This is a genomic window from Roseibium sp. FZY0029, assembly GCF_036350355.1.
In the GTDB taxonomy this organism is placed as follows: Bacteria; Pseudomonadota; Alphaproteobacteria; order Rhizobiales; family Stappiaceae; genus Roseibium.
Window position 1 is genome coordinate 1 of the sequence record NZ_JAZDVZ010000001.1, and the last position, 56,559, is coordinate 56,559.

The 56,559-nt window shown below is 59.4% G+C and carries 52 protein-coding genes, 2 tRNA genes and 1 pseudogene (1 of these 55 only partly in view); 15 read left to right on the forward strand and 40 right to left on the reverse strand.

Annotated features, from left to right (window positions below):
* Positions 1-39: 39 nt before the first annotated feature.
* The 8 genes and pseudogenes from V1T76_RS00005 to V1T76_RS00040 form a co-directional block, all read right to left on the reverse strand.
* Complete coding sequence (locus tag V1T76_RS00005; protein WP_330559391.1) at positions 40-1,383, reverse strand: hypothetical protein; 1,344 nt, start codon at positions 1,381-1,383, stop codon at positions 40-42.
* A pseudogene (locus V1T76_RS00010) lies at positions 1,363-1,518 on the reverse strand (hemagglutinin repeat-containing protein); the annotation flags it as partial. The pseudogene V1T76_RS00010 and the gene V1T76_RS00005, both read right to left, overlap by 21 nt.
* 76 nt (positions 1,519-1,594) lie before the next feature.
* Positions 1,595-2,113, reverse strand: coding sequence for an SMI1/KNR4 family protein (locus V1T76_RS00015; protein ID WP_330558586.1), 519 nt, complete (start codon positions 2,111-2,113; stop codon positions 1,595-1,597).
* Positions 2,114-2,310: 197 nt separating this feature from the next.
* Positions 2,311-2,754 (reverse strand): SMI1/KNR4 family protein, encoded by a 444-nt coding sequence (locus tag V1T76_RS00020; protein WP_330558587.1) that lies wholly within the window; start codon positions 2,752-2,754, stop codon positions 2,311-2,313.
* A 9-nt stretch (positions 2,755-2,763) separates the two neighbouring features.
* The gene (locus V1T76_RS00025; RefSeq protein ID WP_330558588.1) at positions 2,764-3,456 is read right to left on the reverse strand and encodes an HNH/ENDO VII family nuclease; all 693 of its coding nucleotides are present in this window, start codon (positions 3,454-3,456) and stop codon (positions 2,764-2,766) included.
* A gap of 44 nt (positions 3,457-3,500) precedes the next feature.
* Complete coding sequence (locus V1T76_RS00030; protein ID WP_209168733.1) at positions 3,501-3,743, reverse strand: hypothetical protein; 243 nt, start codon at positions 3,741-3,743, stop codon at positions 3,501-3,503.
* The gene (locus tag V1T76_RS00035; protein WP_330558589.1) at positions 3,744-5,885 is read right to left on the reverse strand and encodes a hemagglutinin repeat-containing protein; all 2,142 of its coding nucleotides are present in this window, start codon (positions 5,883-5,885) and stop codon (positions 3,744-3,746) included.
* A 114-nt stretch (positions 5,886-5,999) separates the two neighbouring features.
* Positions 6,000-6,076 (reverse strand) — tRNA-Pro (locus tag V1T76_RS00040).
* Between the two features lie 361 nt (positions 6,077-6,437).
* Here V1T76_RS00040 and V1T76_RS00045 point away from each other — a divergent pair.
* Positions 6,438-6,512, forward strand: a tRNA-Gln gene (locus tag V1T76_RS00045).
* Positions 6,513-6,683: 171 nt separating this feature from the next.
* Here the strand turns inward: V1T76_RS00045 and V1T76_RS00050 are convergent.
* From V1T76_RS00050 to V1T76_RS00090, 9 genes are all read right to left on the reverse strand, one after another.
* Positions 6,684-9,815 carry an efflux RND transporter permease subunit gene (locus V1T76_RS00050; protein WP_330558590.1) on the reverse strand — a complete coding sequence of 1,044 codons (3,132 nt, stop codon included), beginning with the start codon at positions 9,813-9,815 and terminating at the stop codon, positions 6,684-6,686.
* A 31-nt stretch (positions 9,816-9,846) separates the two neighbouring features.
* Positions 9,847-11,025 (reverse strand): efflux RND transporter periplasmic adaptor subunit, encoded by a 1,179-nt coding sequence (locus V1T76_RS00055; RefSeq protein WP_330558591.1) that lies wholly within the window; start codon positions 11,023-11,025, stop codon positions 9,847-9,849.
* A 302-nt stretch (positions 11,026-11,327) separates the two neighbouring features.
* Positions 11,328-12,179 (reverse strand): metal ABC transporter permease, encoded by an 852-nt coding sequence (locus tag V1T76_RS00060; RefSeq protein ID WP_330558592.1) that lies wholly within the window; start codon positions 12,177-12,179, stop codon positions 11,328-11,330.
* Positions 12,179-13,090 carry a metal ABC transporter permease gene (locus tag V1T76_RS00065; RefSeq protein ID WP_330558593.1) on the reverse strand — a complete coding sequence of 304 codons (912 nt, stop codon included), beginning with the start codon at positions 13,088-13,090 and terminating at the stop codon, positions 12,179-12,181. Before V1T76_RS00065 ends, V1T76_RS00060 begins: the two co-directional genes overlap by 1 nt.
* The gene (locus V1T76_RS00070; protein ID WP_330559392.1) at positions 13,090-13,962 is read right to left on the reverse strand and encodes a manganese/iron ABC transporter ATP-binding protein; all 873 of its coding nucleotides are present in this window, start codon (positions 13,960-13,962) and stop codon (positions 13,090-13,092) included. The genes V1T76_RS00065 and V1T76_RS00070 overlap by 1 nt, the downstream gene beginning before the upstream one ends.
* Before the next feature lie 116 nt (positions 13,963-14,078).
* Positions 14,079-14,981 (reverse strand): metal ABC transporter substrate-binding protein, encoded by a 903-nt coding sequence (locus V1T76_RS00075; RefSeq protein WP_442970059.1) that lies wholly within the window; start codon positions 14,979-14,981, stop codon positions 14,079-14,081.
* A gap of 274 nt (positions 14,982-15,255) precedes the next feature.
* On the reverse strand, positions 15,256-17,700 hold the full coding sequence (locus V1T76_RS00080) for a methyl-accepting chemotaxis protein (RefSeq protein WP_330558595.1): 2,445 nt from the start codon (positions 17,698-17,700) through the stop codon (positions 15,256-15,258).
* Between the two features lie 309 nt (positions 17,701-18,009).
* Complete coding sequence (locus tag V1T76_RS00085; RefSeq protein WP_330558596.1) at positions 18,010-18,198, reverse strand: DUF2783 domain-containing protein; 189 nt, start codon at positions 18,196-18,198, stop codon at positions 18,010-18,012.
* Complete coding sequence (locus tag V1T76_RS00090) at positions 18,198-19,814, reverse strand: FAD-dependent oxidoreductase (RefSeq protein WP_330558597.1); 1,617 nt, start codon at positions 19,812-19,814, stop codon at positions 18,198-18,200. Before V1T76_RS00090 ends, V1T76_RS00085 begins: the two co-directional genes overlap by 1 nt.
* Before the next feature lie 126 nt (positions 19,815-19,940).
* On the opposite strand from V1T76_RS00090, the gene V1T76_RS00095 reads away from it, so the two are divergent.
* The gene (locus tag V1T76_RS00095) at positions 19,941-20,171 is read left to right on the forward strand and encodes a hypothetical protein (protein ID WP_330558598.1); all 231 of its coding nucleotides are present in this window, start codon (positions 19,941-19,943) and stop codon (positions 20,169-20,171) included.
* Here V1T76_RS00095 and V1T76_RS00100 read toward each other — a convergent pair.
* From V1T76_RS00100 to hmgA, 5 genes are all read right to left on the reverse strand, one after another.
* A complete protein-coding gene (locus V1T76_RS00100; RefSeq protein ID WP_330558599.1) occupies positions 20,168-20,701 on the reverse strand; it encodes a DinB family protein in 534 nt (177 codons plus the stop codon). The two genes, V1T76_RS00095 and V1T76_RS00100, sit on opposite strands and share 4 nt — an antisense overlap.
* Positions 20,702-20,704: 3 nt before the next feature.
* Positions 20,705-21,664 (reverse strand): MBL fold metallo-hydrolase, encoded by a 960-nt coding sequence (locus V1T76_RS00105; protein ID WP_330558600.1) that lies wholly within the window; start codon positions 21,662-21,664, stop codon positions 20,705-20,707.
* Positions 21,661-22,251, reverse strand: coding sequence for a carboxymuconolactone decarboxylase family protein (locus tag V1T76_RS00110; protein ID WP_330558601.1), 591 nt, complete (start codon positions 22,249-22,251; stop codon positions 21,661-21,663). The genes V1T76_RS00105 and V1T76_RS00110 overlap by 4 nt, the downstream gene beginning before the upstream one ends.
* Positions 22,252-22,516: 265 nt before the next feature.
* Positions 22,517-23,533, reverse strand: coding sequence for a fumarylacetoacetate hydrolase family protein (locus V1T76_RS00115; protein ID WP_330558602.1), 1,017 nt, complete (start codon positions 23,531-23,533; stop codon positions 22,517-22,519).
* Between the two features lie 215 nt (positions 23,534-23,748).
* Positions 23,749-25,119, reverse strand: a complete 1,371-nt coding sequence (hmgA, locus tag V1T76_RS00120; RefSeq protein ID WP_330558603.1) for a homogentisate 1,2-dioxygenase — start codon at positions 25,117-25,119, stop codon at positions 23,749-23,751.
* A 191-nt stretch (positions 25,120-25,310) separates the two neighbouring features.
* Here hmgA and V1T76_RS00125 point away from each other — a divergent pair, with 191 nt between their 5' ends.
* A complete protein-coding gene (locus V1T76_RS00125) occupies positions 25,311-27,344 on the forward strand; it encodes a methyl-accepting chemotaxis protein (RefSeq protein ID WP_330558604.1) in 2,034 nt (677 codons plus the stop codon).
* 225 nt (positions 27,345-27,569) lie between these two features.
* On the opposite strand, the gene V1T76_RS00130 is transcribed toward V1T76_RS00125, so the two are convergent.
* The gene (locus V1T76_RS00130; protein ID WP_330558605.1) at positions 27,570-28,187 is read right to left on the reverse strand and encodes an FMN-dependent NADH-azoreductase; all 618 of its coding nucleotides are present in this window, start codon (positions 28,185-28,187) and stop codon (positions 27,570-27,572) included.
* A gap of 53 nt (positions 28,188-28,240) precedes the next feature.
* Entirely contained in the window at positions 28,241-28,966 is a 726-nt protein-coding gene (locus tag V1T76_RS00135; protein ID WP_330558606.1) for a DODA-type extradiol aromatic ring-opening family dioxygenase, read from the reverse strand.
* 140 nt (positions 28,967-29,106) lie between these two features.
* Between V1T76_RS00135 and V1T76_RS00140 the strand changes: the two genes are divergently transcribed.
* From V1T76_RS00140 to V1T76_RS00150, 3 genes are all read left to right on the forward strand, one after another.
* A complete protein-coding gene (locus tag V1T76_RS00140; RefSeq protein ID WP_330558607.1) occupies positions 29,107-29,997 on the forward strand; it encodes a LysR family transcriptional regulator in 891 nt (296 codons plus the stop codon).
* Between the two features lie 395 nt (positions 29,998-30,392).
* Positions 30,393-30,707: a hypothetical protein gene (locus V1T76_RS00145; RefSeq protein WP_330558608.1), complete on the forward strand. Its 315-nt coding sequence runs from the start codon at positions 30,393-30,395 to the stop codon at positions 30,705-30,707.
* 67 nt (positions 30,708-30,774) lie between these two features.
* Positions 30,775-31,179, forward strand: coding sequence for a GFA family protein (locus V1T76_RS00150; protein ID WP_330558609.1), 405 nt, complete (start codon positions 30,775-30,777; stop codon positions 31,177-31,179).
* A gap of 25 nt (positions 31,180-31,204) precedes the next feature.
* On the opposite strand, the gene V1T76_RS00155 is transcribed toward V1T76_RS00150, so the two are convergent.
* Together V1T76_RS00155 and V1T76_RS00160 are read right to left on the reverse strand one after the other, a co-directional pair.
* Positions 31,205-31,570, reverse strand: a complete 366-nt coding sequence (locus V1T76_RS00155) for a hypothetical protein (RefSeq protein ID WP_330558610.1) — start codon at positions 31,568-31,570, stop codon at positions 31,205-31,207.
* A gap of 96 nt (positions 31,571-31,666) precedes the next feature.
* Positions 31,667-33,142, reverse strand: coding sequence for an ATP-binding protein (locus V1T76_RS00160; protein ID WP_330558611.1), 1,476 nt, complete (start codon positions 33,140-33,142; stop codon positions 31,667-31,669).
* 362 nt (positions 33,143-33,504) lie between these two features.
* On the opposite strand from V1T76_RS00160, the gene V1T76_RS00165 reads away from it, so the two are divergent.
* Positions 33,505-34,257, forward strand: a complete 753-nt coding sequence (locus V1T76_RS00165) for a substrate-binding periplasmic protein (protein ID WP_330558612.1) — start codon at positions 33,505-33,507, stop codon at positions 34,255-34,257.
* Between the two features lie 157 nt (positions 34,258-34,414).
* Positions 34,415-35,071 (forward strand): cupin domain-containing protein, encoded by a 657-nt coding sequence (locus V1T76_RS00170; RefSeq protein WP_330558613.1) that lies wholly within the window; start codon positions 34,415-34,417, stop codon positions 35,069-35,071.
* A 13-nt stretch (positions 35,072-35,084) separates the two neighbouring features.
* On the opposite strand, the gene V1T76_RS00175 is transcribed toward V1T76_RS00170, so the two are convergent.
* The 3 genes from V1T76_RS00175 to V1T76_RS00185 form a co-directional block, all read right to left on the reverse strand.
* Positions 35,085-35,600, reverse strand: a complete 516-nt coding sequence (locus V1T76_RS00175) for a DUF2867 domain-containing protein (RefSeq protein WP_330558614.1) — start codon at positions 35,598-35,600, stop codon at positions 35,085-35,087.
* Between the two features lie 144 nt (positions 35,601-35,744).
* Complete coding sequence (locus tag V1T76_RS00180; RefSeq protein ID WP_330558615.1) at positions 35,745-36,329, reverse strand: nitroreductase family protein; 585 nt, start codon at positions 36,327-36,329, stop codon at positions 35,745-35,747.
* A 107-nt stretch (positions 36,330-36,436) separates the two neighbouring features.
* Positions 36,437-37,357: a DMT family transporter gene (locus V1T76_RS00185; protein WP_330558616.1), complete on the reverse strand. Its 921-nt coding sequence runs from the start codon at positions 37,355-37,357 to the stop codon at positions 36,437-36,439.
* Between the two features lie 78 nt (positions 37,358-37,435).
* On the opposite strand from V1T76_RS00185, the gene V1T76_RS00190 reads away from it, so the two are divergent.
* The gene (locus V1T76_RS00190; protein ID WP_330558617.1) at positions 37,436-38,401 is read left to right on the forward strand and encodes a LysR family transcriptional regulator; all 966 of its coding nucleotides are present in this window, start codon (positions 37,436-37,438) and stop codon (positions 38,399-38,401) included.
* A 67-nt stretch (positions 38,402-38,468) separates the two neighbouring features.
* Here V1T76_RS00190 and V1T76_RS00195 read toward each other — a convergent pair whose 3' ends face one another.
* Entirely contained in the window at positions 38,469-39,980 is a 1,512-nt protein-coding gene (locus V1T76_RS00195; RefSeq protein WP_330558618.1) for a malonate--CoA ligase, read from the reverse strand.
* Between the two features lie 253 nt (positions 39,981-40,233).
* Here V1T76_RS00195 and trhA point away from each other — a divergent pair, with 253 nt between their 5' ends.
* Entirely contained in the window at positions 40,234-40,887 is a 654-nt protein-coding gene (trhA, locus tag V1T76_RS00200) for a PAQR family membrane homeostasis protein TrhA (protein WP_330558619.1), read from the forward strand.
* A 64-nt stretch (positions 40,888-40,951) separates the two neighbouring features.
* Here trhA and V1T76_RS00205 read toward each other — a convergent pair whose 3' ends face one another.
* Entirely contained in the window at positions 40,952-41,689 is a 738-nt protein-coding gene (locus tag V1T76_RS00205; protein ID WP_330558620.1) for a L,D-transpeptidase, read from the reverse strand.
* A 148-nt stretch (positions 41,690-41,837) separates the two neighbouring features.
* On the opposite strand from V1T76_RS00205, the gene V1T76_RS00210 reads away from it, so the two are divergent.
* Positions 41,838-42,905, forward strand: a complete 1,068-nt coding sequence (locus tag V1T76_RS00210) for a dipeptidase (protein WP_330558621.1) — start codon at positions 41,838-41,840, stop codon at positions 42,903-42,905.
* A gap of 375 nt (positions 42,906-43,280) precedes the next feature.
* A complete protein-coding gene (locus V1T76_RS00215) occupies positions 43,281-44,048 on the forward strand; it encodes a GntR family transcriptional regulator (protein WP_330558622.1) in 768 nt (255 codons plus the stop codon).
* A gap of 93 nt (positions 44,049-44,141) precedes the next feature.
* Here V1T76_RS00215 and V1T76_RS00220 read toward each other — a convergent pair whose 3' ends face one another.
* The 5 genes from V1T76_RS00220 to V1T76_RS00240 form a co-directional block, all read right to left on the reverse strand.
* Positions 44,142-45,767 carry an ABC transporter ATP-binding protein gene (locus V1T76_RS00220; protein WP_330558623.1) on the reverse strand — a complete coding sequence of 542 codons (1,626 nt, stop codon included), beginning with the start codon at positions 45,765-45,767 and terminating at the stop codon, positions 44,142-44,144.
* A 10-nt stretch (positions 45,768-45,777) separates the two neighbouring features.
* The gene (locus tag V1T76_RS00225) at positions 45,778-46,905 is read right to left on the reverse strand and encodes an ABC transporter permease subunit (protein ID WP_330558624.1); all 1,128 of its coding nucleotides are present in this window, start codon (positions 46,903-46,905) and stop codon (positions 45,778-45,780) included.
* 13 nt (positions 46,906-46,918) lie between these two features.
* Positions 46,919-47,842: an oligopeptide ABC transporter permease OppB gene (gene oppB / locus V1T76_RS00230; protein ID WP_330558625.1), complete on the reverse strand. Its 924-nt coding sequence runs from the start codon at positions 47,840-47,842 to the stop codon at positions 46,919-46,921.
* Between the two features lie 107 nt (positions 47,843-47,949).
* Complete coding sequence (locus V1T76_RS00235) at positions 47,950-49,536, reverse strand: peptide ABC transporter substrate-binding protein (RefSeq protein ID WP_330558626.1); 1,587 nt, start codon at positions 49,534-49,536, stop codon at positions 47,950-47,952.
* A gap of 222 nt (positions 49,537-49,758) precedes the next feature.
* Positions 49,759-50,241 (reverse strand): BA14K family protein, encoded by a 483-nt coding sequence (locus V1T76_RS00240; RefSeq protein ID WP_330558627.1) that lies wholly within the window; start codon positions 50,239-50,241, stop codon positions 49,759-49,761.
* A 204-nt stretch (positions 50,242-50,445) separates the two neighbouring features.
* Here V1T76_RS00240 and V1T76_RS00245 point away from each other — a divergent pair, with 204 nt between their 5' ends.
* Both V1T76_RS00245 and V1T76_RS00250 read left to right on the forward strand, forming a co-directional pair.
* Positions 50,446-52,257 carry an ABC-F family ATP-binding cassette domain-containing protein gene (locus tag V1T76_RS00245; RefSeq protein WP_330558628.1) on the forward strand — a complete coding sequence of 604 codons (1,812 nt, stop codon included), beginning with the start codon at positions 50,446-50,448 and terminating at the stop codon, positions 52,255-52,257.
* 219 nt (positions 52,258-52,476) lie between these two features.
* Positions 52,477-53,139 (forward strand): FAD-binding oxidoreductase, encoded by a 663-nt coding sequence (locus V1T76_RS00250; protein WP_330558630.1) that lies wholly within the window; start codon positions 52,477-52,479, stop codon positions 53,137-53,139.
* Between the two features lie 208 nt (positions 53,140-53,347).
* On the opposite strand, the gene V1T76_RS00255 is transcribed toward V1T76_RS00250, so the two are convergent.
* The 4 genes from V1T76_RS00255 to V1T76_RS00270 form a co-directional block, all read right to left on the reverse strand.
* On the reverse strand, positions 53,348-53,926 hold the full coding sequence (locus tag V1T76_RS00255) for a GNAT family N-acetyltransferase (protein ID WP_330558631.1): 579 nt from the start codon (positions 53,924-53,926) through the stop codon (positions 53,348-53,350).
* The gene (locus V1T76_RS00260; protein WP_330558632.1) at positions 53,923-54,480 is read right to left on the reverse strand and encodes a helix-turn-helix domain-containing protein; all 558 of its coding nucleotides are present in this window, start codon (positions 54,478-54,480) and stop codon (positions 53,923-53,925) included. The genes V1T76_RS00255 and V1T76_RS00260 overlap by 4 nt, the downstream gene beginning before the upstream one ends.
* A gap of 92 nt (positions 54,481-54,572) precedes the next feature.
* Positions 54,573-55,835 (reverse strand): beta-ketoacyl-ACP synthase II, encoded by a 1,263-nt coding sequence (gene fabF, locus V1T76_RS00265; protein WP_330558633.1) that lies wholly within the window; start codon positions 55,833-55,835, stop codon positions 54,573-54,575.
* Positions 55,836-55,935: 100 nt separating this feature from the next.
* Entirely contained in the window at positions 55,936-56,355 is a 420-nt protein-coding gene (locus V1T76_RS00270) for a MarR family winged helix-turn-helix transcriptional regulator (protein WP_330558634.1), read from the reverse strand.
* Positions 56,356-56,497: 142 nt separating this feature from the next.
* Here V1T76_RS00270 and V1T76_RS00275 point away from each other — a divergent pair, with 142 nt between their 5' ends.
* A protein-coding gene (locus tag V1T76_RS00275) for an HdeD family acid-resistance protein (protein WP_330558635.1) crosses the window boundary here: on the forward strand, positions 56,498-56,559 show its beginning. It continues 502 nt past the right edge of the window; only the first 62 of its 564 coding nucleotides appear in the window; the start codon lies at positions 56,498-56,500; its stop codon lies beyond the right edge, outside the window.

Here is a 56,559-nt window from a genome sequence, read left to right on the forward strand (position 1 = left end):
CTTAAATTGGGAACAGACTAACCTCAAAACGAGGAACTTTCAGGGGAGCAGGTCAACGGCCATGGCCACTTCGGTAACGATATCAAAACCGTTCTGACGGAATGCTTCGTTCTTTTCTTGGATAGATAGTTTGGGATCAGTTCTAATAGCTTCCAGCTTCGCAGCCAGTATCTTACGTTCTTCGAGTCCCAGGTCATACCCGTTTTGGAAGGCAAGCAAGTCTCCGCCCAAGGGGTCTTCTTGATTGAGTTTTGCTACGGCGAGACGCAACCAGGCATTTAGCTCCCCCCCGAGCATTGGGTCATTTTGTTCTCCGACAGCAACGCCGGCACTTTCCAGAAGAGCGTGACGTTCTGAAAGCGCAAGGCTGTTCAGATAAGCATAAATTGCGTCTTTACACTTGTCGTAGGTGTCAACGCTGATTCTCTTGAACGAACCGTCAGGAAGTATAATTCCGCATTCCGAACCTGCAGCAAATGCCGAAGAAATCCACCAATTCAGCGGATTGAAGGGGTTAACGCCACCTTCTTTCAGAGTACAACCGGCCAAGTGACCACCTGCACCAACCGCAGTCACGGCATCCTTGATATTCGCTTTTTCGTCCTCAGTAAGATTTCTTCCGAGTAGATATTTATCGATGAAGCCGCCGGGAGCCGTCGCTTCTTTCAGCGATTTCTGAACAGCCCGCACCGCCGTATCGCTCACATAAAGCTCAAACCCTTCCTGCTTCTGCGAGGTCACTTCCACCACCGCATCCGGATCGCGATTGATGTTTGCAAGCTGGGTTTCTGTTGTTGTTTTATCTTCAGCCGCTTCCAGCTCCGCTTCGGTGCGCAGGGCTTCGGCGCGGGCCGTGTCGCCTTCGGTTTCTGCCGCGTCCGCCTCGGCTTCCAGGTCGGCGGCCTTGATGCCGTCGCCATCGCCGTCGCGCACGATGATCTCGCCCTCGCCGATGGCGGCGCGGGCAACGCCCTCGGTCTCGGAGTTGGAATAGGCCCCTTCCACCGTGATGCCCGGTTTGGACTTGCCTTCCGGATTGGAGCCGATGCTGACGCCGACCGAACCGGAAACCTGCCGGCCCTTGCGGTGAAGGTCGATATCCGCCGTTTCCAGACGCTCGGTTTCAAGGGTCAGGTCGCCGGAGCGCGAGGCGATCACCCCGCCGGTGATCGAGGTCGTTTGACCGACATCGGCATTGAGCGCGTTGTCGGTGACGATGCCGGAGGGTGCGTTCACCCAGGCCGAGCTGTTGGAGCCCTTGGCCCCATTGACGCTGGCAGAGGCGCCGAAGGTGGGCCCGGCGCCGTCTGCCCCCAGCCCGATGCCAACGGAAACCCCGGCGCTGTAGCCGCTGCTCTGGTTGGAGCCTTCGGCCGTGTCCAGCCGGCTTTCGATGGTGAGGTTGCGGCCGATGTCGAGATCGGCACTGTCGGCTTCAATCCGCGCGCCCTTCAGGGCAAGGTCCCGGCCGGTTGCGACCGACACGTTGCCGCCCGCTGTCACATCCGTTTTGGTGTGATAGGTCTCCCCGTGCTCATAGGGGCATTTCTAGCTCGGGCTCAGGTCAGCAGTCTGTTTTACTGTTTCATTCCCTTCAGACTTCGTAGTCGCCCTCATGGTCAAGATAGAATGTTGTGTCCTGGTAAAGTTGCAAAACAAACTCGTTGAATGAGTTAGAAACGGGTTTTTTGTCATATGGCGCATAGACCGCGTTAGGGTTAGCTGAATGTGGTCTAAGGACAAAATAGCTGTAACTCCCCATATCAAAGAAAGGGAGTTCTCCGTCGGCGACAAGCTCAGCATCGTATTGAAAGCTCACGTCTTCACGGAGCCAGAGTTCACTCAGGCGTCGCAAGTCCACAAATATATTCAGATAGTCGGTCTGTAGGACCCCTTTGCGACTTCGTACCAGATGGCCACTCCCAACTTTGGCATAAAAACGTCTGAGTTCATGCGGTATCATGATCCCCATGCGTTTTTCAGCATCTGCAAGTTCAGCTTCTTCTATCTTCCAGAATTCATTTTTTTGGGCGTTGCCACGATGGTCATCCGGTACTCGAAACTGATTTAGTTCAGAGAAAATTTTGTCGACTTCCTTGATACTTAACGACATCGTTATGGTGATCCAATCATCTGCATCAAGTTCTTGAAAGCACTCCCAGTCCCATGGATGTCACCTTGATGCTGATCTGGGAACCTCGCAGGCGCAATTACCATTGTATGGGACCACTTCACCCATACGACGATCACTACGAATCGTTCGTACATCGGATAGATTCAATGCATCAAAGTCTGCGACAGGTGGAATGATCAGAGTTGGATACGTCCCTCGGATAAATCAACAAAGAAAGTAAACAAATCAGACGATATCGCTCGTTCAACGCCCGGCCCTATAGCTAATATTTTCGTTCTAGGTGACGCTTTCGTATCGAGGAAAAAATAGATACCAGTGCCGTCATCCGAAATCGGGATATATGCTGGGTTCTCAGCCCCAGCTTGTCCCCAATCCCTGAACTGCTTTGTCACCTTTGTCACGTCTTGCCAGAGTGGCGGATCGTTTTTTTCAAAGCCAGGCAAGCCATAGATTTCAACACCTCCGATCAAGCCGGAACCAAATCTTTGCAAAAAATCTCTGTATTGTTCCGGAAATCTGACACCTAGGTCTGCTTCTGCTGCTGCAACCGCAGCCTCCGGGACAGGCCCGTAGACCTCACCACCCGCACACATTTCTTCGAACTTCCGGTTATAACTCATGAATTTTCCTCATTCAGCAAGTTGCCCTGAGTTGATAAATCCTTGATATCGCTGTTGCCAGTATGACTGCGAATAGTTCGGTTGCCTGATCGGGCCTCCCAGCCCCGGAATATGGAGCGGCCCCCCAGTCGAATGATTGTAGCGGTTTTGAGACCGAGTAACCTCAATCATCTGACCGGTTTCGCGTCCGACATGGTGCAGTTGAAGTGGTTCCCAATCGCCATTCGCGTTACGGACGAAGGGTGCCTGCCCATTGCGCATCCTAGTTACGTTTTGCAGGCTAAGCTCGATATCTGAACGCTGAACAACCAGTTCACCACGGTGGCGAGTTACACCTGTCCAAGTAGTGCTCTCACCAAATGTTGCTTCAGCATTGCGAAGGAACTGGGCCTCATCAACATTTCGGGCTTGAATTCCGCTGAACCGTCCGCTTCCTCCCTTTGTGGCAATAGAGGAACGCAAAAGCGTGTAGAGCGACCCAGTGGTTTCCACGCCATCCAATGCGCGCAGATCGCCGGCTTGCGCGAGCGTATTGCCGGTAGACGTGAGATTTCTGCTGGTTGTCGGTGGTGCTTGGGCCGTGTTCGTGAGATTAGGCGACTGAGTGCCTTGCTGATGCGACACGGCGGGGTAGCTGACCTGCGACCAATCACTAGGCGTGGCAACCGCCGCAACCGATCCGAATGCCGCGAAAAGCAGCATCAGAAATGTTCGTATCAGGCAACGGAGCAAGGGCATTTCCGCAGCTACGAAGGTTCTTGATCCGACTTTTTAGTTAGGCGCATCTCAGCGTCCACCTCGCCATTGATCGCCTTTTGAACAGCCTGCTTCCACTCGTGCCAATACGCAGGGTCCATCGGTTTTCCATCGCTGGCGAGACACATCGCCCCAAGCATCGCGCCAATCTCGTCTGACTTTGTGCGATGGTAGTAGTCTTCGAGGAATGAAAACATCGCCAAGTACGACTGTTTTTCGTCCATTTTCATCATCTATTGCAACCCTACCCCTTCAACCCATTGTTTCGGAGGATTGTTAACGCCGCCGTTCTGAATGACACCATTTCGGGTATAGACCCAGACCTGTGATCCATCTGCTTGCGTGATTGTATGAACTTCGTTCCCGAATCTATCTGTACCATGCAAGTTCGACGGATTGTTGCTCGTATCGACCAACAACTGCCTGTTTTGAGGAGTATCTGGCAGATGGCCCGGACGATCTCCAAAGACGTGCCCAAGCTGTGAAGGATTGTCCGGCAGTCCGTTGGTTACCCTATTTGGAGCCTTTGTTTTTCCAACAAACTTCGGAGCGAGAGCGAGTCTTACTGTGGTGAAGCTGGTTCCCGGCCCACCGACCGCAGATGCGTCGCTTACATAAGAAATGACTGCCGGATCCCCCACATCCAGCGGATTGGCAAAGAATAAGTCACCTGTAACTGTATTCTTATAGAGGAAACGACCATTGCCGTCTGTCGTTACAAGGTCTTCGCCATCTTCTCCGTAGCCTGTTACATACGGGCCGTTTGACATGGCCGCGATTGCGCCCATTGCCCTGACCGGCGCCGTGAGGTTCCCGTTGCGGAGCAGATCCGCCCAACGACCGGCATCCTCCGGGTTGGCGATCATAGTGCCGAGATAGATCTCAAGGCATTGACGTGTCTCTTCGTCGCTCAGGTTAATGACATACCCATTGGATGTCGTAACAGAGCAAGTTCCTTGTGCGTAGGCAGGTGAAACGAACAATTGCCAGAGATTAAAGCCATGCTGAGGGTTGCAACCAGCAAGCTGTGTCAGGATCGCTTCGTCCGAAAGGTGTCCCGCACGTTTGGCTTGGGCCAAGTCTTTTATACCTGGGTTTTCATCTCCCATCCTTTCCATGACACTGGAAACGATTGAAGAAGCTGCGTGCCCAACCAGTTTGACGGCTTTGAAAGCGTCCCTGACACTCGTATCACTCACATAAAGCTCAAACCCTTCCTGCTTCTGCGAGGTCACTTCCACCACCGCGTCCGGGTCGCGGTTGAGGTTGGAAAGTTGGGTTTCGGTGGCGGTGGTGTCTTCCGCCGCCTCCAGCTCCGCTTCTGCGCGCAGGGCTTCGGCGCGGGCCGTGTCGCCTTCGGCTTCTGCCGCGTCGGCCTCGGCTTCCAGGTCGGCGGCCTTGATGCCGTCGCCATCGCCGTCGCGCACGGTGATCTCGCCCTCGCCGATGGTGGCGCGGGCAACGCCCTCGGTTTCGGAGTTGGAATAGGCCCCTTCCACCGTAATGCCCGGTTTGGACTTGCCTTCCGGATTGGAGCCTATGCTGACGCCGACCGAACCGGAAACCTGCCGGCCCTTGCGGTGAAGGTCGATATCCGCCGTTTCCAGACGCTCGGTTTCAAGGGTCAGGTCGCCGGAGCGCGAGGCGATCACCCCGCCGGTGATGGAGGTCGTTTCGCCGACATCGGCATTGAGCGCGTTGTCGGTGACGATGCCGGAGGGGGCGTTCACCCAGGCCGAGCTGTTGGAGCCCTTGGCCCCGTTGACGCTGGCCGAGGCGCCGAAGGTGGGCCCGGCGCCATCTGCCCCCAGCCCGATGCCAACGGAAACCCCGACGCTGTAGCCGCTGCTCTGGTTGGAGCCTTCGGCCGTGTCCAGCCGGCTTTCGATGGTGAGGTTGCGGCCGATGTCGAGATCGGCACTGTCGGCTTCAATCCGCGCGCCCTTCAGGGCAAGGTCCCGGCCGGTTGCGACCGACACGTTGCCGCCCGCCGTCACATCCGTGTTGGTGTGATAGGTCTGCGATTGGCTGTAGGAACTCTGCTGGCCGGAGACATCCAGCCCCAGGCTGAGGCTGGCGCCGGGGGCGCCATTCTTGCCACTGGCGCCAACACCAAGCGTCAGCCCGATGCCCGCGGACATGCTGGAGCTTTCGCCCTCATAGGCGAGATGGTTTTGCGCCGATTCCAGGATGACATCCCGTCCCGCCGCCATGGCGATATCGTTGCCGGCGTCGATCCGGGCGCCCTTGGCGGTGATGTCGCGTCCCGCCTCCAGGGACATGTCGTTGCCCGCCGACAGCGTGGCGGTGCGGGCGATGGCGCTAACCTCCGACGAGCTGCTTTCCTCGCGGGAGATGCCGATGCCGATGCGCACTCCGGCAATGGTGCCACCCTGGCGGATTGCGTTGAGCTGATTGAGCGCGTCGACCGCCTTCAGCCCGGCAGAGACCGCGGAAAGCGCCTGATCTTCAGATTTTAATGAAGAAAATGGTCGGAGTGAGAGGATTCGAACCTCCGACCCCCTCGTCCCGAACGAGGTGCGCTACCAGGCTGCGCTACACTCCGACACAGAATATGAGCTTAGTAAGCTAGGCTCATCGGGAACAGCGGGGCAAGCCCTCGCTGTGTGGAGCGTCATGTAGCAAAGCTGGTCTGATCCCGCAAGCGATTTGAATTGCCGAATGTCACTTTTTTGAAACTGTGAACAACCTCAGCGCGCCAAAATCGAATTCAACCGTTTTTCAGCTATCGGACGCGATCCTGGGGTCTCGCCAGGCAAGATGGAAGCTGTTGGAAACAGCGCCAAATCGTCCGGACGAAGGCTCTGCAACGCACCTGGGGAAAACCGGTCGTGACCCTTCAAAGTTTGCGCTTGAGGAGACTTGCGCAAAGGGTCGAGGCTCGCTATACAGCGTCCCCACGGCCTTGGGGTGTAGCCAAGCGGTAAGGCAGCGGTTTTTGGTACCGCCATGCGAAGGTTCGAATCCTTCCACCCCAGCCAGTTTCTTCCCTGAAAATTCCTGTACCATTTGCGGAAAAGCACCGCCTCCCGAGGCGTATGGTCCTGCATGCTCGCCAATACGGCGCACAAGTGTGCGGGTCCGGATCGGCTCGACGCTTCGTCCAGACCGGCCTTCGCTTGATTGGCGAGCGTGACCGGGGTGCGCCAGCGTCACTCGCCCGGCTGCTGGCCCATTGCCCGTGCCGCATCCATTTCCTTGTGAAGGCGTTCTTCCTCCTGAACGGCCGGGGTGATGAAACGCCCGAGCAGGAGATAGGCTACCGGCGTCAGGAACAGCGTCGAGATGGTCGCAAGGCCGAGCCCACCGACGATAACAAACCCCAGAGCAATGCGCGCTTCGGCCCCTGCCCCGCTGGCCATGATCAGCGGAACGCCGCCGACAATGGTGCAGATCATGGTCATCATCACCGGCCTCAGGCGGATATTGGAGGCGTTTTCGATTGCCTCGCGCAGCCCCTGCCCGCGATCGCGCAACTGATTGGCGAATTCCACGATCAGGATGCCGTTCTTTGCCATGATGCCCACAAGCAGCACCAGGCCGATCTGGGAATAGACGTTGAGTGTCGTTCCGGTGAGCAGCATGGCAAAGACCGCGCAGGCCAGGCCAAGCGGCACTGTTGCCATGATGATGAGCGCGCTGATGAAGCTTTCGAATTGGGCCGCCAGCACAAGCAGGATGATGACGATCGCAAAGCCGAAGGTGCGCGCCATGGAGGACGACTGTTCCCCAAGCGTTGCCGTTTCCGCCAGCGGCACGATGCGGGCACCGGGTGGCAGCAGCGGCTCTGCGATCTTCAGAGCTTCCTCATAGGCATTGCCGAGGGCAAAATCATCCGCAAGCCCCGCCGTTATGGCAACGGAGCGCAATTGTTGCTCGCGGGCAAGCGCCGGCGGCACGGCCTTTTCCACCAGGCTGGCGATGGTCGAGACGGGTACGAAGCGGCCATCGCCTGTCTTGATGAAGATGTTCTCCATGTCCGTCGGGTCGTTGATCGGGTTGGAGGTGGACACGAACTTCACGTCATAGGCCTGGTCGTTGATGAAGACCTGCCCGATCTTGCGGCCGTCCAGCATGGCCTGCATGGCCGTGCCCAGGCCGTTGATGTCGATGCCAAGATCAGAAGCGCGCTCCCGGTCGATGGAAACGGAAAGCTGCGGCTGGGTCGCTTCGGTGGACAGCCGTACCTGGCGGAACCGCGGATCCTGTTCCATCGCGGTGACGATCTTGTCGGCCGCTGCGCCCAGCGTCGCATAATCGTTGCTGCCTGCAACGGCAAACTGAAGCCCGGAGCCGGCCCCGCGAATGCCAAGGCTGTTGGGCTGGAAGGCAAAGGCCCGCACGCCCGGGACATTGCGCACAAGCGAACTGACTTCCGACAGGATCTGCTGCTGCGAGCGCTCGCGTTCATCCCAGGGCGCCAGACGCATGACGATGAAGCCGCTGTTTTTCGACCCGCCGGTGCCCGCAATGGAGAAGGTGCTGATGATCTCGCCGTTGTCCCGGTAGGGCTCGAGCAGATTTTCGATGTCGCGCATCTGCTGCGACAGGTAATCCAGACTGACACCCTGGGGCGCAGAAATGCGCATGAAGGCAATCGAGCGGTCTTCGGTCGGCGTCAGCTCCGTCTTGATGGTGGGAAACAGCACGCCTGCGGTTGCGGCAAACAGCAGCGAGACGGCGACGACCACAATCGGTGCGTCGAGGCAGGCATGCAGGCAGCGCCGGTAGAGCCCGCTCAGGAACCGTCCGAGGCCGCCCGCGGCACCGCCGTGATCGCTGGTCTGCCCGCCGGGTTTGCTCTTGAGGATGCGCGAGGCCAGCATGGGACAGAGCGACAGCGCGACGATGGACGACAGGAACACGGCAATCGCAAGCACGAAGCCGAATTCGCGGAACAGCCCTCCGGTCTGCCCCGGCAGGAAAGACAGCGGCACGAAGACGGCGATCAGCGTTGCCGTGGTTGCCAGCACCGCGAAGAAAACCTCTTCGGCCCCCAGAACCGCCGCCGCCCGAGGGCCGATGCCCTCGTTGCGACGACGGACGATGTTTTCCAGCACCACGATGGCATCATCGACCACAAGGCCGGTTGCCAGCACCAGAGCCAGCAGCGTGAGGATGTTGATGGAGAAGCCGGCAAGATAGATCGCCGCCAGCGTGCCGATCAGCGCCACAGGCAGGGATACGCCGGGTATGATGGTCGCCCGCCAGTCCCACAGGAAAATGAAGATGATCAGCAGAACGATGCTGACCGAGATGGCCAGGGCAATCTCGACCTCATGAATGGCGCCATTGATGAAGGTGGCGTCGTCGCTGGTCACCTCGATGGTCATGCCTTCCGGCAGGTTTTCCTGGATACGCTCGACGGCGGCGCGCACACCTTCCGAAATCTCCAGAGTGTTCGACTGGGCCGAACGAATGATGCCAAGGCCAATGCCGGACTTGCCGTTGGCACGCAACTGAGTCTGGCCAAGATCAGGGCCAAGCGTCACCGTTACGAAGTCGCGCAGCCGGGCGCGGCGATTGATAATGACGCTTTCGAATTCTTCCGGCGTGTCGATGGACGCTGTCGCCCTCACGATCAGGTCCTGGTTCTGACTGGTGAGCGAGCCTGCTGGCGTGTCGAAGGCCATCGACGACAGAGCCTTTGCCACATCGGCGATGGTCAGATTGAGACTGGCCATCTTGGCCTGATCGATGTCGATGCGGAAGATCTTGTCGCGGTCGCCATAGACCTGGACATCGGCCACACCCGGAACAGCAGCCAGTGCATCGGAAATCTCGTCTTCCACCAGCACCGTCATGTCCTCGACCGACATGCGGTCGGAGGTCACCCCCAGGCGCAACACCGGTTGGGCATTGGCATCCGCCTTGATGATACGCGATGGTTCGGCGTCTTCCGGCAGGTCGTTGGTGATACGCCCGAGCGCATCGCGCATGTCGGATGCGGCAACATCGAGATCGACATCGTCGGCAAATTCCACCGTCACGCGGCTGCGGCCAAAAGAAGAGGAAGAAGAGATCGCCTTGACACCGGAGACACGCGCCACGGCGCCTTCGATGACACCGGTCACTTCGCGGTCAATGGTTTCGGCGGCGGCAGCCGGATAATCCGTGCTGACGGTAATGACCGGGCGGTCGACATCGGGCAGTTCGCGCACTTCGATGCCGAAGATTGCCGCGATGCCTGCGACCACGATCAGCATGTTGATCACGAAGGCAAGAACCGGGCGCCGGACGAACAGGCCGGTGATGCCCAGTTGTTTCAAACGGTCCATCTGCATGGCAATCTCTCCAAGACCTTCAGGTCAGACTTCAGGAACCGCTTCCGCTAGAAACAGGTGTTACCGGCGTATCGGACGCCGGTGCCTGCTTGCGGTCTGCAACCGTCAGCTCGGCACCATTGCGCACCAGATGAATGCCTTCGGTCACGACTTCGTCGTCGACTGTCAGCTCCGCATCAACCAGAACGCTGTCCGTGTTGCGCTGAATGATGCTGACCGGAACGCGCACGCCCTTGCCGTCGCGCACCGCCCAGACAAAGGCGCCATCCGATCCCCATTGCACGGCCAGCGGATCGACCGCCGGGTATTTGTCGCCCGGAAACTTCATCGAGACCTGAAACGACATGCCGGCTCTCAGCTTGTCGGCCTTGTTCGGAAAACGCGCACGCACCTGGAGCGTCCGGCTGTCGATATCGATACGGTTGTCGACGGCGCTGATAACCCCCTCAAAGGTTTCTCCCGGACGGGCAACCGACGTGGCGGTGATCGGAGAGCCGACCGTGATGGCCGCCGCGTAGCGCTCCGGCACCCAGAAATCGACGAGAATTTCGCTGCGGTCATCGATGGTTGCGATGACGGTTTGCGACGAAACATAGTTGCCTGCGGTGATGGGCAGAATACCGACAACGCCGCCGATGGGCGTCTCGATGGAGCGGCGGGACAGCGCCAGTTCGGCTTCGCGCAGTTCCAGCCGCGCATTCTCAACCGCGAGCTCCGCATCGGTCACCTGCACGGCAGTGGCGGTGTTGGTCTTGCGCAGCACCTGTATCCGCTGCAGCCGCGCCTCGGCATCCTTGAGGGCATTCGCGGCCCGTTCAACGGCGATCTGTTCGGCGTCCAGATCCAGTTTGGCGATAGCGTCGCCCGCTTTCACAGTGGCACCGGATTTGACCAGAACCTCGGTCATGCGGCCACTGGTATAGGGTGTCACGGCTACGGATTGCAGCGCCGTGCTGGTGCCGATGGCGGACAAGCGGTCATTGATGGTGATCTCGACCACCGGAGTTGCGACGACCGCCCCTTGCGGCCCTCCCCGGCCACGGCGTGGTTTGTCGCCCTGTTCCGGCGTCGCGTCGGCCACGGCAAAATCCAGCCAGTCGATGCCCCAGGCGCTGAGCTGCGCACCGGCACCCGGATAGAAGCGAACCCAAAGCCCGGCGGCCACGATGACGACCAGAAGTGTAAGGACGAGCTGTTTCCAGGTTGACAATTGGAACTCCGATCAGAACTTGCCGGCACTGCCGACAACGGTTGTATGCGGAAACTGATTTTCTACGGCAAATCCCGTAGTCCAACAATCGATAAGGTGTACCAATTTGTAAGCGGAGCAACGCAGAATGACGTTCAAGAAATGGTCCCTCCTCATCGCCTAGCCAGGATATAGAGCCCGACCTCGAAAGGCCATCGAAGCCGTTCAAGACCAAGACTTCTACCCAGATAGCGTCAAAACTGCCGGGAACCAGTGCTGGCCGTCTTGAGCGGGGGGCTATTCAGAATGTGGGCGGCAGGCCGCTACGCCGTATCTTCCGCACGGCGCTGGGATGCTTGGCGGGTCAAAACCTGACGGCGGGCGAAGGCTGCAAGGAACACCGCCGTCAGAATCAGCACGATCGTGGGCGCGGGGGCACTGTCGAGAAAGAAGCTGGCGTAGGTGCCAGCCACCATCGAGGCCATGCAGACCAGCACCGCGACGTAGAGCATCGTCTTGAAGGTGCGCACCAGCAGGAACGCAATTGCCCCCGGCGCGATCAGCAATGCGACCGCCAGAATGAGGCCCGCAGCCGACAAAGTGGCAACAATCGTCAGGGACAATGCCGCAAGGAGGCCATAGTGCAGCACCTGGACCGGCAGGCCTGACGCCTGCGCCTGGGCAGGATCGAAGCTGTGCAGCAGCAGATCTTTCCACTTGAGCACCAGCGCACCACCTACAAACAGGGCAATAACGCCGGCTGTGATCAGCTCGTGACGTTCCACACCAAGCATATTGCCGAACAGGATATGATCCAGATGGGCGTTCGTGCGGATCGAGACATAGAGCACGATGCCGACACCGAACATGCCGGAAAAGACGACCCCCATCACCGTGTCCTGCTTCACCCGGCTGTTACCGGACAGATAGCCCGTCAGGACGGCACAGACCATGCCGGCGGCAAAGGCGCCAATGATCAACGGAATGCCGAAGATATAGGCGAGCACAATGCCGGGCAGGACCGCATGACTGACGGCATCCCCCATCAGGGCCCAGCCCTTGATGACCAGAAAACAGGACAGCAGTGCCGTCGGGATCGACACGATCACACAGATGAGAAACGCGTTCTGCATGAAGGGAAATTTGAACGGCAGCAGAAGGGTGTCGAGATCCATCACGCCTGATCTCCTGTCTTCGATTGCGCCTCCTCCAGGGGATATCCGCGGCGCAGGGCCTCTGCCGATTTGCGGCGGGCGGCCAGGAGGCCGTGTTTTGGCGCCAGCACGAAAGTGATCAGGAAAACCAGCGTCTGCAGGGTAACGATGATGCCGCCAGTCGCCCCGTCCAGAAAATAGCTGATATAGGCCCCAGCGAAGCTCGTCAGCGTGCCGATGGCGATAGACGTCAGAATGAGGCGCGGAAAGCGGTCGCACAGGAGATAGGCCGTCGCGCCGGGCGTCACCACCATTGCGATGACCAGAAAAGCGCCGACCGTCTGCATGGCCGCAACAACGGATGCAGACAGAAGCACGAAGAAGATCGCCTTCAAGAGACCGGGCCTCAGTCCGATTGTACGAGCGTGGCTTTCATCGAAGAAGGTGACCATCAGATCCTTCCACTTCAAAGTCAGGATCGCCAGCGACACGAAACCGATGATGGCCAGTTGCAAGGTGTCTTCCGGCGTGATTGCCAGAATATTGCCCATGGTGATCGTCTGCACCGAGACAGAGGTCGGGCTGATGGAAACGATGAAGAGGCCAAGGCCGAAGAAGGACGTGAAGATGAGGCCGATGATAACGTCGACCTTAAGGCCCGAACGTTCTGACAGGAACAGCATGGCCCCGGCTGCAAGCCCGCCCGCGAGAAACGCGCCGAGCGAAAACGGCAGGCCCAGGATATAGGCCCCGGCGACGCCCGGCACGACCGAGTGAGACAGGGCATCGCCGATCAGCGACCAGCCCTTCAGCATCAGATAGGACGACAGAAAGGCGCAAACGCCGCCGACAAGTGCCGACACCCACATGGCGTTGGTCATGTAGCTGTATTGAAAGGGTTCAAGCAGATAGGTGAAACTGAAAGGCTCCATCAGTCGCGCCCCTCCCTGACCTGCACCTGGTCGCCATATTGAACGAACGGACGCTCGTCGTCGGTCAGAATGGTCACGGTTCGCTGATCGCCGTCGGTGTGCAGTGTCTGGTCGGAAATCGTGAAATGGCGCAATACGCCGCCAAAGGCCTTTTCCAGGTTCGCACGGGTGAAGGTTGTGGCCGTCGGTCCGTAGTCCAGCACCGTTCCCTTGACCAGCACTGTCCTGTCGCAGAATTCGGGTACGGACCCGAGATTGTGCGTCGACACCAGCATCACCCTGCCCTCGGCCTGCATTTCCCGCAGCAAGGCAATGATCTGTTCTTCGGTTTTCACGTCGACCCCGGTGAAGGGCTCGTCCAGAAGGATCACCTGTCCGTCCTGGGCAAGAGCGCGGGCAAGAAAGACGCGCTTGCGCTGGCCACCGGAGAGTTCCCCGATCTGCCGATGCCGGAAATCCTGCATGTTTACACGCGCCAGCGCCTGATCGACAGCCGCATGGTCTGCCGGTTTCGGCCGGCGCAGGAAGCCCATGTGGCCATACCGGCCCATCATCACCACGTCCTCCACGAGGACGGGAAACGACCAGTCGACTTCCTCGGACTGGGGCACATAGGCAACGAGGTTTTTCTTCAGCGCATCCCGCACAGGCATGTCCAGGATGCGGATGCGCCCCTTGGCCGCCGGAACAAAGCCCATGATGGCCTTGAACAGGGTGGACTTGCCTGCCCCGTTCACACCGACAAGAGCCGTGACGGTGCCGCGGGGGATCGAGAAACTGGCATTCCAGAGTGCCGTGTGCCCATTGCGGTAGGTAACGGTCACGTCGTCGGCTGCAATTCCGTCATCGTCCCTGACGTTGGGCATTTCCATAACCGGGTCCTTGATGACGTTCAGCATTTACACTTTCCAGTACATTCCGCAGTTCCGTTGACACAATCAAGGGCGGTGTCGGGTCCGTGCCGCCCGTCACTTCCTGATACGGTGCTTTACTCCGCGGTGGATTTCAGTCCGTCGACAACCGTGCCCGACGTGACCTTGAGCAGATCCAGATAGGTCGGCACCTTGCCGTTCGCCTCGCTCAGGGAATCGACGTAAAGATCGCCGCCGTATCTTGCGCCGGTTTCCCGGGCGACCTGTTTGGCGGGCGAGGTATTCACCGTGCTTTCGCAGAAGACGACCGGAATGTCGTGTTCGCGCACCCCGTCAATCACCGAGCGGACCTGCTGCGGCGTGCCGACCTGATCGGCATTGATCGGCCAGAGATAGAGCTCCTTCATGCCGAAATCGCGCGCAAGGTAGCTGAATGCGCCTTCACAGGTCACAAGCCAGCGCTTGTCTTCCGGAATGTCGGCAACGGCCTGGCGTAGCGGCTCGATGGTTTCGCGCAGCCTGGTCTTGTAGGCCTCCGCGTTGGCAGCATAGGTGGCCGCATTGTCGGGGTCGTGTTCGGCAAATGCCCTGGAAATATTGTCGATATAGATCAGCGCGTTGTCCAGGCCCATCCAGGCATGCGGGTTCGGCTTGCCCTCATAGGCGCCTGCCGCAATCGAGATCGGTTCGATCCCGTCCGTCAGCGTTACCGAGGGGATGTCGCCGAGGTTGGACAGGAACTGCTCGAACCATCGCTCAAGGTTCATGCCGTTCCACAGGATCAGGTCCGCGTCGGAGGCCCGAACGATGTCTTGCGGTGTCGGCTCATAGCCGTGAATTTCCGCGCCCGGTTTCGTGATCGACACCACGTCGGCAGCCTCACCGGCAACATTTTGCGCCATATCGGCAAGAACGGTGAACGTGGTCACCACCTTCATCTTGTCCTTTGCGAAGGCTGCCGTTGCCGGTCCAGCAGCAATCGCTGCGAGAGAGACCGTCAGAACGAGTTTTTTCAGCATCACCATATCCCGGTATCAAGATCACTTCTGCAAGTGATATTGCAACTCATTCGCAACTGTCAAGTTTTTGCGAATGAGTTGCAATATCATTCTTGTCTCAGGTTTCCATTGTCGTGCCCCCCTTCAGCAAGGAAACCGCCAACACCGGAAAGGTCCTGTGCCGTGTCTGAAAAGCAGGAGACGCGAACAGCACGCTTGTTTCAAGTGCGAAAAAAGACGCCCCGCCGGCGAGCGTACCAGCGGGGCGTCTATATGCTATCTCGCCCGGTTGGGATCAGGCTGCTGCAACGCGGCTGAGAAAGGTTTCGATCCCCTCTTTCAGGGCCCGGCTGCGATTGCTCAGATCCCCAGAGGCAGCCAGGACATCGCCGGATGCTTCCTTGGTTTCATCAACCGCCCGCGCCAGACTGGACATATTGGATTGAACCGCCTGGGTGCTCTGCGCTGCCCGCTGAACGTTGCCGGAAATCTCGTTTGTCGCCGCCCCCTGCTGGGTGACCGCGGCCGATATTCCCTGCGTGTAGCCGTTGACCTCTTCCATGGTTGAGGAAATTGCGCCGATGGCTTCAACTGCCTCGCTGGTGGAGTTCTGAATGGTCTGGATCTGGGAGGATATTTCTTCTGTTGCCCTGGAGGTCTGCGTCGCCAGTTCCTTCACTTCGGCGGCAACAACGGCAAAGCCCTTGCCGGCCTCCCCTGCCCGTGCGGCCTCGATCGTGGCATTGAGGGCCAGAAGATTGGTCTGTTCGGCAATCGCCTGGATCAGGCTGACCACTTCGCCGATCTTCGAGGCAGCTTCTGCCAGTCCCTGCACCTTGCCGTTGGTGTCGTGAACCGCGTTCGTTGCAGAGGTGACGATGTCGGACGACCGGCGCACCTGCTCGCCGATTTCGGCAATGGATGCCGACAGTTCCTCTGCCGCACCGGCCACGTTTTCAACGCTCATGCTGGCATCTTCACTGACGCGCGAAGTGTCGCCGGCCTGTTCCGCACTGCTCTCGGCGATGCCGCCGAGTGCCGAGGCGGTGTTGAACATTCCAGCCGCTGTTTCGTCGAGGGCACTCAGGAGACCCTGGATTTCTCCCCGGAAGCTCTGGATCAGATCCTCGACTTCCTGCTGACGCGCATTCTGGGCCTGGCGATGGGCATCGGCCTCGCTCTCCAGGCGCAGGCGTTCGCGGGCGTTTTCCTGGAACACCTGAACCGTGCGGCTCATGTCGCCAATCTCGTCTCGCTGATCGGTTGACGGAATGACGGCGTCGATATCCCCTTCGGCAAGACGGCCCATGGCTTGCGTCAGTGCCCGCGTCGGACGGGTGATTACAAGCGAAAGCACAAAGGCGAGCAGGCCTCCGGCAGCAACCGCCGCCACGAGCGCAATCGCGATCAGCCCGAGTGCGGTATCTGCCCGTGCATAAGCGCTTGCAGACTGGGCCTCGGCCAGCGCCGTGATGACACTGCGAACCTTGCCGGATATCGCTACGAGCTCTTCCCGCTTGGCGTCGAACGCATCCTTGGTGGCCACCATGGCCGCAAACTCGGCCTCATAGGTGGCAACCTCTGTCTCGATGGCGGCAATCGCGTCTGCGATTTCCGGGAAAGCGGCACTATCCGCCTTCAACAGGTTGGCTATGTAGCGCAGCGTCTCGATCCGGTTGAGCACTTCATCAGCTCCGATCGTGTCGAAACCGGCGAAATACTCCATGGTCGCAGAGCGGATCTCCAGGGACGCGTTCTGGTACTTGTTCACATTCACATTGACGAGGTCGACAATACCGAGCTGGGAGGTTGCCTTGCCGGCAATCGACTTGGCTTCATCCGTTGCCGCGTAGACGACCTTGCGCAAGGCCGAGGCCTGTTCGTGAAGGTGTTCGAGGCCCACGGCAAGGTCTGCGGCAACTGCGGCCGGCACCGGTGCCGGTCGAGCCCCTTCCCCTTCCAGCTTCGGCAGTTTTTCTCCAAGTGCAGCCGCCATATCCGCGAGCGCCTTGACCCGTGCCGGGTCGACGCCATCCACCTTCAGCTTGCCTGCCTTCGCAGCCGTCTTGGCCAGGCTTTGCGTACCCTCCAGAATGGCCGCCGCGGTTTCAGAAGACAGCTCGCCGCCGGCCTCCGCTTCGGCAATCCTTGCTTCCAGACCAGCCACGAGGTCTTCCATATCCGACAGCATGCGACCGACCTTGTCGGCCCGGTTTCGGGTTCCGGATGCCGTCTTGGCGGCGCTGCCGGCGTCCCGCTGGATCTTGCTCATCTTGTCGTTGATCTGGGAAGCGATGGTTGCCAGATTGACGGCGGAGCGCAGCAGCTTGTCGACCTGGGCCTGCCGGTTCTCGACAGCCTGGACAACACCGTCGAACTCGCCGCTGAGCTGGCCGACCAGCGCAATGGCTTCCGCGGTGGCCGTTTCCCCGTCTCCAGCCCGCGAAACCCCGTCGAGGGTGACAAGCGCCCATTCCAGGTGATCGATCTGCTGCCTTGCCGCGTCGGCCAGATCCGTCGTTCGATCCGAGAGATAGGCTTCCTGCGCCTGAGCAACCTGTTGAAGGTTCGCCATTGCGGTCGTAGCCTTTGCGCTGACGTCAGACTGGGTCCTGAGACCAAGAATTGCCATCGTACCGACGGCGCCCACGGCAGCCGCCACAAGGATCATGGCCGCAAAGCCACCACCTACTTTCGCCGAAAGGCGCACATTCTTTAAAGGTGTAAGTAACCTGGACATTGTTTCCCCCGCACTTTCCAAGATTGAAAGTGTGAGCGGCTAAACAATTGGTGAAGAATCTCGGGTCTGACTATCGCTCGTCATCACAAAATAAATCAGGCGGTTTTTACTCTTTTGCGACAAGGCGATACTGCCTGTTTATTTAAAAATAATTTTTGCCTAAATTAAATCCAATTGCCTTCGATCGCTTCCAAAACGATGAAGCAGAGCTGTAATTCTGCCAATGGTGTGAAAGCCCGCGGCTTTCACACCACCTGTCAAAAGCCGCAATACGCAGGATACAGCCCCCCTCGCGGCACTGGTTTCAGCCTATCGTTTGGCCGCATCGAGAAGTCTTGAAAGCACTTCACGGTCGCCAATCTGGTTTGCCATCAGCAGGATCAGCCTGGCATTGTACGCATCGCTTTCGGCCTTGGTGAGACCTTCATGGGAGGTCAGCAGTTCGGCATAAAATCCGTCCGGATTTTGCAGGTTCGGTGTGGTGACAATCTCCGCCATCAGGCTTCTCCGCCTTTCCCAAGTGCAATTGCGAGTGCATTTTCGACCGCAGTGCGGTCATAGGCCGTCCAGCGTGCGGCCACATGCTGATCCGGCCGGATCAGATAAACTGCCGAAGCGGCATCGCCGAGATATCTGGCTTTGAGCTCCTGACCGGCAGCGGCAGCTGGAATGCTGACACCGGTGATGTCGATGCCGTCTATCTGGAGGGTCTCCGGCACCTCGGTGCCGATCCCCAACAGATGGAAACCGCTGCGGAGCCAATCCAGCAACCAACCGTCTGCCAGGGGCGCATCCGTCGCCGGGCTTCCTGGCCGCGTGCGCGCAGGCAAGCCTTCCGCGTCCGGGCCGTTGAGCGTCGAGCCGTCATAAACGCAAGGGACAGACAACCGTCCGGAATTGACCAGCGGCCGGGCAAAGGCATGGTGTTCGGACAGGTCCAGCACGGCATCGCGGAAAATGCGGCTGATTTCGGATTTCGGCGTGATGAAATCGGTCGAACGCGAGCTTTGCAGAATGTTCTCGTCGGCCGCCATTTCCCGTTCGAAGGCATAACTGTCCAGGAGGCTTTCCGGTGCCTTGCCGTCGAGAACCAGTTTCAGCTTCCAGCCGAGATTATCAGCGTCCTGGAAACCGGAGTTGGCGCCGCGCGCACCGAAGGGCGAGACCTGATGTGCGCTGTCACCAGCGAAGATCACACGGCCGTGGCGGAATTTCTCCATACGCCGGCACTGGAAGGTATAGATCGACACCCACTCCAGATCGAACTCCACGTCCTGCCCGAGCATCTGCTTGAGCCGGGGAATGACGTTCTCCGGTTTCTTTTCTTCTTCCTTGTCGATGTCCCAACCTAGCTGGAGATCGATGCGCCAGACACCGTCCGGCTGCTTGTGCAGAAGAGCGGACTGGTCCTTGTTGAAGGGCGGATCGAACCAGAACCAGCGTTCGGTCGGGAAATCCGCCTTCATGATGACGTCGGCGATCAGGAAGTTGTCTTCGAACACCCGGCCGACGAAGTCGAGGTCGAGCATCCGGCGCGAGGGCGAGCCGGCACCATCGCAGGCAATCAGCCAGTCCGCTTCCAGATTGTAAGCGCCATCTGCAGTTTCCACGGTCACCAGCGTGTGGTCATCCCGCTGATTGAGGTTTGCGACGCGGCTACCACCACGGATTTCCACCGGCTTGCCTTCCACCTGCAGCGCGCGGATGCGCTCGACCAGGTTGAGTTCGCAATAATACTGCTGCAGATTGATAAAGGCCGGACGCTTGTGGCCCTGTTCCGGCAGCAGGTTGAAATCATAGACCTGCCGGTCCCCGAAAAACACCTTGCCGACGTTCCAGACAACGCCCTTGTCGACCATCTCGTCACCGCATCCCAGACGGTCGAAGATTTCCAGAGACCGCTTGGAAAAGCAGATGGCCCGCGAGCCGACACTGACCTTGTCGTTGTCGTCCAGAATGACGACAGGCACACCGGCCTGAGCCAGATCGATGGCTGTGGCAAGGCCCACCGGCCCGGCGCCGATGATCACCACCGGGTGGCGAACGGGTGCTGCGGCGTCCTGATCTTGAGACCGCGTGTAGGGATAAAGCGGCGCTTCAAACAATTTGGTCACAGGCGTTTCTCCCAATTGACGAGGCCTTCCGGCCTCCTGTGCCGGTCTGCCTTTGCACGTTTTGCGGAACCCTTGGCGGGTTTGCGCGTTCTAGTTATTCATCCCCCCCCCCGAAGGAGGTGTGATATGCCGATGGTGACACGTCAGAATAGTTTATCGTCCGGGCGTCTATGGGCACTCCGGCTTATCGCCGGGCTTATGTCCGTGGTCGCCGTTTCACTTCTCATTGCAGCGCCTGCAACCGTGCTGGCCGATAACTGGAGCATGGCAGGCATCAGCATTGTGCTGTGCGAGATCATTGTTCTTGCCGCAGGCCTTGCCTGGCTCGCCCATCTGATCTTCGTGCCAGAGCGCTAATCCGTCTCCCAGTACCGTTGCGCGGCCGGATGTCGGTCGAACTTCAAGAAGAATTCGTCGAGCTGAGGCGGCGCAACGCTTGTTCCTGACAGCATGGCATGGACCTGGCCACGGTGATGGATCTGGTGCTGGAAGAGATGCAGCAACGTGTTGGCGACACTTTCCTGAAAGACGCCGCTCTTGCCCCGGTCCTGCGCAATGTCGCGCTCAAGATCGGCTTCCGTGATCCGGTCGCAAAACTCTATCAGATCCCGATCTGCGCTCTGCTGCGCCTCTTTCAGGCCAGCTGCCGAAGGCAGATGCGGTGTGTCGAACACTGACAGACCCTGCCCCTCCTCCTTCAAGGCATCAAGGTAGTAGCGGTCCACTTCCCAATTGTGATTGAGCGTTTCCCGGATCGACGGAAAGAACCCGGTTCTTTCCGCCTCGAACTCCGCCTGAGACAGCCGGCAGCAAGCTTCATATAACCGCTCATTGGCATATGCGTTGTTACGGGCCATCAGGCGCAGGTGATCCAGGACTGCACTCATGGGTCAGCCCTGCAGGTCTGCCCACATCTGGGCGTCGCGCTCCGCGGTCCAGATGCGCGGCGTGTCGATGTCCAGGGCCTCGTCGTAAGCGCGGGCGACGTTGAACGGCAGGCAATGCTCGTAGATCGCGTAATCCTTGAACTTCGGATCGCAGGCCGCGCGGCAGGCGTCCCAGGCTTCCTTCAGCGAGCCGCCGCGCTTTGCCACGCGGGCAACCGGCTCATAGGTCGAGCGGACAAAGTCAGCTGTGGCATCCAGCGCCGCATTGACCATGTCCTTTCCCACCAGAGCATCGCCCCGACCCGGCGCAATGGCGTCGAGATCGAACGAGCGGATGCGCTCAAGTGTCGTCGGCCAATCGTTGAAATGGCCGTCGCCGCAATAGCAGGCCGAGTGATATTCGACGATGTCGCCGGTGAACATGACGTTCTCGTCCGGCACGTGAATGACGATGTCGCCAGCGGTGTGGGCACGCCCAACGAAGCTGAGGTCCACCCGGCGCTTGCCCAGATAAACGGTCATGCGGTCATTGAAGGTTGTCGTCGGCCAGGTCAGCGGCGGAATGTCGTTGACGTTGTCATAGCCCATGAACAGACGCGGGAAGCGCATGAATTCGGATTCCCGGTCTTGCGCGCCGCGTTCCACCACCATGGACCGGGCCTTCTCGCTCATGATCACGGTCGGCGCCTTGTAGGCGGCAGCCCCCAGTACGCGCACGGCGTGATAATGGGTCAGCACGAGATGGCTGATCGGCTTGTCCGTGACGGACCGGACTTTTTCGATCACCTTGTTGGCGAGTTCAGGGGTCGCCTGCGCCTCGACGATCATGACGCTGTCATCGCCGATGATGACGCCGGTGTTCGGGTCGCCCTCGGCGGTAAAGGCCCAGAGGTCCTTGCCGATTTCGCTGAAGGAGATCTTCTTCTCGGTCATGTCTCCAACAGATGCGAATTGTTTGCTCATTTCGAAGCTCCGTGTTTGCCTTCATCCCATGCAGGCATCGCCTTTTTGGCGACAGCGGCCGGATGGGCTTCCATTGTGGTTGCCATGGTGTCGTTCCACCGGTTGAGGTAGCCGAAGAGGGAGATCGAGGCGACGATCTCCACAATCTCGGCATCATTGAAATGGGCCTTGAGCGCTTCAAAGTGCGCGTCCGTAACGCCGTTGGGAACACCGGCAGCCTCGCGCGCCAGCACCAGCGCGGCCTTCTCGGCCTCCGTGAAGAGCGGCGATGTCTCGCAGTCCCAGACAGCCGCAATCTTTTCGTCCGGCACATCGTAGACGTGACTGAGATTGGCCATATGCCCCTGACAATAGCGGCAGCCGGTCGCCATGGAGGTCATCAGCGCCACCATTATCTTCAGGTCTTCCGGCACAGTACCTTCGTAAAGAACCGCCTGGTTCAACTCCATGAACGCCTTGGCGATATTCGGCCGGCGCGCCATGGTCAGGATCGAGTTTGGCAGAAAGCCGCGAATTGCATCGTAGCGCGCAAACTTTTCCTCGAATTGAGGCAGATCCTTGCGGTCCAGCGGCTCGACGTAAGGCATGGCCTTCTCCCTGAAATATCCCCGGCGGCGCAAAGGCTTGGCCCAACGCAGCGCTTTTGTCTTTCTACGGGATGGAAACCCCATCCCCGCTCCTCCCACAGGGAGGGAACTGGTCCGATTTTCATTCGCCCCGGCCCTAGCGAGGGTCCGAGCTGAAGTTTTCTTTTCGTTTGCGCATCGCAAAGCCCACTTCCCCTCCCCTTGCGGGGAGGGGGTGGGGTGGGTTTACATCCCGTCGATGGGAGCGAAGGTCCGCAGGGACCGATTAAGGCCCTTCGTATTTCTCCACCGTCTGCTCGATGGCGCCGAAGATCGAATGGCCTTCCGAATCGAGCATCTCGATGCGAACCGTGTCACCGAATTTCAGGAAGGGTGTCTTGGCCTCGCCCGTATTGATCGTTTCGATCATTCGGATTTCGGCAACGCAGGAATAACCGACACCGCCATCAGAAACCGGCTTGCCCGGACCGCCATCCAGCTTGTTGGAGACCGTGCCGGATCCGATGATCGTACCGGCACTGAGCGGCCGGGTCTTGGCTGCATGGGCGATCAGCTGGCCGAAATCGAAGGTCATGTCGATGCCCGCGTTCGCGCGGCCAAACGGCTGACCATTGAGGTCGACATGAAGCGGCAGATGCAGCTTGCCACCCTTCCAGGCATCGCCAAGCGCATCCGGCGTGACAGCCACCGGCGAAAAGGCCGAAGACGGCTTGGACTGGAAGAAGCCGAAGCCCTTGCCAAGCTCGGCAGGGATCAGACCGCGCAAGGAAACATCGTTGACCAGCAGCACCAGAAGAATGTGATCGCGCGCAGCTTCGGCGCTCACCCCCATCGGCACATCGTCGGTGACGACGGCGATCTCGCCTTCCATATCGATGCCCCAGGCTTCTTCGCGCATGGAAATCGGGTCGCGTGGAGCCAGGAACGCATCCGAGCCGCCCTGATACATCAGCGGATCCGTCCAGAAGCTTTCCGGCATCTTCGCGCCGCGGGCCTTGCGCACCAGTTCGACGTGGTTGACGTAGGCCGAGCCGTCGGCCCACTGATAGGCACGCGGAAGCGGCGACAGAGCCTCGTGCTCGTGAAAGCGGAGCGTCGGTACGGCTTCGTGGGACAGGCTTTCAGCCAACAGCTTCAGCTTCGGCTCCACATGCTCCCAATCGTCAAGCGCGGCCTGCAATGTCGGCGCGATGTGGCTTGCGTCGGTGCAGAAGGTCAGGCGGTCGTTGACCACCACCAGCTTGCCGTCGCGGCTGCCATCCTTGAGCGTTGCCAGTTTCATCGGGTTTTGTGCTCCTAATGCTCGCCAGGTTCGTCGTGCCCGGCGATGGTTTCTCCCGGAAAGCCTCCTGGGGCTTCCAGCCGTTATTCTTGTGCGGGCTCCGGCAGATGTGCCGGAACACGGTCGTTGCATGCAACCGTTACCTGAGGCGCAGGTCACCATACCGGCAAGGCTTGATCTACGGTTTGCGACCGGTCAAATGCCGAATGGTCTGCCTACTTGTTCCAGGTTCCTTCAGGCGTGCCATCAAATTTTTTGCCCAGCGAGTCCCAGCAGTCAATGTAATCGTCCTGCAGGGGCGCTTCCTTGGCGGCAAACTCCGTCAGGTGCTGCGGGAAACGGGTCTCGAACATGAAGGACATTGTGTTGTCGAGCTTTTCCGGCTTCAGGTCGGCATTGGACGCGCCTTCAAACGCATTGTTGTCCGGTCCGTGCGGCAGCATCATGTTGTGCAGGCTCATGCCGCCCGGGACGAAACCCTGCGGTTTGGCATCGTACTGGCCGTAGATGTTGCCCATCAGCTCCGACATGATGTTCTTGTGATACCAGGGCGGGCGGAAGGTGTTTTCCATCACCATCCAGCGCTCGCGGAAAAGCACGAAATCAATGTTGGCGGTGCCCGGCACGCCGGACGGCGCCGTCAGCACCGTAAAGATTGACGGATCGGGATGGTCGAACAGGATCGAGCCGATCGGGCAATAGTTTCTGAGATCATATTTGCAGGGCGCGTAGTTGCCGTGCCAGGCGACGACATCGAGCGGCGAATGGTCGATCCTGGTTTCGTGAAACTGTCCGCACCATTTTACGGTCACCGTGGACGGGGCGTCGCGGTCTTCATAGTGCGCCACAGGCGTCTTGAAATCGCGGCGGTTGGCCATGCAGTTGGCACCGATCGGCCCCCTGCCCGGCAGTTCGAATTTCTGGCCATAGTTTTCGCAAACAAAACCACGCGCAGGACCGTCCACGAGCTCGACACGGTAGACAAGACCACGCGGCAGGATGGCGATCTCCTTCGGCTCCAGTTCGATCACGCCCAATTCCGTGCAGAAGCGCAAGATGCCTTCCTGCGGCACCACCAGCAGCTCGCTGTCGGCGGAGTAGAAATATTCATCCTCCATCGACTTGGTGATCAGGTAGATGTGACTGGCCATTCCGACCTGGGTGTTGACGTCGCCGGCGGTCGTCATGGTGCGCATGCCGGTCAGCCAGTTGAGGTCTTCGCCGGAATGCGGCACCGGATCCCAGCGGTACTGACCGAGCGAAACGACGTCATTGCAGACATTCGGCGCAGATTTCCAGTACGGAAGGTCGATCTTTCTGAACCGGCTCGTGTGCTTGACAGACGGACGGATGCGGTAACACCAGGTGCGTTCGTTCTGGTGGCTGGGAGCGGTAAAGGCAGTGCCCGAAAGCTGCTCGCCGTAAAGCCCGTAGGCACATTTCTGCGGGCTGTTCATGCCCTGCGGAAGGGAGCCCGGCAGAGCCTCGGTTTCAAAATCATTGCCGAAGCCCGGCATATATTCCAGACCCGCCGAGTTACGGCCGTTTCCGGCAAGATTTTGACTGCTCTCGGTTCTCTGATCCATGACGTCCTCCCGGTTCGGAGATGAATTTAGTTGCATATGTAACCATTCTGATCTCACGGATCAAGCGGCATGTCGATACTTTTGCGACAAGCGCAGGTTTTCTGGCGTGAACCCGCGAAAAAACCAGAGACGTAATGTTTGCTTTACGGGCTTTTCGTAGAGTTCCGACAGTCAAACCGTTGGAGCTCTCCATGTCACTCAGAAATCGGATCTTTTTCGCCTCAAGCGGCGTGTTCCTGGTTGGATTCCTGGCACTTATTCTTGCTGTCACCTTCATGACCCAGGCAACCTCGCAAAAGTCCGGCGAGGATCTCATCCGTAAAACTGCCGAAGCACTTGCGCTGGATGCCGGCAAGACCATGGCGCAGGCGCAACTGGCGGCCCGCGCGGCGGCCGATGCGCTGGAAGGATTGCAACAGGCCGGTATCAGCGACCGCAATGCCTATGCAGCCGTGATGCAGCAGCAGATCAGCCAGAACAAGCACTTCGTCGGCGGCGGTGCTATCCTGGAGCCGGACATGGCCGGCAAGGATGCGGACAATGCAGGTGCCAACTTCTCCGACGACAAGGGCCGCTTTATTCCCTATTTCTTCAACAAGGATGAGACAGTCGCCTGGGAACCATTGATGTTCGGCGGCGATAGCGGCTCTGAAGAATGGTACGACAAGCCGAAAGACCTCGGCCATGACACCGTCACCGAACCCTATATTTATCCGGTCAATAATGTCGACGTGCTGATGGCGACGGCCTCTTCGCCGATCAAGGATGCTTCCGGACGCGGCATCGGCGGCGCCACCATCGACGTGTCGCTGGAAGGCCTGCAGAAGGCGGTGAGTGCCGGGCAGACTTACGAAAGCGGTTACGTCGGCCTTCTCAGCGAGGCGGGCGTCTGGGTGTCTCATCCGGACGCGGCTCTGCTGGGCAAGAAGGCTGATGCAGCGATGGTCAGCAAAATCCAGTCGGTCAAGAATGAAGCCGTGTTCACGACTGAAAACGGCGTTGCGGAAGCCATCAAGGGTTTCGAACTGGATGGCACCGGACAGCACTGGTTCATCGTCGTTGCGGTTGACGAGAGCGAGCTTCTGGCAAGTGCCAATTCCACCATGCAGATGAGCCTCCTGCTCGCCTTTGGCCTGCTGGTTGGCGGCACCTTCCTGATGTGGATGCTTGGCTCAACCATTGCCGGGCCCGTCCAGATGCTGACCGCCCGCATGCGCAAGCTCGCCGAAGGGGACGTCGATACGCCGGTCGCCTATCTCGACCGCAAGGACGAAATCGGCCAGATGGCCGGTGCACTGGAAATCTTCGTTGAAAACGAGACCGAGCGCCGGTCGCTGCAGAGCGACACGGAGCAGGCCCAGCAAAGCCAGCTTCAACGTCAGAAGACGATCGAAACCCTGATCGAAGCCTTCGAGAGCGACGTTCACGCCGTGCTCAACCAGGTCAGCGACAATAGCAAGCGCATGGAACAGACCGCCGCGTCTCTCGATGCCATTGCCCGGGACACTTCCTCGAAGGTTTCCTCGGTCGCAGGATCTTCCGACGTCGCCCAGAGCAGCGTCCAGACGGTGGCATCCGCTGCCGAAGAGCTGTCCGCCTCGATCTCCGAAATCGGCCGCCAGATCGACCAGACCAAGGAAGTCGTCACCAGCGCCACCCGTGCGGCCAACGACTCCAACGACAAGGTCGGCAGTCTCGATATCGCCGCACAGAAGATCGGTGAAGTTGTCAGCCTTATTCAGGCGATTGCCGAGCAGACCAACCTTCTGGCCCTCAATGCCACAATCGAGGCCGCACGGGCCGGGGAAGCCGGCAAGGGGTTTGCCGTTGTGGCTGCCGAGGTGAAGGAACTTGCCACACAGACCGCAAAGGCGACGGAAGAAATCTCCGCGCAGGTCACCGGCATCCAGTCTTCCACGCGCAACGCCGTCGGCTCGATCCAGGAAATCGCAAGCACGATGGAAGAGGTCAACCAGTTCACGGCAGCGATTGCCGCGGCGATCTCGCAGCAGGGCGATGCCACCAACGAAATCAGCCACAATGTCCAGCAGGCCGCGAGCTGCACCAGCGACATGAGCAACAGCGTTGGCGACGTGATGCAGGCCGCCGAAGAGACCAGCAGTTCGGCAGCCGATGTCCTGTCGGTCTCCCAGTCGGTTTCCGAGCATGCCCAGGGCCTGCAGGCAACGATTGCTGACTTCCTGAGCCGCGTTCGCGCGGCGTAAGCCGGTTATATCGCCTCAAAGACGGGCCCGCACAAATCCTTGTGCGGGCCCATTTTTTTGGGATGGTGACCATAAATTGCGTTGGCCTGTCGAACTTGACCGCGGCGTTGCCTCTCGAGCTCTGTACCTGCCCCGGACCCTACGACGGACCTTGACCGCCCCTTCGCGGCGCGGTGCACGAATGACCGGCCCTGGCAGACAACGAAGCGCAGGAAATCGCGCGGTTCAGGCGTCAGCCAACTGCTTCATCTGACCCACGTAGCTCTCCACGAATTTTTCCATCGTGGTCTCCCCCATGTCGACAGACTTGGCGCTTTCGCCGTGGATAAGGGACACGTCCGTAATCCCGATAACCTTCAGGATCAGTTTCATGTATTGCGGCGCGATGTTGCGATCCGCGATTGGGGAACCTTCGCCATAGACGCCACCTGAAGCGACGATAAGTGTCGCCTTCTTGCCGGTCACCAGCCCTGCGCCGTCAAACCCGAGCGTGAGACCCTTGCGCACGATGTGATCCACCCAGGCCTTCAGGCTGGCAGGAATGTTGTAATTGTAGACAGGCGTCGAGATCACGATCTCGTCTGCGCCCAGAAGTTCCTGCACCAGTTCATCGGACAGTGCCAGTTGTGCCTTCATCTCGGGAGTCTGCGCCGGTGGCGGCGTGAAATAGGCCGCTAGCCAGTCCATTGTGACATGGGGCAGCGCGTCCTTGACCAGGTCCCGGATGACAATCTCGCCTTCGGGATGCGCGGCCTGCCAACCGGCTATAAATCTGGCGGTGAGGTTGCGGGAGACAGATGCAGCGCCCCGCGGGCTGGCCTCGATTAGTAGAAGTTTCGTCATGATCTTGCCTTTCAGGAGGGAGGAGTTGGAGAGAGTGGAGAGTGGGGACGGGGTCAGGCGCCGAAGCGGAAACCTGAAATGGGTTTGCCAAGGGCCTGTCCGTGAAAGGCGATCTGGCCGGGTTCGCCAGACGCGGCCCCTGCCACCACCATCAAGGGCAGCAGGTGATCCTCTTCAGGCTGGGCGTGGCGTGCTCCGGGGGCCGAGGCCCAGCAGATCAGTGCTTCGTCTCTGGTTTCGGGACAAACCATCTCGGTGCGCAACCACGTATCGAAGGCCAGGGCCCTGGGGTCTGGCGCGCCGAACCCGGCCGACAGATTGTGGTAGGTCTGACCGCTTCCAAGGATCAGCACGCCCTCGTCGCGCAGCGGACGCAGGGCGCGACCAATGGCAAGGTGCCGTGCCGGGTCCCGATCGCGGCACAACGACAACTGAACCGTCGGGATATCCGCGTCGGGCCACATGACCTTGAGCGGTACAAAGACCCCATGATCCCAGCCGCGCGTATCCTCGCGTGCATTGTCTATCCCAGCATCGGTCAGCAGGTCCTGGACATGCGCCGCAATCTCGGGTGCGCCTGGCGCTGGCCAGGTCAGGCGATACGTGTAGTCAGGAAACCCCCAGTAGTCATAGAGAAGCGGCGGGCGCGACGCACCGTTCACAGTCGGTCTCTGCTCTTCCCAATGGCCCGAAACGACGAGGATTGCCCGTGGTGGTGCTGCCAATAGTGCAGCGAACCCGTCTAGGTAGGCTTCCAGCTCCCGGAAGCCGTCACGCATCGGTCCACCCCGCAGGAAGAAACAAGGGCCGCCGCCGTGATTGATGAAGAATGTCGGTTGCATGAGGCGAAGATAGGCGCTGAAAAATATCATAAGAAGTGATATAATTATGATCAAAACCATCTTGAATGGAGATAGATTTGCTCGGTACCCTCACCTTTGACCAACTACGTATCCTCGTGACCATTGCCGATACAGGAAGTTTTTCAGCTGCTGGCCGGGATCTGTCGCGGGCTCAGTCGGCCATCAGTCAGTCTGTGGCCAACCTTGAAGCAAATCAGGGCGTGCAGCTGTTTGACAGGCCCGGTCATCGCCCTGAGCTGACGGAGGCCGGTCGTGTGCTGGTGGAACAGGCCCGCCTCGTGCTTGCCAGCGCAGCCCGGTTCGAGGCTGTTGCGGCCGGAACCCGGACGGGCCTGGAACCGGTTCTGACCCTCGCAATTGATCCGATGGTACCGTCAGAGCCTCTCATCCAAAGCCTGCGGACACTGCATGACGAGTGGCCTCAACTGCCGATCAGCTTTTCCACCGAAGAACTTGGTGGTGCTCTGAGACGCCTGCGCAGCAACGAGGCCGCACTGGCTATCGGCCTGCTTTTGCCCCAGGTGCCGGAGGACGTGGTCGCCTTGCCGCTGAGCACGATCGAGCTGGTTCCGGTCGCGGCCTCACAGCACCCGCTTGCGCAGATTCCAGGTCTGCTCACGCGCGCCGACCTCGAACCTCACGTCCAGCTCGTCCTGAGTTCAGGCGCGACGGCGCAAGGGCCTGACTATGGCGTGTTGAGCTCCGCTCGGTGGCGGTTCCTCGACCTCGGCCGTCGCCTGGACTTTCTGCGTGCCGGGTTTGGCTGGTGCAGGATGCCGCGCCATCTTGTGAAGACGGATCTCGAGGAGGGGCGCCTGGTGGAGCTCAAGTTGCATGATGAAGCTACCGGACAGCAAGGGGCGCTCACAATTTATGCCGCCTACCTCGCGAGCCGTCCTCCGGGACCGGCGGGAAGAAGACTTCTGGCCAAGATGATGGAAGGGTGAGGTGATATTGGGCGGCCTGCAGATGGCCTGATGAACCTGTCTTGGCGGGCGTGGAGCGAATTCAATTTATGGACGTGATGGCAGCCTGCAGCGACGTTGTGTCTGACATGCTACTGACCATAAAGTGTTCGATGCCATTTGCCACTTCGAGAGGACCCGCATCGTCTTCAGCCCCTGTATCGTGACGTTTCATGAGTATCCTTCGCTGAAAAAGCTCAATATTATCAGCGTTCTCGCGGTGAACCCAAGCAAACTCACAGAGTATTCCGCCCCCCCTTTTTTGTTCTACCCCGCACTGCTCCCTTCCTCAAAAAGCCGCTGTTTTTCGATTCCGCGCTTGAACGAAAAAGAGAGCTGACGTAAAAAGAACAAAATAGGAACATTGGAGAAGATCGATGCGGCTCGCCGACACTGCTGTTGCGCATTCCTGCGCTGTTTCCTCCGCGTCTGCGTCGGCATCGGGCGCGGATCAGCTCACGTCCGTCACACGCGGAGAGGTCCGCACCATGATGTTGTACCTGCGCAAGGCGCGTGAACGGGCCATCGCGATCCGCGACAGATCTCCCGGTGGCAGTTATCTGGAAAGCGTGCTTACCCGCACGATCGACGGCATTTCGCTGGAGCTGTCGCAGCTCGACTATCTTCTGGCATCCCAGCCAGTTGATCCGTCGCGCAACTCTTCCACAAGACGGATGCGCCCTGCAATCTGACCGGGTGGCCTTTGAAGGTGCAAGTTGCTATGCAGCAGCAGATCCCCACCTTGCAGGATGCTGTCAAATGTCGGTTCACAAAGGACGTTGCCTGTGCGGCAGCGCCACTTTCACCATCGAAGGCGACTTCGAGACCTTCTTTCTGTGCCACTGCGGACATTGCCGGAAAGACACCGGATCCGCACATGCGGCCAATCTATTTTCCTCAACGGCAAGCCTTGCCTGGACATCCGGTGAGGACAAGGTCAGGTCCTTCACGCTGGCAGGTACGCGCCACACGAAGGCCTTCTGCACCGACTGTGGATCAGCCCTTCCCAATCTTCAGATGGACGGCAAGCTGCTGGTTGTGCCGGCAGGAAGTCTGGACACGCCCGTCACCCTGAAACCGGCAGGTCATATCTTCACCGCCAGCCGTGCCGACTGGGACGACGGCCTGGAAACTGTCCCGAAATTCGAAGCCTTGCCTTCCTGATACCCGGAACGCCGGATCGGCTTGCCTATTCCCGTCGCAAGGCGCCGAAGAACCCGAGAACCGTCCTGAGTTTTCCGGTTTCTTCGTCGATCCAGACGACATCGAGCCCTTCGGGAAGCGCCGTTCCGTCCGCCTTGACCATCTGCCAGGCAAACCGTGCGGACCCGTGATGGGTATCGATGCCGCTGGTCCGAATGATCTTTGCACCAACGTTCCTGGCCAGAACGCCCGATATGTGGTCGACAAGCGCTGCAATGCCCGTCACATCGGTTTCAGGATCCATGTATCTGACGCTGTCTGTCACCGATCTGACCAGCAAGTCATGGCGATAGGATGGGTTCCGTTCGGACCAGGCCGCGCAATAGATGTCGATGGTGTCTTCCAGCGTCATTCCGGCCTCCGCTTCCGTCTTCAAAAGAAGCATGCGCGAAAGTTTGCGACGGCGCTAGTCAGCGCAAAGGAACGGAACCGTCAGACAAAGACTTCATCAGGCTGCGGCTTCGTCACCCGGAGCCGTCTGCCAACCGAGGTCGGTCAACGTCACGATGCGATTGCCGCGCAGATCGGTGGCGCAGACAAGAAATCCGCGTTCTTCCATGTGGCTCAACAGCCAGCGCGCCCTGCCCGGGGACCGCGTGCCATAGGCAGTGGCAATTTCGATGTTGCCGGGGCATGGGGCTTTCGCGATCGCCGCCTTTGCCAAAAGCAGATAGACGCCGCGCATGTCTTCCGGCAGCTCCGAGGCGATCAGTTCCGCCTGGGCCCAGGCGCCATCGTCCATTTCGCCCTTTTCGACACCCGCACGGGCAACGGAAAGCTTTTCACGGAAAGTCTGCAGGTCGGGTGCGCCTCCGGCCAGTTTGGAAATGCGGCAACGGACCTGAAAGTCCTGATAGAGCGTTGCGATGGGCTGGAACGCAGCTTCCTCGTCTTCCAGGATACCTGCGATAATTTCGGCGATTTTCTGTTCGCGCTCGCCAAAGTCGAGCAGGCTTTCGGCCTGCGGCACGTCCTCGGCGCTGGCCCGCTCCGCACTGCTCAACTGGTCAAGCACGTCACCCGTGGACACCACGGGTTCGACGAAACGCTGGCGGATCGGCTGAACCTCGTCGGCGCCCGGCGTGAAGATCAGATCCTTGGCGTCTTCCTTGGGCTGCTCCGGCAGTGGCAGCAGTTTGTGAGTTCCGCCCCGCCCCATGGTCTCCACCGGGCCGATCTTGACCGGAACCGGACGGCGCGACATGGCCGGTCCGAGCGCGATGAAATGCCCTCTGTCGAGGTTTCTGAAGCTTTCGGCCTGACGCCGCTCCATGCCGAGAAGATCAGCGGCACGGGCCATGTCGATATCCAGAAAGGTCCGCCCCATCAGGAAGTTCGACGCTTCCGCGGCAACGTTCTTGGCCAGCTTTGCCAGACGCTGGGTAGCAATGATGCCGGCCAGTCCGCGCTTGCGGCCACGGCACATCAGGTTGGTCATGGCCCCGAGCGACCGGCGCCGGGCTTCTTCGGTTACCTCACCGGCAGCGGCAGGCGCAAAAAGCTGGGCTTCATCGACGATAACCAGCATCGGATACCAGAGATCGCGGTCGGCATCGAAGAGGCCGTCGAGAAAGGTAGCTGCGGCCTTCATCTGCCGGTCCGCATCCAGGCCTTCCAGGTTGAGAACCACCGAAACGCGGTGCTGGCGCACCCGGGCGGCAATCATCTGGAGGTCCTTTTCGGTCCCGACGGCATCGACCACGACATGGCCGAACTTGTCTGCCAGGGATACGAAGTCGCCTTCAGGATCGATAATGGCCTGCTGAACCCAGGTTGCGGACTGTTCGAGAAGCCGGCGCAAAAGATGCGACTTTCCTGAGCCGGAATTGCCCTGCACCAAAAGGCGCGTCGCCAGCAGTTCTTCCAGATCCAGCCCGGCGCGCGCGCCGCCTGTCATTTCACCGATATCGATTTGTACCGTCATGCGACCACTTTTCTTGCAGCCTCGGCAGCGCTGCGGCTTCTCCGTATCCTGAATTTCGTGCAGTGCGGTAGTCAGCACGATTCCGTGCCACTTGCAAAGCCGGCCTGCCGGGAAAGCCGGGTTTTCCCAGAATTCCACCGAATAGCAGCCTTCACGTACCACAGACCTGACGGGAGAAACGGACGTCAGGTCCGGAACCGCATTAACTTATTTAGGCTTCGCCGACGCCACGCGGGTTTCTGTGGTAAGGTAGGGGGAACGGGAGCTTTTTCAGGGAAATCGCTGTGACAGTCAAGGGATTGGCTGGTTCTTCGTGCCGGCAGATTTTTAAACAGTTCAAAACGCTGCTTTCCGGCGCCGTTTTGCTGATCCTTTCTATTGCCCCAAGTTCTGCAACAACCGACACCGTGAAGATCGCTGTTGGCGAATGGCCCCCCTATTTTTCCGAAAATGCCGAAGGCTACGGCACCTACGCACAGGTGGTCACAAGAGCCTTCGAACTTGAAGGCATTACGGTGGAGTATGGTTTCTTTCCCTGGAAGCGGGCATTGCTGCAAACGCAGTCCGGCCTCTGGGACGCTTCAGCCGGTTGGGGAAAGACATCGGAACGGGAACCGTTCTTCCATTTCTGTGACGCCGTTCTGGCCGAACGCGAACTGTTCTTCTACGCAATGGACCGCCCCGTCGAGGCGCAAAGCTTGCAGGATCTTTCCGGGTTGAGCCTCGGCATCATCGACGGTGCTGCTATGGGCGAGGAGCTGGAGGAACTGGTGTCGTCCGGGCAGATCACCGTCTTCCATCAAAGCACATTGGCAGACCTCTTCAAGATGCTCGACGTCGGGCGGGTCGATGTCGTCATGGGGAATGAGAAGGTTGCCGCAGATGCCTTGGCGTCCGCTTTTTCCGGTGAGGAAACAACGCGTTTCAAGCCGCTGGAAAACGTAACGGTGCTTTGGGACTATCGCGTGATCGTCTCGAAGAAAATTGAAAACGGAAAGGAACTCTGCACCCGGTTCAATCGCGGCTTGAGAAAGCTGCAGGACAGCGGTGAATACGACCGCCTGTTGTGGCCCGACACGAAGGAAGACGGCCAGTCAAACGCCAGCCCGTCCTGACCTCAAGACAACACGCAAGCCTTCGCCGCCACGGCTGTCGATTTTCCGTTTCCGCACGGGTTGCCAGGGTTTCACAACGAGTTCACCTCCCTCCCCTTCCAAATGGGGATAGCCTGCCCCATGTGAGAATAATAATATTCGTATTGGGATGGACCGGATGAAAATTCACGCAGATCTGACGCAGCCTGCAATCGTCGACAGCGCCACGCTCGACTGGGTGCCCTCACCCATGGCGGGTGTCGAACGGCGGATGCTGGAGCGCGATGGTGCGGAAGTCGCACGGGCCACCAGCCTCGTCAGATACGCCCCCGGCTCCGCATTTTCCGCCCACAAGCACGACATGGGGGAAGAATTTCTGGTCCTTGACGGGGTGTTTTCGGACGAAAGCGGAGATTTTCCAAAAGGCATGTATGTCCGCAATCCACCGGGCTCAAGCCACGTCCCCTCAAGTGAGCCGGGTGCCGTCATTCTGGTGAAGTTGCGCCAGATGCAGCCGGACGACGATGCCTATGTCCGGGTAAACACGCTCGACCCAGGCGGCTGGCAGGCCGGCAGGCCAGGCGAAAGCATCCTGCCGCTGTTCGTTCGGCCGGATGAGGAAGTGGTGATGCTGGACTGGGAAAAAGGCGCTCGGCTGGCCCCGCAAACCTTTCCCGGCGGGGCGGAGTATTTTGTGGTCGAAGGCAGCTTCGAGGATCAGACCGGCCGACACGACCAAGGCACGTGGATACGCCTGCCTGCGGGAACGCGTCAGGAGATCACCACGTCACAGGGTGCCCGCGTCTGGCGCAAGACAGGTCACCTTGCGCTCTGACATGCCCGGCCAATCATGCTGTTCCCCTGGCCAGCATGGTTTTGACGATCATCTTGTGAAACGGCAGGATCAGAGCAAGATAGGCATGGCCTGCAAGGTTGTGCGGCTTGCAGCAGGTGGAGGCGTAGATCCGGGGCCCGTTTTGCCTTTGCCGGTATAAAGACAGCCGGAAATCCTGGTGCCAGTCGTTCTCGCCCAGGATGATCTCATTTTCCGAGACCGAATAGATCTTGAAGAAACCGATCCGGTCGCCGACACCTTTCTCGGCCGCCGCTTCGGCTGTTCTCTCCTGGGCCAGGGCCTGCGTCGTCTTCATGCCGACGAGTGCTGCCAGCTTGTCGCGGAACGACATCAGAGCTGTTATCCAACCGATATCCGCTGTCAGAATGCGCTCTGCGAGCAACCGCATGTCGGCAGTCAGCAGATCCTCACGCCCGCGGATGGGTATTGAATAGGTGTCGAGGAAGTCATCGGCCGCGCGATAGGCATTCAGGAGACTATCTTCCGGCAGTTTGTCGCTTATGGCCATCTGCGCCCTCTCCCCAAAAGGTTTGACATGGACACCCTATAACGACAGGCATCGGGAGACGCCTTGCAGATTGACGCAGCAAAAGAGGCAGCGGAACCATTCCGCTGCCTTTCGAGATGATCTGGTCTTCAGCAGGTCCGGGCGTCAGGCCCAGGCACCTTCAAAGGCGATTTCCTCAAGCGGTTTGCGGTTGCTCGGCGCTTCGCGTTCGCGCAGGCTTTCCGGCAGGTCGGAGACCTCTCCCCGGCGGCCGATCGCGATGGCAATCTGGGGCTGATAACGCTCGGGAACACCGAGTTTCTCGTGTATCTCGTCTTTCAGGATACCGGCCATTCCATGGGCATGATAACCGAGCGCGGTTGCCTGCAAGGCAGCATGTGCCCAGGCAGCCCCGGCATCGAAAGCGTGCGTGCCGTTGGCACGGCCCGGTTTGCCATCCTTGCCATCCACTTCAGTGTCGGAGAACAGATAGACCAGCGCCGAGGCGTGTTGCGCCCAGTCGCGGTTAAACGGGTTGAGCAGGTCGACCAGAGCCTGCCAGTTCGCATCGCCTCTGCGGGCGTAAACGAAACGCCAGGGCTGGATGTTGAAGGCGGACGGCGACCAGCGCGCTGCTTCAAGAATGGTTTTCAGATCCGCTTCCTCGATCGACGACCGGTCGAAGGCGCGCGGTGACCAGCGGTCGATGAACAGGTTTTCAATCGGATGAGCGGGTGTACGGGCAGTCATGATAATTATCTCCTGTCTGGGATCTGAGCCAAAAGGGTATCGATCCGTCAGTTGACGCGGAGATAGGCAATTTTTATCTTGATATCAAGATATATATCTTCAAAGTTTTAAGGTGCCGGCGCGACATCACGGTTTTCCCTGGCTCTTGCCCCGATTGAAGGGGCAATCAGGATCGCCGACAGCACCAGCGCTGCCGAAATCATTTCCCGGACACCGATCGCTTCCCCAAAGACCAGCCAACCGACCAGAAACATGGCTGGAAGTTCGAAACTGCCTGCAGCCGCTGCGCGCACCGCTCCAACCTTCTGGCAGGCCACGGTGTAAAGGATCTGCGGAATGAGCGCGGTTCCAAGCCCCATGGCGACAACAAGCCCCCATTGCCCAGCCGTTGACGGCAGAACAGAGCCATGCCCCTCCTGAAGTGCGAGCGGCAACAAGCCTGCGACAGAGCCCAACAGACCGCAGGCCGTGCGCTCCAGCGAATTCAATTCTTCAGCCAACCCGCTGAGGACAACGATCAGAAAACCGAATGCGATAGGTGCCGGAATGGCCCACAACAGGGCCCTCAATGCTTCGGGGGACAATAACGACGGATCGAGCAACAGCCCGGCAGCCAGGATCACAAGCCCGGCGGAGGCAAAGGACCGCCAGGTCAGCGCCTGTCGCAGCAAAACCCAGGCAAACAGCGCCGCGAAGACCGGATAGGACATATAGACCACACCGGCAGCGGCGACCGGCGCAACGCGGATCGCCTCCAAATGACCGATGAGACTGAGCCCAAGCACAAGGCCCGCCCCCATCAGCAAAAGGGCCCCGCCTCTTTTGCGCTTCTCGAATGGCAGAAAGGGGATCAGGAACAGGACGGAAAAGCCATATCGATAGAGCGCAATCGTGGCCGGGCCAGCCCCCGTTTCCTGAAGCCCCCGCACGAAGATCGGCACAAGGCCGAAGCAGGCTGCGGACGCTGCAATGACAAGCGTAGCGCCAGTGGGGCCTAGGCCGATTTTTGAAGAGATCATGTTGCTCATGAGATTTCGATAGCGCGGCCCGGTAAATAAACAAAATTCCTAGTTTTCATTCAGTTCATGAAATGCTTTCATAAACCCATGATCCCGCGCCTCGCCCTCCATCACCTGACCCTTCTTTCCGCTCTTGGCGAAACCGGCAGCATGACCGCGTCCGCCACGCGTCTCGGCGTCACCCAGTCGGCTGCATCGCACCGGTTGCGGGAGGCTGAGCGGCGGCTGGGTGTGGTTCTGGCGCGGCGCGCGGAACACCGAATCGAACTGACGCCCGAAGGCGAACGCCTGCGCCACCTTGGCGAGACCTTTCTGGGAGAGCTATTCCGCCTGGAGCAGGATCTCGAAGCTTCAGCGCGCGATGCCAAGACCCTTGTGCGTCTCGGGCAGGCCACCTACAGCCGCTATCACTGGTTTCCCGCGTTCCTGAAGTATCTGGATCAGGCCGACCCGAAACTGTCGGTCGACCTCTCGTCGCGCGCGACCGCGCACCCGCTGGCTTCGCTCATCGAAGGGTCCGTGGACGTTTCGCTGGTCTTCGGCCGCGAGCCGGCGCTTGCGTCGCTGCGCGCAGTCAAGCTTGGAACCGATCCGATTGTCGCGGTACTGGCGAGTAACCATCCGCTGGCGGCCGAGCCGGTGGTCAACAGCGAGAATATGGGCGACGAACGTTTCTTTGTTTATCCGCTGACGGCCGAACCCGGCTTCGACTGGACGACCCTGCTCGGCACCCCAACCCAGCCCTTCCGGCGGCTGACGCCAATGCCGACACCGGAAGCGGTGATCGATCTGGTGCGCGCCAAGTTCGGCGTTGCCATTTTCAGCAAGTGGGCGATCGAACCTGAGCTTGCAGATGGAACGCTGGTTTCCCGTCCGATTGCCGAAGGGGGTGTATCAGTGGACTGGTGGTGCGTTCGACGTGTCTCCGACCCGCCGGACAGTCCGGCTGGACGCCTCTCCACGGCGCTGACCACCTGGAGCCACCAGACAGACCGAGCCTTGTCGACGCTTGCCTTCGGCGGCAACGGCCCCGTAGCAGATCTGAAAGACTGAACCAAACCGGAGCGAAACCGGGTTCTGTACCCAGAAAGCCACGCCCTCACCCGATTTGGCGCCGGCCTCAGCCGAAATCGCCGCTGAACTGGTCCCGCAACACGTTCTTCTGGATCTTGCCCATGGTGTTCCGCGGCAAGGCCTCCAGAACGTGGACCTTCTTGGGCTGCTTGAACTTTGCAAGACGGTCGTTCAGGGAGGCCTGGACAGTATCCTGCTGCAGCTTCGCACCAGGCTTCGGGGCGAGTACGGCAACCACCGCTTCCCCGAAATCGGGATGCGGCACGCCGATGACCGCGCTTTCGGCCACGCCCGGCAGTTCGTCCAGCAGCGCTTCGACCTCCGCCGGATAAACGTTGAAACCGCCGCTGATGATCAGATCCTTGGACCGGCCGACGATGGAGACATATCCATCCTCGTCGATCCGCCCCATGTCGCCAGTGATGAAATAGCCGTCCGCCCGAAATTCCTGAGCCGTCTTTTCCGGCATTCGCCAATATCCGGCAAAAACATTGGGACCCTTGATTTCGATGATGCCAACCTCGCCGTTGGGCAAGGCCCGGCCGGTTGTGACATCAACCACACGCAGGCCGACACCGGGCAATGGAAACCCGACCGTGCCTGGCCTTCGGTCGCCGTCATAGGGGTTGGACGTGTTCATGTTGGTTTCGGTCATGCCGTAGCGTTCCAGGATCGCGTGTCCCGTGCGCTCGTAAAACTCCTTGTGTACTTCCGCCGACAGTGGGGCCGAACCGGAAATGAACAGGCGCATGTGGGCTGTTAGCGTGCGGGTGAACCTGTCGGATGCAAGCAGCCGCGTGTAGAACGTCGGAACGCCCATCATGGAGGTTGCCTTGGGCAGGGCTGCAAGTACCTGATCCAGATCGAACTTCGGCAGGAACAGCATCGATCCGCCCGCCATCATCAGGCAGTTTGTGGCGACGAAAAGCCCGTGGGTGTGGAAAATCGGCAAGGCGTGCAACAGCACGTCGTCTGCCGTGAACCGCCAGTATGTCACCATGGTCTGCGAATTCGACGCCAGATTTCCGTGCGTGAGCATCGCGCCCTTGGAGCGGCCCGTGGTGCCGGATGTATAGAGAATGGCGGCCAGATCATCGTCTTCGCGCGGACGGTTTTCGTAGTCTTTCGGCATACCGTCTGCCAGATCCGGGAGGCTGCCCTGCCCGTTCTGGTCGATCGTGTGAAGTCTTGCCCCAGCCTTTTGTGCGGTTCCGGCCAGCACATCCGCCTTTGCCGGGTCGCATACGAAGACTGCGGGTTCCGCGTCACCGACAAAATACCCGATTTCAGCAGGCGTATAGGCGGTGTTCAATGGCAGGAATACGCCGCCGGCCCGGATCGTCCCCAGATAGAGCATCAGGGCTTCCGGTGTCTTTTCCACCTGAACGGCAACACGGTCGCCTGGCTTCACGCCAAGCTTTTGCAACGCGCCGGCATATTGCGCGGAACGCGCCAGCATGTCCGCATAGGAGACCTTGCCACCGTCGACCGTTTCGAGAAAAACCTTGGACCGGTCCGGTATGTAGGCGGTCAGGGCGTCAAAGAGATGGTTCATCATCGCAGCGTTCCGAAATGGCGGACAATCAGGAGTGAGGTATTTGATACCAAAGGTGCCCAAATTTAAAGCAAGTCTGCGAATATTGGGCAAGTCCGGGGAAATGCGGCAATCGACATCATGCATTCACAAAAGTTTTGCGGCATGCTTCACGGATCTGCACCGCAGTGTGCAAATCTGCTTCGTCAAATTATCAGCACCTTCAGCTGCGATGATCTGGACAACAAGGCCGCACTGCAAACTACAGGGAAACTTGATGCCGACGACGAGACCACAGACATTTGCCGAATTCGTCGCCGACGGCGCTGTTCATGTCATCGGCATCGGCCTCGGCCTGACGGCAACCGTAGTTCTGGCAGTCGCGCTCTGGAACGCAGGCGATCCGGCGCGGCAAATCACGGTTATGATATACGCCGCCTGTCTGATGGCGATGTTGATCTGCTCCGCGCTCTACAACATGCTGGCAAAGGATCAGAAAACGGGCATTTTGAGGCGCCTGGACCATGCGGCAATCTTCCTCCTGATCGCGGGCACCTACACGCCCCTTGCGGCCATGATCATTGGCGGCTGGACCGGCGGCGTGCTGCTGGCGGTGGTGTGGACCGGCGCACTTGCGGGAGCCATCGTCAAGCTGGCCCATCTGACCGGCCTTGATCGCCTCACCGTTCCCATCTACCTCGCGCTCGGCTGGGTGGTCGTTTTTGCTATCAATCCGCTGATCGAAAAAGCGTCGGCATTCGGGTTCTACATGATCCTGGCCGGCGGGCTTCTCTACACGATCGGGACAGCGTTTTACGCCTGGAAGCGGCTGCCGTTCCAGAACGCGATCTGGCACGCCTTCGTGCTGGCCGCAGCCGTTTGCCATTTTTCCGCGGTCTTTCACGACGTCGCTCTGGCCGGGGCGGCCTGACGCCCGGCAACAAAAAAGGCGGCTCCGACCGGAACCGCCTTTTCCATTCAAGATACGACAGCACTTAAGCGTCCGCGTTGGGATCCTTGCTGAGCACGATCACCTTCGTCTGAAGCGGCACCCGGCTGAAGAGGTCGATGACGTCCTGCTGCCACATGCGGATACAGCCCGAAGAAACGCTTTTGCCGATGGAGTTCGGCTGGTTGGTTCCGTGAATACGGTACAGCGTGTCCGTGGAGCCTTGCCACAAATCCATGGCGCGCGCGCCGAGCGGGTTCTTCAGTCCGGGCGGATAGCCCTTCTCCCAATAGCGCTCAAGCGACGGCTTGCGAGCGATCATTTCCCGTGGAGGGCGCCAGATCGGGTGCGGGCGCTTGACGCGGATCTTTGCTTCGCCCGACCAGGCGAAACCGGCCTTGCCCACACCAATGCCGTAGCGCAGCGCCTTGCCGTTGCCGAGCGTCCAGTAAAGGAAGTTGTTGTAGGGATCGACAATGATCGTCCCCGGCCGCTCGCGGGTCTTGTACTCCACGATCTGCCGCCAGTATTTCTGGTCGAAATTCTTGTAATTGATGGCCGGCCAGGTGAAATCGCCATCAGGCAACGCTGCATAGGCTGCCGCATAGTCGAATTCCTCGTCCGGCAGATCTGCCTGGTCCGGCAGGCCGACCAGCCCGGCAGACTGACACCCTGCAAGGCCGGTTGCCGTCAACAGCAACCCGGCAGCAAGAAAGCCGCGCCGGTTGATCGCGCCGGCTTCTGGCACGCGGTCAACGTTGAGCGGCGAATTGGAACGCTTCATGAGACCTCCACAAATTCTGGCTCCTTCTTGAGACAGGTTTTCAACAGTTGCAAGTCACATTCGGCGAACTGCCTTACATTCTTCAGATGAATCCTTAGATTATTCCCTGCCGACCTTCCTCGGCCCACCCCACACCCAAGGTCCTTCCGTGCAGACAAACGTTTCAAAGTCGCCCTTTCCCGTGTTCGATGGTCACAACGACACGCTCCTGAAACTCGAAATCGAAGCCATAAAAGGCAACGAGCGCAGCTTTTTCGACCGGTCCACAACCGGCCATCTCGACATGGTGCGCGCGCAGGAGGCCGGATTTGCCGGCGGGCTTTTTGCCATGTTCGTCCCTTCCAACCCAGAACAGGACTTCACACGGCCCTTCAACCCCAAGGATGCCGCCAACTATCAGCCCGTGCCGCAGAAGAGCGCCTATGATTTCACCAGGCGAATGCTGGAACGGGCAGAAGAGATCGAAGCCCAGTCGGAAGGCAATGTCGTCATTTGCCGGACGCCGGACGAGAATCGTACCGCGGTCGAATCCGGCCAGATTGCCATCAGCCTTCACATCGAAGGTGCCGAAGCCATTGACACCAATCTCTATGCACTCGAAGAGCTGTATGGCCGGGGCCTGCGGTCGCTCGGCCTTGTGTGGAGCCGCGAGAACGACTTCGGATACGGCGTGCCGATGGCGTATCCGGCTTCGCCCGATATCGGACCCGGCCTGACCGGAGCGGGGCGTGACCTCGTGCGCGCCTGCAACCAGCTCGGCGTCCTGCTCGATGTGTCCCACCTCAATGAAAAAGGCTTCTGGGACCTTGCGCGCATCACCGACCGGCCGATCGTTGCCAGCCACTCCAATGTCCATGCGCTCTGTGAAAGCAGCCGCAACCTGACGGACAAGCAGCTAGATGCCATCAAGGAAAGCGGTGGCCTCGTCGGCATAAATTTCCACGTCGCCTTCCTGCGCAAGGACGGCGGTCATTCGCGCGATACGCCGCTCTCGGTCCTTGCCGATCATGCAGCCTACCTGGTGGACCGCCTCGGCGAGGACAGCGTCGCGCTCGGCTCGGATTTCGACGGCTGTGTCCTGCCGCGCGATATCGGCGACGTCACCGGCCTGTCGCGCTTGATGGAAGAGTTTGACGCCCGCGGCTTCAACTCGCAGCTTCTGGAAAAGGTTGCCTGGAAGAACTGGATTTCGGCTCTGGAAAAAGCCTCCGCCTGAGCGGTTCCGCCTCCGCTCGATCCTTGCTCCAGCGGTCCTCGCAAACTTGTTACCGCGCGTAAAGAGTTAGAGATTGCATTTGCAGGCAGGCAGAGAAACAATGCATTTATTGTTATTTTTGGCAGTCGTCTGAATGCCAGATCCGGAATAGCATCCGAACTGCACGCCCACACACCACTTTTGCAGGTGGGACAAGATGCAGAAAGGTGCCGGTGTTCTGGCGATTGCGCGTGATTGGCACGTCCCATTGACCGTTCCTTCGCCCTGCGAATGACCGGATGGAGAGAAAACACGAGATTGCGGCTGGTAACGTATACCCGCTGCAGTCTTTCTTTGTGTTGCCATTTAGACGCGATGCCAGCGGGGGGCACCGACGTGAATGTATTACTTACCGCGGACCGACGTTCGGCAGTTCGCGGAGATAACCTGGGAAAGCGGGCACGCAAGTCCGACGCTGTCTATCAGGACCTCAAGCGCAAGATCCTCACCGGAGAAATGACCTCCGAAAGCCCGATTACCGAACAGTCCCTTGCCCAGGACTATGGCTGTTCGCAGAGCACGATCCGGGAAGCGCTCATGCTGCTTCAGGAATGCGGTCTCGTCGTTCGCCGCGGCTATCAGGGAACGTTCGTCACCGATCCAAGCCCGCTTGAGGCTCGGCTCATGCTGAAGCTTCGAATCGACATCGAGACGACAGGCATCGTGGAGGCGGTGAAATATGTCTGCGAAGAGCAGATAAGCGACCTTCTGGTGCTTGAAGAGCAGTTCGAGGCCTGCCACGAAAAACGGGACGTGTTTGGTTGCGCCGAGATCGACCGCTCCTTGCATCTGACCCTTTTCAGAATTGGCCAGATGCCCGTTCTGGAGCCGATGCTGGTCAGGACCTTCATGATCCTGCAACGGGTCATGCTATCAGAAGCGCGGTCAGAAGAATCGTGGGCCGCACCTAGTGTGACCCGGCACCGGACAATCATCGACGCACTGGCCGCGCATGATGTCGACGCTACGCTGAAGGCGTTGAAGTGTCATATCCTGTCGAGTGCCGTCAATCTGGCGCCGCACATCTACGGTGCGGATATCATGCAATTGCACAACCAGGTCGAAGCGTTGCCCGTACAGGCCATCGGTCTCCAGAAGATCTGAAAAGGTGGTGGCACGGTTTTGGACGTTCAACCGTTTCCGATTGAACGTCCAATTGTCTTGTCGTGCGTTTCCTGATGTGCAGAAAACCGCCGGTCAGGCGGTTTCCATCATCTGCTGCTGCGTCAGCATCGCGGCGCCAATCAGCTCTTTCGTATAGTCGCATTTCGGCGCTTCGAAGATCGCATCGGCCGTTCCCGCCTCGACCACCTTGCCCCGCTGCATGACCATCACCGTGTCGGAAATCGCACGCACCACCGCCAGGTCATGGCTGATGAACAGATAGGTCAAGCCGTGGGCTTTCTGCAAATCGCGAAGAAGCTCCACCACCTGCTTCTGGATCGTCCGGTCGAGAGCCGATGTCGGCTCATCGAGAACGACAAGCTCAGGCTTCAGAACCATGGTGCGGGCAATCGCGATACGCTGACGCTGTCCGCCCGAGAATTCATGCGGATACCGATTGCGCATTGCCGGGTCGAGAGACACCTCCTCAAGCGCCTGGCAGGCGCGCTCGTCGCGCTGGCGCCCATTGAGCGATGGCTCATGCACCATCAGCCCTTCCGAAATGATCTGGCCGACGGTCATGCGCGGCGACAGGGAGCCGAACGGATCCTGGAAAATAAGCTGCATATCCTTGCGCAGCGCACGCATCTCCGCGCGGCTCTTGCCGGTGATCTGCTGGCCATGGAAGACCACCCGGCCACCGGCCGGCAGCAGGTTCAGGACGGCGCGGCCCAGGGTGGATTTGCCCGAGCCGCTTTCGCCAACAATCCCCAGTGTCTGCCCCTTGCGCAGCGAGAAACTGATGTTGTCGACGGCACGCAGAACATGCCTGGGCTTCAGGAAGCCGGAATCGAGTTCAAATTCCACCGCGACCTTCTGCGCTTCCAGAAGAACGGGCGCGCTGTCCGGCACCGGCAGCTTGTGTCCCGTCGGTTCGGCATCCAGCAGCATCCTGGTATAGGGGTGTGCAGGCCGGTTGAAGATCTGGCCGGTTTCGCCGTTTTCCACCACCTCACCTGTTTTCATCACATAGACCCGGTCCGCGATGCGCCGGACGATGCCCAGATCGTGGGTGATGAAGATGACCGCCATGCCGAGCCGCTTTTGCAGATCCGCCAGAAGGTCCAGGATCTGTGCCTGTGTGGTGACGTCGAGCGCGGTCGTCGGCTCGTCGGCAATCAGGACGTCGGGATCGTTGGCAAGCGACATGGCGATCATCACGCGCTGGCGCTGGCCGCCCGACATCTCGTACGGATAGGCATTGATCTTGCGTTCCGGCTCGGGAATGTTGACGAGCTTCAGCAGGTCGAGTGCCTTTGCCTTTGCCGCCTTCCAGGACAATCCACCGTGAACCACCATGGGTTCGGCCAGTTGCCGGCCGATGGTGTAAAGCGGGTCGAGGGATGTCATCGGCTCCTGGAAGATCATGGTGATCTTGGCACCGCGGATCTTGTTGAGCTTGCCCACCGGCAGGCCGAGGATGTTTCGCCCCTCGTAGATCACCTCGCCGCGCGTGCGCCCGTTGGAGGCCAGAAGGCCCATGGCGGCCATCATGGTCTGGCTCTTGCCGGAGCCGCTTTCTCCCACGATCGCGACGGTTTCACCCGCCTGCACATGAATATCGACACCCTGCACCGCATTGACGGTGCCCGTCGCGGTTTCGAAGTCGACCTTCAGATCCTTTATGGAGAGCACCGTTTTCTTGGTTTCGCTGGTCATGGTCTTCACCTCACCGGTCCTTCGGGTCCAGGGCATCGCGCAGGCCGTCGCCGATGAAATTCAGCGCGAACAGGGTCGATGTCAGGAAGATGGAGGGGAAAATCAGCATCCAGGGTGCCCCTTGAAGGTTGCGGGCCCCTTCGGAAATCAGCACGCCCCAGCTTGTCATCGGCTCCTGAATGCCGAGACCCAGGAAGGACAGGAAGCTTTCCAGCAGGATGACCTTCGGAACCAGGAGGGTCATGTAGACCACGACGGGACCCAGCGTGTTCGGAATGATGTGCCGGCGCACGATACCGCCGTCGGCAACGCCGAGCGCTTCGGCCGCCTGCACATATTCCTGTCGCTTGATGGTCAGTGTCTGACCGCGCACGATACGGGCCATATCCAGCCATTCCACCGCCCCGACGGCGATGAACATCAAGATGAAATTCCGGCCGAAGAACACGACCAGCATGATCACGAAGAAGATGAAGGGCAGAGAATAGAGGATATCGACAACGCGCATCATCATCTGATCGATACGGCCGCCGAGATATCCGGACGTCGCTCCGTAAAGAACGCCGATGGAGATCGCGACGAAGGTTGCCAGAAGACCGATGGTCAACGACACGCGGCCTGCAATGAAGGTCCGTGTCATCATATCACGGCCATTGGCGTCGGTGCCGAAGTAGAAATGCATGAAGTTGATATCGGCCCTGACCGTTGCCGATTTGTTGTCGGCAGACATGTCGGTCAGCTCGGTGTTCTTGAACAGGTCGCTGCGGTCGAAATAAAGCACCGACCGGGGGTCGATGTCCCGGCTGGAAGTCACTTTCGCGACGATCGTGTCGCCTTCGCGCTCGAAGGTCTCCACCTTTAGCCGCGCCCGCTTGGCGGAAGACATGAAACCGGGTTCGACCTGTTCGGCCTTCGGATAGGCCTCGAGGCTGGCCGGCACCTTCACGTAGTCACGATAGACGGTGTCGTAGTGATGAGCGGACAGGATCGGGCCGAAGACGGAGATCAGGCCAATCGTCAGGAGCACGATGATGGAGGCGACCGCCGCGCGGTTGGCGAGCAAACGGTCGCGAGCGTCGTCCCACAGGGAACGCCCCTTTGCGGGCGCTCCGGTGGATGATGTTGCAGTGAGGGTCACAGACGTCTCCTCCTCAGTCGTAGCGCACACGCGGATCGAGCAGCGCATAGAGCAGATCCACGAGGAGATTGAACAGGATGACAAAGCAGGCAACGACGACAACCGTGCCCATGACGAGCGTGTAGTCACGGTTGAGAGCGCCCTGCACGAAGTAGCGGCCAATGCCCGGGATGCCGAAGATGGTTTCGATCACCACCGATCCGGTGAGCAGCGCAGCCGCGGCCGGGCCAAGATAGGAAACGACCGGCAGGATCGCACCTCTGAGCGCGTGCACCACGACAATCATGTACGACGTCAGCCCATAGGCCCGCGCCGTGCGCACATGGTTGGACCTGAGGGCCTCGATCATCGAACCGCGCGTCAGACGCGCCACGACGGCGATCTGCGGCAAGGCCAGGGTCACGACAGGCAGCACCCGGTTGACGAAGGCGCCACCGTTCCAGCCGCCGACCGGCAGCCATCCCAGCCACACGCCGAGGATCAGCGTCAGGATCGGCGCCACCACGAAGTTGGGGATGGTCACGCCCAGTGTTGCCGCCGCCATGATCGAATAGTCCGCCGGCTTGTTCTGGCGCAGCGCAGCCGCCACGCCGAGGACACCCCCGACAATCAGCGCAAGGCAAAGCGCGGACAAGCCCAGCTGGATGGAGATGGGTAGACTTTCCGCGAACAGCTCATTGATCGAGAAGTCGCGGAAATAGAAGCTTGGACCGAAATCCAGACGGGCGACGCTCTGCAGGTACAACAGGTACTGGTTCCACAGCGGCTCGTTGAGATGATAGATCTTGTTGAGGTTCTCCATCACCTTTGCTTCCAGCGGACGTTCCAGATCGAACGGTCCACCCGGCGCGATGCGGATCAGGAAAAAGGAAATCGTGACAATCAGAAACAGCGTCGGGATTGCGCCGAGCAATCGTCCGAAGACATAGCGGAGCATAGGCCTTGCCTTTGTCGTTAAACGGCGGTCTTTCGGTCAATCTTGATTGATTGATGCCGCCTTGCAAGAACCGGCAGGGAATCCCTGCCGGTCTCGATGTTGTCAGGTTATTCGGAGATGCTCATCCAGCGGGACGGATGGATGTTGAGAAGGTTGTCCTCAAATCCCGCCACCTTGTCGGAGACCAGGTTCATGGAACCGTAGTACATCATCGGAATGAACGGCAGGTCCCGCATGAAGATCTCTTCGGCCTTCTTCAGGATGTCCGCACGCTTCTCCAGATCCACCGTGACGGCCGCTTCATCCATGAGTGCATCGTACTCAGGATTGTTGTAGCGGGCGTAGTTGAAGCCGTCGTTGTCGCTCTCGACCATGAACAGGAAGTTCTGCGGGTCGGAGTAGTCGCCGATCCAGCCGGCGCGGGCAACGTCGAAGTCCTGACGGTCACGCAGCATGGCGTAATGCGTCTTGGTGTCGGTGTTGATCAGCTTCACGTTGACACCAAGAGGCTTCCACATGTCGGCAATCGCGACTGCCGTGTTCTTGTGGTTTTCCGACGTATTGTAGTTGATCGTCAGCTCGACAGGATTGTCCGGGCCGTAGCCGGCGTTTGTCAGAAGTTCGATCGCTTTTTCTTCGCGGTCGATCTGGGACATGTCCTTGTAGTCGGCATAGGCCGGCTCGCCATAGTTGCCGATGCCCGGCGGCACGAAGGAATAGCCGGCGACCATGGTGGAGCCCCAGATTTCATCGGCCAGGAACTCACGGTCGATTGCCATGGACAGGGCCTGGCGGACGTCCGGGTTCTTCAGGACTTCATCTTCATGGTTGAGGGCATAGTAGTAGGTGCCCAGATACGGAGCCACGTGGAACTGGTCGCCCAGGTTCTCACGCATGAAGGCAACCTGCTCGGTCGGTGCATCGTTGTTGGTATGCAGCTCACCAGCCTGGAACCGGCGCAGAGCCGCGCCGCGATCTTCCGTCGGATAGAAGAAGACGGTGTCGATCTTCACCTGATCGGCATCATGGAAGTACTCGTTCTTGACTGCCTTCACATGGGCGTTCGGCACGAACTCGGCCAGGGTGAAGGGCCCGTTGGTGACAATGTTTTCGGCCTTCACGAAATCGGAGCCGAATTTTTCAACGGAGGCCGGATGAACCGGAAGGCCGGTCTGGTGGCCCAGAAGGTCAATAAAATACGGTGTCGGGGCTTCCAGAGCGATCTCGAGCGTATGATCGTCAAGCGCTTTCACGCCGAGGTCTTCCGGCTTGGCTTCACCCTTGTTGACCTTTTCCGCGTTCAGGATCGGATACAGCACGTTGGCGTATTTGGCGCCCGTTTCCGGGTTCATGATACGCTGGAGCGAATAGACGAAATCGCCGGCAACGACCGGATCGCCATTGGACCACTTGGCATCGTCGCGCAGCATGAAGGTGTAGGTCTTGCCGTCGTCGGAAACCTTCCACTCGGACGCCACGCCCGGAATGATCTGGCCATCGGCGCCATAAGCAACCAGGCCTTCGTAAAGATCGCGCAGGATGTGAGCTTCGTAGGTTGTGGAGGTCTTGTGCTGATCCAGGGTTTCCGGGTCAGCAGTGTTGCCGCGGTGGTAGACCACCTCTGCAACCGCAGTGATAGATGTAGCAGCCATCAAGGCAGCCGCAAGCGCTGTTACACGCATGGACTTGAACATATCGCTCTCCCCTCTTGGGTTATAGTTGAAGCAAATGGAACGATGGGTCACAAGATTCCACGCTCTTTGCGAGCAATCAAGCATCCCCCAACGGCACGTTCCAATCTTTGACACAAAAAGGCGATGTTTTTGCTCTTTTTTTGATTCAGGCGGAAAATTTTTTCGCAAATTTACTGCGCGGTCAAATATTTTGACCTCGTCGTGCGAAATTTTGTTTCAAACCTAGCGGCAAAATCGATATTTTCCGCTATGGGCCAGATACATCCCCGTGTTCGGGTTAAAAGACTTGAATTTCCGCGCACAATAAGCGGTCCACTGAGGAGTGAACGGAGCCAGGCCGGTCTTGGTATAAGGCACACGCTGCGGTTGTCCACGGTAGCGCGGCGGGTTCACATAAACACGTGACCTGTAAGGATAGGCCCTCATGTCATAGGGGTGATAATAATAAGGAGCCCCATAGGGACGATAGGGCGGCCCGTAGAGACCATAGGGTGCATAGAAAGCGCCACCGCGATATCCGCGATTGCCAAAACCGAAGCCAATGCCGACGCCGTTGAAATAAATACCGTCGGCACGTGCCGGCGCCGCATCGGTCAAGCCGGCAAACGCTCCTGCCAGACAGAGTGCGGCTGCGGTGAAAAAGGTCCGGATCCGCAAGCGGGCGATGCCGCGGCGTTCACGTTTCGCCAGTTTCAGGTCAGACATGATGCTCTCTCCTGTCGGCGCACGTCATGCGCCTGTTGGTCGCCCCTGTCCACGTGCCGGCAAGAATATCCCATTTGACAGGCAAAATCTCTCTGATCCCGATCAAAAATACAGGACGTTCTTTCCAGCGCCGCTTGCGCGGCAAACGCGCGGCCAGTAAACCGAGCGCCGATCCGACATTCCGACCGGGAAAACAAGACCCTCATGGCTCCACCGCTGCTGACACTCCGCGACGTTCATCTGACCTTTGGCGGCACACCGCTGCTGACCGGCGCAGAGCTTTCCGTTTCCGAAGGGGAACGCATGTGCCTGGTCGGCCGCAACGGCTCGGGCAAATCGACCCTGTTGAAGATCGCAGCCGGCATGGTGGAGATGGACAAGGGCGAACGGTTCTTCCAGCCGGGCCGTACCGTGCGCTATCTGCCGCAAGATCCGGACCTTTCGGCCTATGCGTCCACTCTGGAGTATGTCAACGAGGGGCTGACGGAGGGCGACGATCCCTATCGCGGCGCCTATCTTCTGGAAGTTCTCGGTCTCACCGGCTCGGAAGATCCGAAGTCGCTTTCAGGCGGCGAGGCCCGCAGAGCCGCCCTCGCCCGGACGCTTGCGCCCGAACCGGATATCCTGCTGCTTGACGAGCCGACCAACCACCTGGACCTTCCCGCGATCGAATGGCTGGAACAGGAGCTCAAGAGCCTGAAGTCGGCCCTCGTGCTGATTTCCCACGACCGCCGCTTCCTGGAAAACCTGTCGCGCACCACGGTCTGGATCGACCGCGGCATCGCCCGGAGGCTCGACAAGGGCTTTGCCCACTTCGAGGCCTGGCGCGACGAGGTGTTCGAGCAGGAAGAGATCGACCAGCAGAAACTGGCGCAGAAGATCAAGCGCGAAGAACACTGGATGACCTATGGCGTCACCGCCCGGCGCAAACGCAACATGCGCCGGGTGCGCGAGTTGGCGGACCTGCGCAAGCAGAAGCGCGAACATCGCGGGCCGCAGGGCACCGCCAAGCTTGCCGCCACGGATGCCGAAGTTTCGGGCAAGCTGGTGATCGAAGCCAAAAACATCTCCAAGACCTATGGCGATCGCGCCATCGTCAAGGACTTCTCCACCCGCATCCAGCGCGGCGACCGGGTCGGCTTCGTCGGCCCGAATGGTGCCGGCAAGACGACGCTCCTGAAGATGCTGACCGGCGAGCTGGCACCGGACACGGGCACAAGGCGGCTCGGCACCAACCTGGAAATGGTGACGCTCGACCAGAAGCGCGAGAACCTCAATCTCAACGACACGCTGTCGTCCGTCCTGACCGGCGGGCGCGGCGATACGGTGGTGATCGGCGACGAGACCAAACACGTGATGTCCTATATGAAGGACTTCCTGTTTTCGCCGGAACAGGCCCGCACGCCTGTGGGCGTGCTTTCAGGCGGTGAACGGGCACGCGCCATGCTCGCCCGGGCACTGGCCAACAAGTCGAACCTGATGGTGCTCGACGAACCGACCAACGACCTCGATCTGGAAACGCTCGACCTGCTGCAGGAACTGCTGGCCGACTATCCGGGCACGGCGCTGATCGTTTCCCACGACCGCGACTTCCTCGACCGGGTGGCGACCTCCGTCATCGTTTCGGAAGGTGATGGCCTGTGGCGTGAATATGCCGGGGGCTACTCCGATATGCTGGCCCAGCGGGGCGAAGGTGTGACCGCCCGCAAGGTGGACAAGTCTGCACCGGCGAAAAAGGAAAAAGCTTCTGTCCCGGAGGCATCGCCGCAAAAGCCTCAGGCGAAATCGAAACTGAGCTTCACCCAGCAGCATCTCCTGAAAACCCTGCCGGAGACGATCGAGAAGCTGGAAGCGCGTCTGGAAACTCTTCAGGCGGAAATGAACGACCCGCAGCTTTACGTGAAGAACCCTGACAAGTTTGCCAAGATCTCCCAGCAAATTACTGATCTCACAGCTGAAAAAGATGCTGCAGAAGAGCAGTGGCTGGAGCTGGAAATGCTGAACGAGGCAAGCTAGCGGAGCGGGCCAGCCAGTCGTCTTCACAAATTGATTCAAGTTCGCGCCGTGGCCTGAAGCGGAACCAGAGCACCGCTTCAGGACAGCTCGTGCAAACGATGGCCCGCCTGCCGAGTGCCCCCTCCCCAACCGGAATGCGGATGATGAGGCATTTGATCCTGGGGGGAACTCTCCGCCCCCTTTCCGCGTTTCCTCCACGAACAAGAAGGAGACGCACAGATGCATAAGGCGACCATTCTCAAGATCGAACAGGTCACGCACGACGTGAAACGCTTCCGTCTTGTCGAGCCGGACGGATTTGATTTCAAAGTCGGCGACGCCACCGAAATTGCGGTCGACGAGGACGGTTGGCGGGAGGAAACTCGCCCCTTCACGATGACCTCGCTGCCGGAAGAGCGCACGCTTGAGTTCACGATCAAGGGCTACCCCGATCATGACGGCGTGACGGAACGCCTTCACAAGCTGAAGGAAGGCGACACCGTTCTGATCGATCAGCCGTTCAAAACCTTCCGCTACGATGAGCCCGGCGTGTTTATTGCCGGCGGTGCCGGCATCACGCCGTTCCTTGCGATCTTCCGGGATCTTGAAAAGAAGGGCAAGCTGGACGGTAACCAGCTTATCTTTGCCAACAAGACCTCTGACGACATCATCTACCGTCAGGAGCTTGAAGCGATGGACGGTCTGAAGGTGGACCACGTGCTGTCGGACGAAGATACCGCAGGCAGCCACCATGGCATGGTCGATGCGAGCATGATCAAGGACCTTGTGCCTGATCTCGACCGTCACTTCTATCTGTGCGGACCGCCGCCGATGATGGACGCTGTTCAAGAGGTGCTTGAGAACCTGGGCGTCAAAGCCAAATCGGTCGAGTTCAGCGACTAAGCGAAATAGGCGTCTCAGTTCGACTGATCCGCGCTGAGCGCCTTGGTTGAGAATGAAATACAAAGAAGACCCGGGCCGTACACGGCCCGGGTCTTTTTTCATCTTAAGGCCGCCCGTGAACATTCCTCCCCTCCGCATTGACGGGGAAGACATCAATTCAGGGCATTTATCCGGTCGGTGTTTGTGCCGCTGAAGGAAACGCCCAGCCTTAGCGCAGGTCCTTGTAGAAGACGGTCGTCGCGTCCAAATGGCCATGGCTGTTGTAGGCATAATCCGGAATGATGCCAGCCTTCTGGTATCCGCAGGTCGGGTAAAGCTTTTCCGCCCTGTCTCCGGTAACAGTATCCAACACCAGCATCCAGCGGTTCACAGACATCGCGAGCCCGTCGATAGCTGTCATCAGCTTTCTGGCAAGTCCCTTTCGGCGGTGGTCCGGATGGACCATCAACTTGGCGACATCCGCCCGATGAGGCTGGTTGTCCGCGCCTGCCTTCACCAGCATCACGACACCGGCAATCTCCGGGCCATGACGGGCAGCGAGCAGAAAGGCTTCGCCACTCTCAATAGCCGGCAGTTTACCGTCCCAGAATGCTTCCGCCTTTTTCTGGGGCATTGGTAGAATAAAGCCAATCCCAGCGCCATCTTCAACACATGCTTTCAGCAGCTGCCCCAACTCAGAAAGGGAGCTGCGAACCTCGTCCGCGGACATCAGATAGACAGGGGCATCAGGCACGAACGGCTGAGGTTGACCAGAAGCGGTTGCGGCAGCGGTTTCGGAAAGGGTCATGGCGTGATCACCGTCAGGAAATAGCGTGCCGGCACCGTGCCGGACGCATGAAAGCTGTTGGGAGCATTGAGGCGAAACCGGAGCGCATCCCCGGGGCCCAGATCGTAGATGTCCGGACCGATGACGAGCTGCAGGTTGCCTTCCAAAAGCACAAGCTGATGTTCGAGATCCGGCACAGGTGGCGCGGCATAGGCAACGGTCGCACCGGCAGGAATGCAGCCTTCGATCATTGCCCCGCGGTAACCGCTGGCAGCAGGTGTCAGGGTACGCCGTGTGTAACCGGTCTCCGGGTCCGTCCAGACGGCCTGGGCTTCCCGGGGGACAAGGCGTTCAACTGTTGAGGAAGCAGATCCAAAGAGTTCGGCCATGGGAAGCCCGAATGCAGCGGCAAGTTTGCCCAGCACGTTTGCTGTCGGGCTGGTGTCACCCCGCTCGATCCGCGAGAGGGTTGCCCGGCTGATACCGGTACGTTCGGCCAGCTCTTCCAGCGGCCAGTTTCTGGCCCGGCGAAGGTCGGTCAGCCGCCGGGCAAGATCTTGATCAAGGTTCGACATCAGAGAATCCCATAAATGAGATTTTTCTCATATATGGGATATTCCGTTTCGCCAAGCTCAAAGAATAAGCAAGGTCTGTCAGCCCTTGAGAATTACACCTTCGAGAACACCGCACTGGCATTCACGCCACCAAAGCCAAAGCCGTTGGTTAGGATGTGATTGACGTCGCGGGCAATGGCCTTGCCGGGGATCATTTCGAACCGGCTCATGGCCTCGTCTGCGGCTTCCAGGTTGCGAGACGGCGGCAGCAGGCCGCTCATCAGCGCCTTGACGCAGGCAATCGCCTCAACGGCGCCGGCCGCTCCCAGCAGGTGGCCGAACATCGACTTGGACGACGACACCGCCAGGTCCTTGCCACGGTTTTCGAACAGTGTTGTCAGCGCCGCGATCTCGGCGGCATCGCCCACAGGCGTCGACGTGGAGTGCGCATTGACGTAGCCGATTTCACCGGCAGAGAGATTGGCTGTCGCCAGGGCCTGGCGCATGGCCCGCAGGCCGCCCTCACCGTCCGGCGAGGACGCGGTTACATGATAGGCGTCAGCGCTGGTGCCGTAACCGGCCAGTTCGGCCAGGATAGTAGCACCACGGGCGGTCGCATGGTCCAGGTCCTCCAGGATGAGGATGCCGGCGCCCTCGCCCATGATGAAGCCATCTCGGTCCTGGTCAAATGGCCGGGATGCATGGGCCGGATCGTCGTTTCGTTTGGACGACATGGCCTTTGCGGCACAGAAACCGGCATAGGAGACCTTGTCGATACAGGCTTCCGACCCGCCGGCAACCATCACGTCGGCTTCTCCGGACCGGATGATGCGGGCGGCGTCGCCAAGGGCCTGAAGGCTGGCGGCACAGGCTGTCACCGGCGCGCCGATCGGCCCCTTGAGCCCGTGACGGATAGAGACCTGCCCGGCGGCGAGATTGGCCAGGAACGACGGCACCAGAAAAGGCGATGCGCGGCGCGGGCCTTTTTCGTCGACCAGCCGGGTTCCGGCGGTCATGGCCGGAAACCCGCCAACGCCGGTCGCAATGATCGTACCGGTTCGTTCCTTGTCCTTGTCGGACTTCGGCTCCCAGCCGGCATGGGCAAGCGCTTCCTGAACCGCGCCCATGGCGAAGTGAATGAACCGGTCGGAACGGCGCTGTTCACGCGGATCCATCACCGCATCGACATCAAAGCCGTGCGCGTCTTCCGCCTTGGAGGGAACCTCACCCGCGATCTGGCAGGCCAGATCGCTCGCGTCGAAGTGGGAGATCCTGCGGATGCCGTTGTCCCCATTCGTTACCCGATTCCAGAAAGCGTCTACCCCGGTGCCCAGCGGGGAAACGATCCCCAGTCCTGTTACGACCACACGCCGCATGTCTTACCTCGCATTGGTTTGCCAGCGCCCCCGCCCCGGCAGTTAAGATGTGTCGAGGCGGTTTGCCAGTCCGCCCGAAGTTGAAATGAGCAACGCCCGGCTAAAGCTCCGAAAGACGTTTCAAGGTGTCGATGGCGCGCAGAAACTCATCGCTGCCCAGATGGTTCTTCACGTCCGCCTGAGCCCGCCGCCATAACGGCAGTGCCTTGTTCAACAGCTCTTCGCCTTTTGGCGACAACCGGTATTGTTTGCTGCGACCGTCCTGGACGAGCTGCGAAGCCACCAGACCCTTGCGCTCCACAAGCGCAACGTTCCGAACCAGCGTCGTCCGGTCCATCGACAGCCGCTCCGCCAGCTCCGCCGTCGTTGCATCAGCGTATTTGTGGATCGTGACAAGCACGGAAAACTGTCCTGGCGTCATGCCAATCCGCCGTGCCAGCTTGTCATAATGCCGGCTGACAGCGCGTGCGGCCTTGCGGGCGTTGTCGAGAACGCAGAGCGAGAAGTCGTCTTCTTCCATGCGAGCTTTGTGTGCATATACACACTAAAAGTCAAGTCACAGTCTGGCGGGCTTACTCTCTGGCAATTTGTCATCAGGATATTGCGTTTATTTGCAAAGGGGTTACGGTCAACCGAAGCAACCACAGCGTGAGGAGGTCAAAATGACAGATACGGTTCAGGCTGTTGAAAACATGAAAAGAAAAATCCAGGACAACTGGGGCTG

Excerpts from the sequence above, each read along its gene's own strand:
- V1T76_RS00065 (WP_330558593.1), bottom strand. The coding sequence starts at position 13,090 with ATGGAGCCTTTCAGTTTCACCTATCTGCTTGAACCCTTTCAATACAGC.
- V1T76_RS00185 (WP_330558616.1), bottom strand. The coding sequence starts at position 37,357 with ATGAGCAACATGATCTCTTCAAAAATCGGCCTAGGCCCCACTGGCGCT.
- V1T76_RS00075 (WP_442970059.1), bottom strand. The coding sequence starts at position 14,981 with ATGCTGAAAAAACTCGTTCTGACGGTCTCTCTCGCAGCGATTGCTGCT.
- V1T76_RS00155 (WP_330558610.1), bottom strand. The coding sequence starts at position 31,570 with ATGACGCTGGAAGACACCATCGACATCTATTGCGCGGCCTGGTCCGAA.
- V1T76_RS00145 (WP_330558608.1), top strand. The coding sequence starts at position 30,393 with ATGCGGCTCGCCGACACTGCTGTTGCGCATTCCTGCGCTGTTTCCTCC.
- V1T76_RS00020 (WP_330558587.1), bottom strand. The coding sequence starts at position 2,754 with ATGAGTTATAACCGGAAGTTCGAAGAAATGTGTGCGGGTGGTGAGGTC.
- fabF (WP_330558633.1), bottom strand. The coding sequence starts at position 55,835 with ATGCGGCGTGTGGTCGTAACAGGACTGGGGATCGTTTCCCCGCTGGGC.
- V1T76_RS00170 (WP_330558613.1), top strand. The coding sequence starts at position 34,415 with ATGAAAATTCACGCAGATCTGACGCAGCCTGCAATCGTCGACAGCGCC.
- V1T76_RS00255 (WP_330558631.1), bottom strand. The coding sequence starts at position 53,926 with ATGACCCTTTCCGAAACCGCTGCCGCAACCGCTTCTGGTCAACCTCAG.
- V1T76_RS00105 (WP_330558600.1), bottom strand. The coding sequence starts at position 21,664 with ATGAGCAAACAATTCGCATCTGTTGGAGACATGACCGAGAAGAAGATC.
- V1T76_RS00190 (WP_330558617.1), top strand. The coding sequence starts at position 37,436 with ATGATCCCGCGCCTCGCCCTCCATCACCTGACCCTTCTTTCCGCTCTT.
- V1T76_RS00270 (WP_330558634.1), bottom strand. The coding sequence starts at position 56,355 with ATGGAAGAAGACGACTTCTCGCTCTGCGTTCTCGACAACGCCCGCAAG.
- V1T76_RS00205 (WP_330558620.1), bottom strand. The coding sequence starts at position 41,689 with ATGAAGCGTTCCAATTCGCCGCTCAACGTTGACCGCGTGCCAGAAGCC.
- V1T76_RS00095 (WP_330558598.1), top strand. The coding sequence starts at position 19,941 with ATGCCGATGGTGACACGTCAGAATAGTTTATCGTCCGGGCGTCTATGG.
- V1T76_RS00195 (WP_330558618.1), bottom strand. The coding sequence starts at position 39,980 with ATGATGAACCATCTCTTTGACGCCCTGACCGCCTACATACCGGACCGG.
- V1T76_RS00130 (WP_330558605.1), bottom strand. The coding sequence starts at position 28,187 with ATGACGAAACTTCTACTAATCGAGGCCAGCCCGCGGGGCGCTGCATCT.
- V1T76_RS00080 (WP_330558595.1), bottom strand. The coding sequence starts at position 17,700 with ATGTCCAGGTTACTTACACCTTTAAAGAATGTGCGCCTTTCGGCGAAA.
- V1T76_RS00175 (WP_330558614.1), bottom strand. The coding sequence starts at position 35,600 with ATGGCCATAAGCGACAAACTGCCGGAAGATAGTCTCCTGAATGCCTAT.
- V1T76_RS00245 (WP_330558628.1), top strand. The coding sequence starts at position 50,446 with ATGGCTCCACCGCTGCTGACACTCCGCGACGTTCATCTGACCTTTGGC.
- V1T76_RS00180 (WP_330558615.1), bottom strand. The coding sequence starts at position 36,329 with ATGACTGCCCGTACACCCGCTCATCCGATTGAAAACCTGTTCATCGAC.
- V1T76_RS00160 (WP_330558611.1), bottom strand. The coding sequence starts at position 33,142 with ATGACGGTACAAATCGATATCGGTGAAATGACAGGCGGCGCGCGCGCC.
- V1T76_RS00015 (WP_330558586.1), bottom strand. The coding sequence starts at position 2,113 with ATGTCGTTAAGTATCAAGGAAGTCGACAAAATTTTCTCTGAACTAAAT.
- V1T76_RS00025 (WP_330558588.1), bottom strand. The coding sequence starts at position 3,456 with ATGCTGCTTTTCGCGGCATTCGGATCGGTTGCGGCGGTTGCCACGCCT.
- V1T76_RS00115 (WP_330558602.1), bottom strand. The coding sequence starts at position 23,533 with ATGAAACTGGCAACGCTCAAGGATGGCAGCCGCGACGGCAAGCTGGTG.
- V1T76_RS00060 (WP_330558592.1), bottom strand. The coding sequence starts at position 12,179 with ATGGATCTCGACACCCTTCTGCTGCCGTTCAAATTTCCCTTCATGCAG.
- V1T76_RS00250 (WP_330558630.1), top strand. The coding sequence starts at position 52,477 with ATGCATAAGGCGACCATTCTCAAGATCGAACAGGTCACGCACGACGTG.
- V1T76_RS00070 (WP_330559392.1), bottom strand. The coding sequence starts at position 13,962 with ATGGAAATGCCCAACGTCAGGGACGATGACGGAATTGCAGCCGACGAC.
- V1T76_RS00085 (WP_330558596.1), bottom strand. The coding sequence starts at position 18,198 with ATGGCGGAGATTGTCACCACACCGAACCTGCAAAATCCGGACGGATTT.
- oppB (WP_330558625.1), bottom strand. The coding sequence starts at position 47,842 with ATGCTCCGCTATGTCTTCGGACGATTGCTCGGCGCAATCCCGACGCTG.
- V1T76_RS00260 (WP_330558632.1), bottom strand. The coding sequence starts at position 54,480 with ATGTCGAACCTTGATCAAGATCTTGCCCGGCGGCTGACCGACCTTCGC.
- V1T76_RS00050 (WP_330558590.1), bottom strand. The coding sequence starts at position 9,815 with ATGCAGATGGACCGTTTGAAACAACTGGGCATCACCGGCCTGTTCGTC.
- V1T76_RS00100 (WP_330558599.1), bottom strand. The coding sequence starts at position 20,701 with ATGAGTGCAGTCCTGGATCACCTGCGCCTGATGGCCCGTAACAACGCA.
- V1T76_RS00135 (WP_330558606.1), bottom strand. The coding sequence starts at position 28,966 with ATGCGTGACGGCTTCCGGGAGCTGGAAGCCTACCTAGACGGGTTCGCT.
- V1T76_RS00110 (WP_330558601.1), bottom strand. The coding sequence starts at position 22,251 with ATGCCTTACGTCGAGCCGCTGGACCGCAAGGATCTGCCTCAATTCGAG.
- V1T76_RS00235 (WP_330558626.1), bottom strand. The coding sequence starts at position 49,536 with ATGTTCAAGTCCATGCGTGTAACAGCGCTTGCGGCTGCCTTGATGGCT.
- hmgA (WP_330558603.1), bottom strand. The coding sequence starts at position 25,119 with ATGGATCAGAGAACCGAGAGCAGTCAAAATCTTGCCGGAAACGGCCGT.
- V1T76_RS00125 (WP_330558604.1), top strand. The coding sequence starts at position 25,311 with ATGTCACTCAGAAATCGGATCTTTTTCGCCTCAAGCGGCGTGTTCCTG.
- V1T76_RS00240 (WP_330558627.1), bottom strand. The coding sequence starts at position 50,241 with ATGTCTGACCTGAAACTGGCGAAACGTGAACGCCGCGGCATCGCCCGC.
- trhA (WP_330558619.1), top strand. The coding sequence starts at position 40,234 with ATGCCGACGACGAGACCACAGACATTTGCCGAATTCGTCGCCGACGGC.
- V1T76_RS00220 (WP_330558623.1), bottom strand. The coding sequence starts at position 45,767 with ATGACCAGCGAAACCAAGAAAACGGTGCTCTCCATAAAGGATCTGAAG.
- V1T76_RS00030 (WP_209168733.1), bottom strand. The coding sequence starts at position 3,743 with ATGATGAAAATGGACGAAAAACAGTCGTACTTGGCGATGTTTTCATTC.
- V1T76_RS00150 (WP_330558609.1), top strand. The coding sequence starts at position 30,775 with ATGTCGGTTCACAAAGGACGTTGCCTGTGCGGCAGCGCCACTTTCACC.